This is a genomic window from Buttiauxella warmboldiae (assembly GCF_003818135.1).
GTDB classification, from domain to species: domain Bacteria; phylum Pseudomonadota; class Gammaproteobacteria; order Enterobacterales; family Enterobacteriaceae; genus Buttiauxella; species Buttiauxella warmboldiae.
Window position 1 is genome coordinate 1 of the sequence record NZ_RPOH01000017.1, and the last position, 56485, is coordinate 56485.

Sequence of the window (56485 nt, forward strand, 5' to 3'; positions counted from 1 at the left end):
TGACTCGGTGCTGCAGGGGAGCTGGCTGAAAACGCGCAGCCAGTCAGATGACAATACGCAATTTAATACCAGAGGCTATGCACTGGCCACGTCGCTTGAAGGCGGGTATCCGTTGCTCAACCAGGGCGGCTGGAAGCTTGAGCCTCAGGTACGCGTGGTCTGGCAGTACCAGAAGCTCGGGAATACGGATGATGGGCTGACGAACATCCACTTTGAGGATTACCAGTCTCTGCAGGCGAGCGCGGGAATACGCTTAGCCAACAGCGGGATTATTGGCAGTAAAAAATACGCGCTGTGGCTCAATCCCCGCGTGGGCAGAGAGTTTATGGGCACCTCGCGTACCGATTTTGCGGCGGTTAATGGGGAAAGTAGCACGGTGGCGCTGACGACAAAAAACCGGGGCGAAACCGGGGCTATGGTCATCGGCGGAAGCATCGGCCTGAATCAGACGCTGTCGCTCTACACCTCAGCCAACTGGAGCCAGCGTTTTGACAATAATGAGCGCAGCCTGGACGCCAGCGTGGGGGTACGTGGAACCTGGTAACTTTAAGGGGAGGGAGGCCTGCTTTGCGAAAAGTGCCGTCCGGAAGCCTGTAGCGAGGCTCGCCTCCCCTGAGGACCTCAGTCAGTTCAATTATCTGTAAAAAATCAGCGTTGGGGTGGCTCTCAACGCTGAAATCATTCCCCACCTATGGATCGCTGGCGTTGCGTACGCCACGCGGTTTTTAGCCCTTCAATATCCGTAAATGCTGAATGTATTTACCCTCCCGCGCATGATTTAAACGCGGCCTTAGATACCCCCGGAAATATAAACCAAAAATAACAATGAGAAGTATTCCCACTTAGGTATAGCCTGTGCTATACCATATAGCACAGGCTATATTCGTTCTTTTTGTGAACAACTCTGAGGGCTCTACCATGCAATGGACGGGATTAAAAGTGGTGCTGTGTGGTCTGTTTATCACGGCGGTGACAGCAGCGAATGCTTATGCGGCAGAAAAATTTAAAGTCATCACCACCTTTACGGTGATTGCGGATATGGCAAAAAATGTGGCGGGAGAGGCGGCTGAAGTCACTTCCATCACTAAACCGGGGGCCGAAATTCACGACTACCAGCCGACGCCCGGCGATATTAAACGCGCCCAGGGGGCACAGCTGATTCTGGCAAACGGCATGAACCTGGAACTCTGGTTCCAGCGCTTTTATCAAAACCTGAACAATGTGCCGGAGGCCATCGTCACGGCAGGCATTAAACCGATGGGGATTACGGAGGGGCCGTACAATGGCAAACCCAACCCGCATGCCTGGATGTCACCCGATAACGCCTTGATTTACGTTGATAACATTCGTGATGCGCTGGTGAAATATGACCCGGCCAATGCGGAAATCTACCAGCGTAATGCACAAATTTATAAAGATAAGATCGTCAGCACGCTGGAGCCGTTACGTAAGCAAATTGCACAAATTCCCCAGGACAAACGCTGGATAGTTACCAGTGAAGGGGCATTTTCCTATCTGGCCCGGGACCTTGGCCTGAAAGAGCTCTATCTCTGGCCGATCAATGCCGACCAGCAGGGAACGCCGCAGCAGGTGCGGAAGGTTATTGATAAGGTTGTAGAAAATAAAATCCCGGCCGTCTTTAGCGAAAGCACGGTGTCTGATAAACCGGCGCGTCAGGTGGCTCGGGAAACCAGCACCCATTATGGTGGCGTGCTGTATGTCGACTCCCTTAGCGCCGAAAATGGCCCGGTACCAACCTATATCGACCTGTTGAATGTCACCACCAGCACTTTAGTGCAGGGGATAAAAGCAGGTATGCAGGAGCCAAAAAGATGACGATACCAGCCGGTATTGTGGTTAACGACGTGACGGTGACTTATCGCAACGGCCACACGGCGCTGCGTGATGCGACGTTTAGCGTGCCCGGAGGATCAATTGCGGCACTCGTTGGGGTCAATGGTTCCGGCAAATCAACGTTATTTAAAGCGATAATGGGGTTCGTGCGGCTGGCGTCAGGGGAGATTGCCATCCAGGGCGTTTCAACCAAACGAGCCCTTCAGCAAAACCTGGTGGCCTATGTTCCGCAGTCCGAAGAGGTAGACTGGTCATTCCCGGTACTGGTTGAAGATGTAGTGATGATGGGGTGCTATGGCCGGATGGGCTTCATGCGTATTGCCCGCGAACGCGATCGCCAGAGAGTGACCGAGGCGCTGGAACGCGTGGATATGGTCGAGTACCGCCATCGGCAGATTGGCGAGCTTTCCGGTGGCCAGAAAAAACGCGTTTTTCTGGCCCGCGCCATTGCTCAGCAAGGGCAGGTGATCCTGCTGGATGAGCCTTTTACCGGCGTGGATGTTAATACCGAAGCTAAGATTATTTCTCTGCTGCGGGAGCTGCGCGATGAAGGTAAAACGATGCTGGTTTCCACGCATAATCTCGGCTCGGTGAGCGAGTTTTGTGATTATACCGTCATCGTTAAAGGCACGGTGCTGGCCAGTGGGTTAACCGCAACGACCTTTACCGCAGAAAATCTTGAGCGGGCGTTTAGCGGGGTGCTTCGCCACGTGGTGATAAGCGGCGCCGGAGAGGTCATCACCGATGACGAACGGCCTTTTATTTCCTGTTCCAGCGCTCCCGCTAAGCAGGTGCCATGATGAGTCTATTGCTGGAGCCTTTTGGCTATCAATACATGCTCAACGCAATGTGGGTCTCTGCGATGGTCGGCGGGCTGTGCGCCTTTCTTTCCTGCTATCTGATGCTCAAAGGGTGGTCGTTGATTGGTGATGCGCTATCGCACTCCATTGTTCCGGGGGTTGCGGGGGCTTATATGCTGGGGCTGCCTTTTGCGTTGGGAGCCTTTCTTTCCGGTGGTCTGGCGGCTGGTTGCATGCTGTTTCTTAACCAGCGTAGCCGGCTGAAAGAGGATGCGATTATCGGGCTGATCTTCTCTTCTTTTTTCGGTTTAGGGCTATTTATGGTGTCGCTAAATCCAACCTCGGTAAATATTGAAACCATAGTGCTGGGCAATATTCTGGCGATTGCACCGGCTGATATTCTGCAGCTGGTGCTGATTGGTGCCGTTTCCATCGTTATCTTGCTGTGTAAGTGGAAAGATTTGCTGGTGACATTTTTTGATGAAAATCACGCCCGCGCGATTGGCCTGCGGCCGGAAAGATTAAAAGTTCTCTTCTTCACCTTGCTGGCGGTGTCGACGGTGGCCGCGCTGCAAACCGTAGGCGCGTTTCTTGTTATCTGCCTGGTGGTGACGCCGGGGGCGACGGCCTGGCTGCTAACCGACAGGTTTCCCCAGTTGCTGGTTATCGCGGTCGCTATCGGCAGTATTACCAGCTTTCTGGGAGCCTGGGCAAGCTACTATCTGAACGGCGCGACGGGTGGCATTATTGTTGTGGCGCAGACGTTGCTGTTTTTAATCGCTTTTGTCTTTGCACCTCAACATGGCCTGCTGGCAAACCGCCGCCGCGCCCGTCAGAAGCATGAGGCCTGGTGATGACTGCACTATTGCTTGAACCATTTCAGTTCGCTTTTATGAATAATGCGCTACTGATTTCTCTGATGGTTGCCGTTCCCTGCGCGCTTTTATCGGTCTTTCTGGTATTGAAAGGCTGGGCGTTAATGGGGGATGCCATGAGCCACGCCGTTTTTCCAGGCGTGGTGCTGGCCTGGATGCTGGGACTGCCGTTAGCCGCGGGGGCCTTTGTCGCCGGTCTATTTTGTGCGGTGGCTAGCGGATATCTACAAGATAATTCGCGCATAAAACAGGATACCGTTATGGGGATCGTCTTTTCCGGCATGTTTGCGGCCGGGCTGATTCTCTACGTCGCGGTAAAACCGGAGGTTCATCTCGATCACATTCTGTTTGGCGATATGCTGGGGATTAACAGCAGCGATATGATACAAACCGGGAGTATCGCCGCATTTATCGCGCTGATCGTTGGCCTGAAATGGCGGGATTTTTTGCTGTTCTGCTTCGATTACCAGCAGGCGAAAGTCAGCGGTTTACACACCCACTGGCTGCATTATGGCCTGCTGTGTATGGTGTCGCTCACTATTGTGGCAACCTTAAAAGCCGTAGGCATCATCCTGTCTATCTCACTGCTGATTGCCCCTGGGGCAATTGCCGTCCTGTTAACTAACCGTTTCCATATCGCACTCCTGCTGGCGGTGCTTATTTCCGTTTTGGTCTCCCTATCCGGGGTCTATCTTTCATTTTTCATCGACAGCGCTCCGGCTCCAACTATCGTCGTATTATTCGCTCTGGTTTTTGTATTGACCTTTATTCTGACCAGCGTGAAAGAAAAGAGAAAGGAGATGCTTAGGTTAACCATGAATGAGGATTGATAACAGGCTGACGGTTCTCCAGATGCTGTGATGTCTCGTCTTCACTGCCGTGAGAGGTGCTGTATTCCAACGCTGCTTATCCTGCCTGGTTATAATTTGTGTTCAACTTCATCCTGAGATAAATTTCAAAGCCAAAGAATATTTTATTTAGCTTAGGGATGTGAGCGCTTCATATTTAATACATGATCATTTTAACGGCATCATTAATTAATGCTTAGTTGATCCTTTATGCGAAAAATGAGAGGTGTTCGCAAATCACGCTTATAAGATAAAATTTGAAAAACTTCACACTTTATCTACAGTAGCAGTTTTCTCCTTATTATCAGGAATAATGTCCTCAAGCTATTGGCGCTTTAGATGTACTCTGGCCCATGATGATTCTGTAGCGAGTGATAATTATAAATTTACTTTTTAAGTTAGTAGGGGAAAACGTATGATTTCAATGCTTAAAAATTACAGGTTCTCAATTATGTTACTCTCAGGGGTGTTAATGGGTGCTGTAGTTGGCATTTATTTTGGCCCGCAGGCGAAAGTTTTACAACCTGTTGCAGATATTTTTCTCAATCTTATATTTTGTTTAATAGTACCAGTAGTATTCTTTTCTGTTGCGAGTTCCATTGCAAATATGGATGGTGTTGGGAAATTAAAAAAGATTTTGTTAATATTTCTGGCGGTTGTCATTGGGTCGGGACTAGTGACATGTATGCTTGCTTTGGGCACCATTAAATTAATTAATCCAACCGATGGTTTAAGCATAGACTTTGGTACTACTGCCGTAAATACTCAGGCTTCACTGAGCATTGTAACTATGTTAACAGTTTCAGATTTCTCTTTATTGTTATCTAAAAACAGTATGTTACCATTAATTATCTTCACCATTTTATTGGGAATTTCACTTAGCTTAATGGGTGAAAAAGCCAATCCAGTTAAAAATTACTTAAATGTGATGGTAGAAGCCTTCTCCAGGATGGTTGCTATTGTTATGTATCTCGCACCATTAGGTATTGCCTGTTATTTTGCTGTTTTAATCGGTGTTATCGGTAGCCAGGTGATTTCATCAGTGGCCCGCGTGACAATTATTTATATTATTTTCACACTTTTATTTTTTGTCATTACATCATCACTATATGCCTGGTGGGGCGGTGGTAATAAAGGTTTAAAAATTTACTGGAAGTATATCTGGTTACCAATGACGGCAGCCATGGGAACGTGTAGTAGTACTGCATGCATACCTGTTAACATGCAGGCCGCGCATAAAATGAATATTCCTAAATCAATATATGACATTGTCATTCCATTAGGTGGCAGCGTTCATAAAAATGGTGTTGTTGCTGTTCAAATAATGAAGGTTGCTTTTTTATTTGCTGTCTTTAACCGCCCATTTGGTATCGATGCAATTGGTATGGCAATTTTAGTTGCTATGATTAGTGGTATTATTGTAGGAACTATACCCAGTGGTGGGTTTATTGGGGAAGTATTAATTGCAACGGCATTCGGCTTTCCTCCGGAAGTCATCCCGGTAATTGTAATTATGGGTACAATTTCAGATTCATTTTGTACGATGCTTAATGTTACCTCTGATACAGCCATTTCAATGGTTATTGCTCGTATGGTAGAGGGTGAAGATTGGATCGACAGAACGGAGTCAGACATCTCTTTTCAAAAAATTGATGAAGTCAGAGTTTAAGTATTAACAATTATGAAGGGAAGCTAATTTTGTAATTACCATTACTTATTCATCTAAGGACTAATAATGACAAGTGACATTATTAATAAAATTCTGGAAGAGGACGTCTCTGATATTTTCCTGGGGAATTTATCTACAGTTGAATTTAATTTAATCTTGCCGTTGAAAGGCAAGCGAGGTAGTGATTTCTCCTGGAAATCAGGAGAAATTCTGTTTATTAGTGATAAGGGTGAGGTAACAAGACCAACTAAAGGTGTTGGCAATCGTGAAGTAGAATTAGTCGTTACCGCCACCAAAGATGAGTATAGTTTGAAGAAAACCTTTGTTGTTACGGTGCTGGAAGAACAACCTAAACAAAAAATAATTAGATGTATTGATCCTCAAATAGTTTTGGAGCCTAATCGTTTGGTTTTGACTGATTATTGCGTTGTTGAGTTGGATGATGGTTCATTTACCACTTCACGTGTTATATGGGAAAAACCAATAAATAAGTCCCTCGGCTATCAAAAAATCAATGGGCAATTAGAAGATAGCGCATTAAAAGTTACCGCGTACATAAAAATAATGGATTCTGCAGGCTACAAAATTAAACCAGAAAAACTTCAGGCTCATGCAGTTTCTCTTCTGCCAGGCTCTCTATGGTGGGATGCCAGTAATCGTATGTTAGAACATTTAAAAACAGTCAATATGGACATGCTTCTTTTTAATTTTCGTGAGGTAGCAGGTTTAGATACTAAAGGTGCAATTCCAATGACTGGTTGGGATGCACCTGAGTGCAAACTCAAAGGTCATACTACAGGCCATTATTTATCAGCGTTTTCATTAGCATATTATGCGGCTAAGGATAGAGAACTTAAATCCAGAGTTGATTATTTAGTCGGTGAGCTAAATGGATGCCAGGTTGCATTAGAGAAAATGGGGTTTTCAAAAGGTTTTTTGAGTGCGTATGATGAAAAACAATTTGACCTTTTAGAAGAGATGGTAACCTACCCAAACATATGGGCACCCTATTATACACTTGACAAAATACTAACAGGGTTGATGGATTGTTATCAGTTTGCTGACATCAAAATTGCTCTTGACATGGCTTGTGGTATAGGTGATTGGATATACAATCGCTTGTCAAAATTGGATCGTAAACAACTCAGTGAAATGTGGTCGATTTATATTGCTGGTGAATTTGGCTGTCTAATTTCCGGTTTGGTAAGATTATCCAGAATTTCTGGGCAATATAAATATTTAGATACCGCTTTTCTTTTTGAAAACCATAAGCTTTATACTCCCATGTTGATGGGGCTTGATTCTTTAAATGGAATGCATGCAAATCAACATATCCCGCAAATAATTGGTGCAATCTATTTTTATGAAGAAACGGGTGAGAAGAAATATCTTACTATAGCCAGGAACTTCTGGAAAATTGTTGCCGAACATCATAGTTATGTTATTGGTGGTATAGGTGAAACAGAGATGTTCAAAGGAAGTGATGAAATAGGGTCTTATCTTACCACTAAGACGGCAGAAAGTTGTGCAAGTTACAATATGCTCAAACTGACTAAGAGACTCTATGATCTGTCTGAGGATGCTGAATATATGGATTATTATGAAAATACTTTCCATAACCACCTGTTATCTGCAACTAGCCATGGGTGTGATGGAGGAACGACATATTTTATGCCGTTGTCTCCAGGCGCCATTAAAAAATTTGATACTATAGCTAATACTTGTTGTCATGGCACAGGTCTGGAAACCCTTTTCCGCTTTCAGAAAGATATCTATAGCCAAAAAAACAGCAATATTTATGTGAATCTTTTCTACCCATCATTGTTGAAACTTGAAAACCCGAATGCACAAATAAGGCAATCTGTTTCAGATGATTGTTTTTTATGGCATATTGAAACAGAGTTGAGTCTTACCTTGTTCATCCGGAATGCCCATTGGTTCGATATCATTAGGTTAAAAATTGACTCGGCTGAAATAGATGAGGATTTTTATCAACAATATATTAAGGTGAGTTGCCCACCTGGAACGCATATAATAGAATTACATTATAACCCATTGGTAAGGGTTCATCATTGTAAGGATGTGCAAAATTATATTGCTATCTCCCATGGAAGAGATGTCATGGTAATGAGGTCGGACAGGGGTGTAATGCATAATTTAAATTATGCTGACATACCGTCTTCAATTGAAGATTTTAAATCAAAGGGGTTTGCTCCATTAAATAAAATATCAGATGAAGCCTATCATGTGTATTTTCGCGTTGGTGATTCATGATGTTTTTTGTGTAATAGGATAGTGCAATTCATCCATCTTTGCGGGATGGCTGCTGATTCCATTATTTCAGGCGATAGCCGAATATCATGGTATCCAGGAACTCACTCATCGCTTTTATCTGCCGCAGCTTTTTTCAATGCGGAAGTGTGTTCCTGCCATCGGGCCACTATCGCTAATTCACCATGATTAAAATTTGAGTTGAGCATAATGTTCAGTTCTTGCATGGGGTATAGTGCCTGCAAATTCCCTATTTTTGTTAGCTGAAGAGGTATGATTCTGGCATTTTTTCATCATTTCCGTGAACCACAAGGCCTGCTGCTTGCCTACAGTTGGTCACTTTTTATCATTTGGCGATTGCTCAGCTTGCACCATTTGGGCTGAATTCCCTTTAAGTATTCTACTATTTTTTTGCAGGCTATTTAGCCTGTAAGGTTATATGATCTACTAATTGAAATTAGCATTTATGGTTATCTTTTTAACACTGAACACAGCGGAGTCGGATAAAAATATGAGGGTATAATAACGGTGATTTATTTACATTTGAGATCCCTGTCACGCATATTTACCATAAAGATGTGATCTCCGCTTAAACTAACTTCATACTATCTTCCCTTTCTTTTTTTGTCCAGAATTCCGGACTTAATTTAGTATTGTGATTGAATGAATGAAATTTTATGCTACTGAGCAATGAATATCTTTGGAAGTGACATCGTAAAAATATTTTATGGAGTTAATCTGGCATGTAATAAGGGTAAAAAAATGCAAGCAATTACCTCTCGACAAAACAGATTATTAAAATTTCTCCTGCAACACAGAGAATATGTCACGCTGCTAAAAATTGCGCAATTTCTTAATGTGTCAGAAAAGACCATTCAGCGCGATCTCCGTGAACTGGAACAATGGCTTGCCGATCGAAAAATTACCATTAATAAAAGGTCAGGTGCAGGTGTGATGTTATTAGCCGAAAACGTTACAGATTTTTTACAGCTGGATCTGTCGATGGGTGGGGAGGGCTATGATGTCGATGTGATGTTAAATAATTCCCGGCGGGTAAAAATTGCCTCTCAACTACTGAATGAAACGCCACATGAGACATCCATCAGTAAGCTTTCAGAACGTTATTTTATCAGCAATGCTTCCATCGTAAACGATTTAAAAATTATTGAATCATGGATCGCACCGTTGGGATTATCACTTATTCGTAGCCAAAGCGGGACACATATTGAGGGGAGTGAAAATAACGTCCGCCAGGCAATAGCCTCTCTGATTAATGGTATTATTAATCATAATGAGATGGGAGCGATTATCCATTCGCGGCTTGACCCCGGTAGCTATAAGGCGCTGGTGCATTATTTTGATGAAGAGGATGTGTTATTCGTCCAGAGATTGTTACAGGATATGGAAAAGAAGCTCTGTTGGTCGATGGGCGAACCCTATTACGTGAATATATTTACCCATATCCTGATTATGATGTACCGCATCACGCGGGGTAATCTGCTTCCTAAAAAAGAAGAAAGCCCTTCGTCATGTGATGAAAAAGTGTTTAATGTTGCCCAGGGGATGCTGCAATGTATAGAGAGATATATTGCTCATCCGTTACCTGAAGATGAAGTCTGGTTTATCTATCAGTATATTATTTCCTCCGGCGCAGTGGTTGAGGAACGAGGTGATATCCGCAACCTCAGTAATATGCATTCCAGCGATGAGGCGCGGCTAATTACCAAACAACTCATTGCAACTTTTTCCGTGATGGTAGGTAATGATTTAAGCGATGACTTCGCGCTGTATGATGGTTTGCTGATCCATATAAAACCGTTAATTAACCGGCTGCACTACCATATTTTTATCCGTAACCCGCTGCTGCAAGATATTAAATCTGAGCTACCAGATGTCTGGAAACTAACGCAATGTGCGGTTAATCAGGTGTTTAGCGGTAGGGGCGATGCGGCAGTGTCGGAAGATGAAATCGGCTATTTGACCGTGCATTTTCAGGCGGCAATGGAGCGGCAGATTGCGCATAAACGTGTTCTTCTGGTGTGTTCGACCGGTATCGGGACGTCGCATCTGCTTAAAAGTCGTATCCTGCGTGCTTTCCCGGACTGGACTATTATCGGGGTAGTTTCAATCAATGGATTGCAGGCGTTTCATGCTAAAGAAGAAATTGACCTGGCGATCTCCACCATCAATTTACCCGCGACCGATCTACCAGTGGTGTACGTGAGCGCTTTTTTTAATGATGCCGATATTAAACGCGTTACTGAAACTGTTATTAGCGAAAAATTATATCATGCGACAAGAGTTGTCGTCGGAAGTTAATTTCATCTCCATGAGGTAGGGTTATGGATATAAGTGAAATTCTGAATGAAAATCGTGTTCTTTTAGAGATGAAGGCGAAAAATAAAAGGGAGGCGATAGAAGAATTAACCGACCTCTTACAGCGAGATGGCCTTATTATTTGCCGTGATACATTTATTCGGGATGTCTGGCAGCGCGAAGCGCAGGGATCTACCGGTTTTGAAAACCATATTGCCATCCCACATGGTAAGTCCTCCGCAGTAGTTAACACCACGCTAGCTATTGGCCGCACGCGGCATGACATTCCCTGGGAAACGCTGGATGGCAGTGGCGTGCGCTGTATTATCCTGTTTGCTGTACGCCTCGAAGATCAAAATACAACGCATATTCGCTTATTGTCGCAGGTCGCTAGTGCGCTTGCGGATGACAAAATTATTAATCTGTTGCTCGAAGAGAAAAGTCCTCAGCGAATTATCGATCTTTTTAGCCAATACGCTGAATCGGATGCTTGCTAATTATTTTAACGGGAGCATACCATGAATATTGTTTGTGTTGCCGCCTGTACTGCGGGCATCGCGCATACTTATATTGCCCGTGAAAAACTTATCAAAGGTGCAAGAGCGTTGGGCCATAATATTCAAGTGGAAACGCAGGGAACCATTGACACGGAAAATGAATTACTCGCGGAGGATATTTCTGCTGCGGATGTTGTGATTCTGGCTACGGATGTGAAAATAAAAGGAGAGGAAAGATTCAAAAATAAAAGGATTGTGCGTGTTAAAACAGCAGTTGTTATTAAATCACCCGTTCAATTTCTTGAAAAGGTCGAAAAGTCAATTACCAATACATGATCCTTATTCTGGAGGGAACTCACATGAGTGAATATAAAATCCCGATATCGCAGGAAATTAAAAAACATCTTCTAACCGGCATTTCCTGGATGATCCCGTTGATTGTTGCGGCGGGTATATGTATTGCCCTCGGTCAGATATTAGGTGGCACCAATGTTGGTGAGAAGAGTGGGTCTATTCCATGGATGCTGAATCACATCGGCGGCTGGGGGATGGGGCTCATCGTTCCGCTGATCAGCGCCGCTATTGCCTATTCTATCGCTGACCGGCCAGGGTTCGCCCCCGGGCTGATTGTCGGATTTGTGTGCGGTGAAATTCATACCGGCTTTATCGGGGGGATGCTTGGCGGGTTTTTAGTAGGTTATACCGTGCTATTGCTAAAACGTTATATCCGGTTACCGCAGTCGATGCAGGGGCTGATGCCGATAATGGTACTCCCGGTGCTGAGTACCATTATCGGGGGGCTATTAATGATGACGCTCATTGGTAAGCCGATTGCCTGGCTGCAGGACGCGCTGATTCATATGCTGCAATCCATGCAAGGAGGATCGCGTTTTCTGATGGGCGCAATCCTCGGGGCGATGGCGACGTTTGATTTCGGTGGCCCGGTGAATAAAACCATGTCGCTGTTTGCCGATGGTCTGCTCGTCAGCGGAGTGTATGGACCGGAGGCCGTCAAGTTTGTTGGCTCTATCATCCCACCGTTTGGCATCACGCTGTCGTTTCTGTTGACCCGCCATAAATATACTCGTGCCGAGCGTGAGGCGCTGAAAGCCGCCTTCCCAATGGGGATTTGCATGATTACGGAAGGTGTCATCCCCATTGCCGCCCGCGATTTACTGCGGGTTGTCGGTTCTTGCGTAGTAGCCTCGGCGGTGGCGGGCGGGTTGATCATGGTATGGGGCGTGGAAAGCCCGGTACCGCATGGCGGTATGTTCGTCGTGCCGCTGTTTACCCATCCGCTGTTGTTCTGCCTGGCGCTGGGTATCGGCACGGTGATATGCGGCGTTATGCTGTCGCTGTGGAAGAAACCGGTGACGGGGCTGGATGAGGAGTTCGACGAGTTAAGCGCTGTGAAAGTGAAAGATGAAGAGATCACCTTTACCCTGGAATAATCGGAGGCCGTATGTTTGCCGATATGAAAAGCATGGTGACGAAAGCCTGGCGTGAGCGCTATGCACTGTTGGCGATTAACTGTATCAATCTGGAGAGCGCCCGGGCGGCGATCCATGCGGCGGAAACCCACAGCGCACCCATTATCCTCAATCTCTATCAGGGGCATCTTTCTCACTTTCCGGCCAGCGTTGCTATATCGGTGGTGAAAGCGCTGGCGGACGATGCTGCGGTACCGGTGGTGCTGAGTCTGGATCATGGAAAAGAACCTGCGTTGATATATCAAGCGTTTCGTGCGGGTTTTAACGGATTGATGATTGATGCTTCGGCATTCCCGCTGGCGGAAAATATCCGTCAGACCCGTGCGGTGGTTGAACTTGCCGCCAGCGCACGGGTTTGCGTTGAAGGCGAACTCGGCCATCTGGCGGAGGCCTCACGCTACGATCGCGCCACCAATGTCGATTTGATGACGCAGCCCGGCGATGTGGAACCTTTTATCCGTCAGACGGGGATCGATCTGCTGGCGGTCTCCGTCGGCACCGCGCACGGAATTTATGCGCCAGATGTGACGCCGGATATAGATTTTGATCGGCTGGCTGAGATCGCCAGTCTGTCGAGCGTTCCTCTGGCGCTTCACGGCGGTAGCGGCACCCCGTTCGATCAACTCGAACGTTGTCCGGCGTTGGGCGTGGCGAAAGTTAACGTCGGCGCGGCGATCTTCGAAGCGGGAAAAGCCGCATTGTTACACGTGCTGTGCCATGACGGTGGCGCTGAGCTGGCCGACGTGATGGCCGCCATGGAGCGAGCCAGTGAAGAGGCTATCACCCCTTACCTCCTTGCATCCGGATCGGCTGGCAAAGCCTGACCTTATTCCTGTAACGCCTTTATGTCAGCGGCCGACGCTCTGGCAGGGCTTACCACACTCTGAAACTGGAGAATAATAATGTTAGTTTCGATGAAAGAACTGCTGAAACCCGCCCGCCAGCACGGCTTTGCCATTGGCGCATTCAACGTGGCGGATAGCTGCTTTGTACGCGCTGTGGTTGAAGAAGCTGAAGCAACCAATACCCCGGCGATAATCGCCATTCATCCCAGTGAACATGACTTTCTCGGTGACAGCTTTTTTGCCTATGTTCGTGAAATCACTCTTCGTAGTCCGGTCCCGTTCACGCTGCACCTCGATCACGGCGCGTCAGTAGAACAGGTGCTGCGCGCTATTCAGTGTGGCTTCACGTCGGTGATGATTGACGGCTCACTGCTCCCCTACGAAGAGAACGTAGCGTTGACCCATGAGGTAGTCAAACTGGCGCATGCCGTTGGCGTATCCGTGGAGGGAGAGCTGGGAACCATTGGGCAAACAGGCACGTCCGTGGAAGGTGGCGTTTCTGAAGTAACCTATACCGATTCGGTGCAGGCAGAGGATTTTGTCGCCCGGACCGGCGTCGATACGCTGGCGGTGGCGATTGGTACTGCCCACGGGATCTACCCGGAAGGAATGCAGCCTAAACTCCAGATGCACATCCTCCGTGACATCGCCGATCGCTTGTCTATCCCCCTGGTGCTGCACGGTGGTTCAGCAAATCCGGACGCCGAAATTGCTGAGTCGGTAACCCTGGGCGTCGGCAAAATCAATATCTCCAGCGATATGAAATACGCCTATTTCCAGAAAGTGCGTGAAATCCTGGGCAAAGAGACGTGGTGGGATCCGAATGTGATTTATCCAGAGCCGATTAACGCTGCGCGTGAGGTTATTCGCTACAAAATGAAATTATTTGGTTCAACCGGGAGAGGGGCTCTCTATTAATTCCTGCGGGGCGGCTTTGTCCGCCTCAAATCGCACTCACACAGGAGGCCAACATGAAGCGTTCATCAATTAATTATGCGATAGATAAGGCGCTCGCTGTTTCGGAAAGCTTTCGGCTGTGTTTACCTGATTTTGCTTATTTTACCGCGGCGATATGGCGGCAAAAGCCGCTCGATGAGTGGCAGGAAGTGCTGGATTTACAGCTTGGTTGGGATATTACCGATTTTGGCGGCGGGAATTTTGCAGATACTGGATTAACGTTACTGACCTTACGTAATGGAGCGCTGCATAATGCGCAATATCCCAAACCCTACGCTGAAAAAATGCTGCAAATTCAGCAGGAGCAGCATACGCCATGGCATTTTCATAACTATAAAATGGAAGATATTATCAACCGGGGAGGCGGCGATTTATGTATGCAACTGGCGTGGTCCACAGAAGATAAGCAGCTGGATCATCACAGAGCCATCGAGATTACCGTGGATGGACGACGTCGCAGTATCCGGCCTACAGAAATACTGGTGCTAAAGCCGGGACAGGGCATTTGTCTTCCCCGGAGGCTTTACCATCGCTTTTGGGCGGAAAAATCTTTTGTGCTCGGCTGGGAAATTTCGATGGTTAATGACGACTGGCAGGATAATCACTTTCTTGAAGCAGGCGAACGCTATTCCATAGTGGTAGAAAACGAGCCGATAAAGTGGCTGTTGTGCAATGAATATCAGCGTTTAGCTATTTGAATAATGGCCTGCGCCAGTATTTCAGCGATGTGCTCTACAGCCTGAAAACCACGGACGGCGATGACGGGTACGTCCACGTGTTCATCGAACACCAGTCAAGCCCGGATAAGCACATGGCTTTCAGACTCATCAGATACGCCGTGGCCGCGATGCAGCGTCAAGGCGAGCATGAGGCGACGCTCAAAATTGCCCGCACCATGCTGCTGAACGGTCTGGACCACAAAACAGTCATGAAAATGACCGGTCTTACCAAAGACGACCTTGAGCAAATTCTGCACTGAACATCCGCTTACTGCGATTTTGAGTCTCCCTACTGGAAGAAGCGTTGTTTTAGTTTGATTAAAATTGCTGGCGACGTCACAGTGGTCGTGGTGGTTTCCGACCGTAGACGTTTGCACACCAGACCCCAGCCCCTCGATTAAAAGCATGCCCACATTACGCAGGTAGAGGATCAATAAGTCTAATATCCTAACCCCACCTCTTAGCACAAATTCATAATGTCATTTATGAAAACGAGTCGGTGTGCTACGGGGATTGAGTCCCGACCTTGAGCTTGAGCATGATATGAAAATTATTTTATTCAACAGATTAGATGTGTTTTAAAACAAACTTCTTAAGTTAAATACAAAAATAAATGCTTGAAAAGAATTTAAAATGCATAATTTTATTTACATTAATGAGTAATTGTACTTATAAGGCTGAATATTCCTCTGTATGGTTGGTTGGTATAAATCATATTATATTCAATAAGTTGCGTTGGTTGTGAGGTAGGGCGTTGTACGTAAAGATAAACTTTAACTAAACGTAAACGCCAATGTTTACTAAAGGGGTTGCAAATGAGTAAAAAAATGTTATTAATTGGAAACAGACAGCGTTGAATTACACATTTGAATCACGTAGGTTGGAAATATAATAGTATTACTCTACAAGTTCATATCAATACTATGATGGCTATGTGCCGTATATCGGGTTGCCCTTGTGGATTTCGCTGCCTTTAGTAGATTGATTTTTTATTTTTATAATTGTTTTCTGGGAGGTTAAGGATGAATAAACCGGAAGTCGAAGTTAATGCTTTGATTGATGTTTTAGGAAGCAAAAAAGATTTTATAACTCATCGATTTTCTAAAGGGACGGTATATTATCTGAATAGTTCAGATTCCATTGTGATATTACATGAAGGTAATGTTTCATATTATAATGAAAATGGGAATCTTTTTTTATTTTCCGTGCAGGCCCCTTTTGTTATTGGCCTGACAAAATTGGCAAAGCTGAAAGAAAATTATTATATAAAATGTGAAACAGATGTTCGGGTTTCATTTTTAGCCAGTGATTTGGCATACAAGATTATTCATGAAGAAAATATGTGGCAAAACGTATTGATGATCGTTTGTTATATAATGCATATCAATGAAACAATGATTACTAGCGGCGCAAATGCTTATGAAATAATAAAAAAATCGCTCACTGAAATATGGAGTCTTCCTGAGCAAGAGCGGGGGGTAACATCAATATATGATTTTACTATGAAAAAATATCCAATATCCAGGAGTTCAATTTCCAAAATACTTAAAAATTTAAACGAAGGCTTATATATAAAATCAACGAGAGGGGTGCTTATTGAATTAAATAAATTGCCTGATAAATATTAGTTTTTTTAAAAAAGGGGGGTGCCATATAAATATGGCAAGCTCACCCTATAAGTTCAGTTTCCTCAAACTATATTAGTTCATCTTATGAAGCTGAAAATCTTAACTCCTCTAATTAATTATTATCTGCGTCCATCCTCGCGCCATCATACAGTCAGTAATTAATACTTCTCTGGCATTTTCATTGGCATCGCTAATATCATAGTTAGTGGATTGCTCGTAATTAATACGTTTCTTTTTTTTATCTTTTTCATCCGCACTACCATAAACAGAATCGCTATGTACCATATTATCTGGGGGGAGTTCGCGTAATGATTTTGCCTGGCAGGAAACGTATTCTTTTCTCATACTGCTATCCGATTCTCCAGGCTTAACCCATTTATACTGGGTGCAGGCGGCTAATAGGATAGTCATTATTGATACGCTACTTAAAGAATATATATGTTTATAACGTTGTTTTTTATTCATTTTCAGTATCTCATATGGCTGCGATAATAAGTGATGTAGTTTATGATAATACAAAAGAATTTCCAATAAAATAAAAAGTGCAGGCTGCATATATGTTGTTGATGCTATGTATACACTTGCTTTGATTAAGCGGCTCTTATAAGTAATTAGTGTTTTAGTGGGGCGTTAGAATACTCATTTAAAGGCGTAGTATTACATGGGTTATCTGTTGTTAATTGTTTTCTTCAATGTTAGAAATTAAAAGAAACAGGCGTAGTGCTTTTCATATAAGTTATTTTTCGCCGGTTTTTTAGTCTGGAAACTAAATTTAATTTAAACGAAATGTACTTTAATATTGCATTGTATGGAAGGAGATGACATTGAAGAATATAATCTTATGTTTGATTTTTTTTGCTGCTTTTAATAGCATAGCGGCCCCATTGACTGTAGGTGCTGGAGTAGCCGTATCCTCATCGCCGTATAAATACAAAGATAAAACCACCTATGATCCCTTACCATTGTTAAGTTATTATGGTGATGATTTCTACATTGATGGGCCAGAATTTGGATTAAACCTTTTTAAAAATGAGCAACAACAGCTTACATTAATAGCTAGTTATGACTTACATCATTTTGATCCAAAGTATGCTATTGATTCACTTAAAAAAGTTAGCAAGCGTAATGCTACATTATTTTCTGGGGTAGGTTATACCTTATATACATCGGTAGGGGATTTTACCACCACAGTACTTCAGGATACTCTTGGAAAAAGTAAAGGCATGAAGATTAATGCCGAATGGTCAACGATGACTGATTTTAATCAGTGGTCGTTGGGTTATGTTGCCGGTGTCGAATGGAACAGTAAAAAACAGAACCGCTATTATTATGGTATCGACAAAAATGAGTCGCTGAAATCCGGAGTTGTCATGTATGAGCCAAAGTCTAGCTTAACACCATATACCGGCTTTACGGTAGCTTATGCATTTAATCCTGAATGGGTGGCTATATTGTTTGCTAATGCATATTTTACCCCAGAAGAACAGAAGAAAAGTCCATTATCTTCTGGTAAAAGCGTTGCCTATACTAGTGGTATAGCGGTAAGTTATAGTTTCTGACCCGGGAAGTAGCCTATGATAGCATTCTCTGAGTACAGTTCAGTTAGCCGCAAACAATAATACTATAGCCGTTTTATTCCTTGCTAAACGTCTATGTTAAATTAATTGCAGAAGTATATATAAACTCTTATTAGCTAAATCGCCAACGCTGTTCACTTGATTTTTGAGTGAGCGGCGTTAGTTTTTTTGAATCAGCATTCCTGCCTCATATATTTAAACTAAGGTAGAAGCTGTTAGTTGAGTGAAAAATGTGATGCGGTATAGGTTAATAATGAATTTTAATCGTTACCACTTAATAATGCCTGTCTACGGTTAATATATATCAGCAGGTATCAGAGAGAGGTAGACCAAAAATATCTTGATACAATCCCGCCAGATATGTACTTGCTCAATGGAGCTTACTTCATTTCGATGCCTGCTCGCAAGAGTTGCTGACCTGATAGTCTATATCACGCTTAAATATTTCGTTAGAGTGAATAGATAATTTTACGCATTTCCTTCAGGCCTTAATGCATAAAACATAAGCCATATTTATGTTGTTGGTTGTGTACTTTACTTATGACAAGGTTGTAAAAAAATGAATATATTATTAAAACAAAGCGTTGAGGTCGCATTGTTTATTGAAAGGAGTCTGTATTGATTATTTTAAATTATCGGTTTCATACTTCTCTTTAAAAAAGATAACGCAGTGTTATGTTTTGACTTTGGTATGTTCAATGAATAACATTTCATTAATATATTTGAAGTGGCTAAATTTTAGATGGAGAGCGCCTGTTTTTTATTGAGTTAAATAGTATTTATTCAATTTTGCTCTCCTGAAATCATGGGTGAATAAAATTTTTAGGGGGGGGTATGATATCTTTTCGTCACTTAAAGCTCTTTGTAACCATCGCTGAACAGGGGAGTTTGACTCTTGCTGCTCGTGAGTTAGGTCTCTCTCCATCTTCAGTTACAGAAAGACTGAACACGCTTGAAAAATATTTCAATACTGTATTGTTTATCCGTACCACACGATCTATTTCGCTCACTGAAGAAGGGGATATACTACTCAACAGTGCCCGCTCAATCCTTGAACTCTTCTATGAGTTGGAAAACAATATTCGTATTTCACAACAGCACCTGAAAGGTAATATTAAAGTCAGCATTCCTTCAGATTTAGGTAGGAATAGAATCCTGCCTATTATTAAGAAATTTATGGATGTGAACCCTAATATAGGCTTTGATATATCCTTTTGTGATGAGTACATAGATATGATTGCAACAGGCACAGATGTTGCAGTTCGCTATGGCCTACGCACGGATGCACGTCTTTACGCAAGGCTGCTGAATACTAACAAAAGAATATTTTGTGCCGCGCCTTCGTACCTTAAAAATTTCGATGATATTAAACACCCGGACGATTTAATTATGCACAATTGTTTACGTTTGCGCTTAGGAGGCGTGATTGAAAGTGAATGGCCATTTATCATCGATGGCCATATTGTGCGTAAACTGATTAATGGGAATTTTATTGCTAACGATGGTGAAGTGATACGACAGATATGTATAAATGGCCTGGGGATTGCGTATGAGTATGCACATGACATTGTAGCTGAATTGAATTCAGGGCGGCTGGTTGAAATATTGAGCGAATATAATATAGGCGATTGTGAATTGAATGTCGTTACCACTACGTCACATAAACAACCAGAACGGGTGAGGCAATTTATTCATTTTCTCATTGAAAAATTTAACGACGAACCCTGTAAGGAAACTGCTAATCAACTTTTTTAGCCCTAATCAATTACAGCAATTTTACCAAATAGTCAATGGTGGTAAGGCTGGGTGTACACTCTTCATATTGGTTATATTTCAATATAAGGGTGCTCAGCTATTTTATTCGGAAAAAGGAAAAAGTCTTTTCGTGAAATTCATATGGCACAGGCAACAAGTTAGTGGTAGTTGTATTTAAAGAGATGTCATCGCCTATGATTTAACAAGCTTTAGTTAACATCAGGTAATCCGGAAGAGAGTAATGGTTAATAGCCTCTATAATGTGGTATGAACGATACAGTGAAACATTGTCCTGATACAGAATTCCAGATGATTGGTGACTTAATCAAAAACCATCCTCAGGCGGAGAAGCATTTATTTATCAAGGGAGCAAAGCTCATGGTAAACGACGGGAAGACTTCCCAGGTTTGCTTTGTTGAGCAGGGTGATTTGCAGATCATATTAGCTTACGGCGATAAGGTTCTATTTGAAATATCAGCACCGGTAACCATTGGGGTACAACAGCTTTATACACATTGTTATAATTACTATACTATATTTAAAACGGATGCCACAGTTTGGTTATTAGATATTGAGTGTTTTAAAACTGTTGTTGAAAATAATAATATATGGCATGAGTTGATGGTGGTTATTTGTCATGTGATGGATAGAATTGATGATTACCATCGTACTACTTATCTTGCGACAAATTCTTATGACCTGGTTAAACATTGCCTTGAGCAAATTTGGCAGCTTCCTGAGCAAGAACGAGAAAACACATCTGTTTTTACCTACATTATGAAGCGACATAATATTTCCCGTAGTTCTATCACTAAAATCATTCACTCTCTTAATGTCGGCGGTTATATCAAAACGAAGCGAGGAATTCTGCTTCAGGTCAAAAAAATTCCGCATGGGTATTAAGAGCTTTTGAAGGATAAAGATCGCTGGTCAGAACGGTAGAATTTTTTGGTATGTGAAGATCATGATAGCTAAGGGTTGGTTATGTATCGGAGCTGGTTTGGACTCAATAATTATCTGTTTAAACAAGATGCCCACTTGTCTTCACTGGCTTGTCGATATCACGAATATGCTGCGTCAGTAACCGCACGACTTCACCATAATGGGATCGTCTGGATTTACGGAGAACCCGGTGTTGGGAAAAGTGAATTGTTAAAAATTTGTCACTATGCCGTCGAAAATAGCGTACGCATTGTGGCAAGTCCCACTTTTAGTCCTGACGATTTTACTCTTTTGCTGGTGGGATATCCTGCTTCTGTCAATGATATTGCGGCGACATTACTGACAAGATCGTCACCAGCGGCTCACGCAGTTATGATGATTGATAATGCACACCTTCTTCCCGTACGCACCATATATTGGTTATTAGCGCTTCAGGCCGCGATACATCAACAATCAGGTACCTTATCATTGCTGTTATGCAGCCATTCAGCCGCCAGTGAAATAGCCGAAATTGACAGGCAAATTATCTACCGCTGGCGTATGCCTGCGCTCACTCGCTCGCAATGCCGTCAGGGAATATTAAAAGCGGCTGCGGATTGTGGAGCCCAATCCCCGATATTTACCCGTGCTGCATTAAACCGAATCTGGCGAGCAGGGGCAGGCAAGCCTGCTCATATAAGTCTGCTTACGGAATGCGCTTTAATGAGTGCCATGCTACGTAAAAAGAAGCGAGTGAGCTGGTGGGATAGTCTGCGGGCCGAGTGCGATTTAAACGGGACAACGGTATTTCCTGCCCTAAGGCGTGGTATTTTGCTCCTTATTATGATGCTAGCCAGTGTGGTGGCATGGCAATATATACCTCAATTATTAACCAGATATCCACAGTTAACGCTGGTTAAACAGAGAAATCAGCTAAAACCCGACGATGCGGCAGCTAAGCTACGGGCGGTTCTGGATAATGAAGCGGCAGGAATGGCTCAGTACTTTGCCATATGGGGATACCAGCTATCACCGAAATTAGCATCCTGCGACACTTTTAATCAGACCAGCCTGATGTGCGTACAGGTAAAATCGGATATCAACACGCTGGCCAACTCCGGGCTTCCATGGATGGCGACACTGTCGATAGGTGCGCGCGTAGGTTATGTGAGCGTCGTTCGCGTAGGAAAAGAAGATGTTGATTTATTGACTGGCGGACAGACCTGGACTGTCACGCGTGACTGGCTGGCAAAGCATTGGCAGGGAGAGGCGCTACAATTTCGCTTAATGCCGCCTTCTTCAGGAAAAAGCGTCAGCAATAGCAGTCCGTCAGAAGATAAAGCCTGGCTGACGCAAATACTCAATAAAACATCTATCATGCCTCCACCCCAAAACCTTACGTATGCTATTCGCGCTTTTCAACAATCAGCCGGTCTTAAAGCCGACGGTGTTGCCGGTGAGAAAACCTTGATTACACTCGCACAGCGGGTTGGCGATGCGCCAATATTGGCGACAGATAAGCAGGAGTAATGATGTCCAAAATTTATCAGGCGGCGTGGCGTCAACAGCAAAAGTTACCTCCTGCTGACAACAGGGTTCACATCATCAATTTACGTGATAGCTGGCGCTATTTTCGCCTGCGTGCACCCTTTGCTTGTCTTTCAGGATGTGTAATAGCGTTTGCCGCCATGCAAGTGCTTACGTGGCTAACTTTCAAAGAATCACCTCTCCCCGCGCAGCAGGTCTCTGTTTCAACAATGCACTATATCTATCCGAAGCGTGAATTGCCGGAAAAAAGACCCGAATCCATCGCGTTTGCCTCGGATGAAAACCTACCTTCAGAACCGGCAGCATCCGTTGAAAATATTGAGGGGATGCCCGATTTACGTGCTCGCCTTGAGCAAGCGATGCGCGAGCAAAAAAATCTGTACTAGAGTCCCCACGTCTGCCAGAAGGCCAGCCCCCATCCTGCCAGCGCCAGCGGCACGCCAAAGGGGAGTGGTTGACGAGAAGCACATCGCACGCCGTAGAAAATGACAAATCCGACAATTCCTGTTACACCGGCGATAAGACATATCATCGGCAGCGACTGCCAGCCAAGCCAGGCTCCCAGCGCGGCCAGAAGTTTAGCATCACCTCTGCCAATACCGTCATAACCACGCAGCGCAAACCAAATAATATTAAGCGCCCGAAACGCAAGATAGGCAGTAACAGCACCGTACAACGCATCATCAAGTTGCTCAGGCATCATCAGCGAGTGCCAAATAAGACCCGCCCACAGTAAAGGTAACGTCAGGCTGTCAGGCAGAAAGTAAAAACGAAAATCCAGTACGGCAAGTGCCAGTAAAAACCAGCTAAGTAAGGCGAGTGCCAGTACCACTTCCGGCTGAGGATATACCCAGGCGAGCAGAGCAAAAATCCCCCCCGTTGCGCCTTCCAGAAAGGGATAGAGTTTATCGATCGGCTGCTGACAATGGTGACAACGCCCGCGTAGCCATAGCCAGCCGACAAGCGGCAGGTTGTAATACCATTTGATAGGGGTCTGGCAGTGCGGACAATGTGACGCTGGGCGCCACATAAACCACGGATCAACATCTTCTCTTTCGAGCGCCCACTGCAGCCGGCTTACGACCATTGTCATCAGGCTGCCGAGAATCAACCCTGATAGTAAAAACAGTATGATATAGAGGGGGAGGGCCTGCTGACGAATCAGATCAAGAGCGAGCCATAGCGTCATGGTATTTCCTTTTTCCGTGGGCCCACTTCGATATCGGGTACGCTTACCCCATGCTCGTCATGGCGCAATGTAATAGCCAGGATCTCAATTCCTTGCTGATTTTGCAGGCTATCCAGCCATTTCCATAAGGCCGGAGCGGGTAGAGTTGTCAGTTGAAAGCGCACTTTATTTGAATCCGGGTGTAATTCCTCAGGCTTAATATTCTGACGCCTGGCCTCTTCCATTAATTGCGCACGCAGGTCGCCTTGTAATAATGTCACCCTGGTGAAACGTTGCTGCTGCGCATGTAATTGCATTTTCTGCTGCATAATAATATTTCGCTGATGCAGCATTTGTTCGCGTGCCCCCCATTGCTGAACGGGGAGCCAGTAGAACTGGTAGCCCAACGTCAGGGTGAGCAAAATCATTGCGCAAAGTAGCAGATACTTTTCACGAGTCGTTAATCTCTTTAAACGGGAAATCATGGATGCCTCCCTGCGGTAAGAATCACGTTGTTACTATCGCCATACGAAAGGGAAAAATCATATAAATCACGACTGGATTCGATTATTGGCAGTAAAATTGATTCGCTGATGGGTTCCAGATAGAGTTTTAACATCCATGGCTGTCGTTGAAATTCAATACCTTGTAGCTGCAGTATGGGTGACTTGCTGAGCAGCTTGTCAATCAGGTGTATTTGAGTATCAAAACTAAGAGGGTCCGCGTACGTTCGCTGCAAAAAAGTTGAGGCGGGATCCGTTTCCACTGGAGGCTGCAGAATATAGGTATGCCAGAGGGCCAGAACCTTTTCATCACTTTTGATACGAGCAACATGGTCACGCCAGGCGGAGAATAACGGCAGGAGTAACAATAACAGTACCGCTGCGCTTATTATTCCCAGGGTCGTATATTTCACTTTTTTTAACCAGGGTGACTCAGGCTGTACGCCGGAATCGTTGAGCAAGTTTATATTGCTTTCTTTTACCGCTGGCGCGAGGAAGGCGAGCATTTTCGCAGTATCATCGGCAAATTGCTCATTATATTGAAGCTTAGCGTCAGGCAATCGTTTTAACACCGGATCCAGTAAATGATTTTCGATACTTAAAGCCTGATAGCGTTTATAACGTACCCACCAGTTGCCCTCTACGGCATACAGGGTTAGCTCATCAGTTTGCCAGGGGAGTAATAATCCATCCACAACAGCAAATTCGATCCTGAAGCCGAATAGCTGAAAACGCTCTATCCACGTCAAAAGCAGCAATTTATCGCAGCCTGCAAGCGTCGCCTGAGGATAAGTAAAATTAAGCAGGCTCCAGTGCATATCGCCACTTTGTGCCGGGACTGACTCTTCAACCAGCCAGGAGAGCGGGGGTAATTTGCGGCTCGTCACGTTCACTTCGCGAAATGTTATATCAGCGGAGGGCAGTAGTAATCCCGTCTGTTTTACATTGAACCATTGAGCCGGACGGCTCTTGGGTAGAGCATCGCAAAAACCCTGGCTAATAAGCAACTCCCCGCGTTGCAATAACCAGTAAAATGACTCACCGGCAAGCGCCGATGGTCTGATCAGCAGTATTTCATTCATGATCAATTGGTTACTCCATTGATATCAGCTGTCGTTTCCATATCTTGCTGTGCTTATTTTTTTTATCGACGTAGAGGTAGCTTCGCAAAATCATTCGTTGTTCAGCCACAGCGGCTTCGCTCTCAATAATAAAATTTTGTCCCTCCACGCTGAGAAAGTTGATTAAATTTTCCGTTACGTTTTTTTTGTTACCGGGTAAGGTATCAAGCGCTTGTCTGACTTCTTCATTGGTTCGCCAACCGCCGGTGGGGCGACCCTCAATAAAACGCCGAGCCTGGTCGACACTCATTTGATTTTGCGACAGAACGTTCAGAAGGCGGGCGTCAGCTGGCCGCAAAAGATTGACGGCGATTAACGTCCTGGTATCCGGACGAGCGCAGAGTAATTTTGCTGCTCCTGAGGGATGCCAATGTGCCATATTTTCACTGAGTTTTAGCGCATAGATATCCAGCAGCGGGGTATCTTTGTTTTTCCGTAGATAAGCGGAAAAATGTTTAATTACCGTGTCAGCTTGCCGGGAGCTTAATCCGGAATAACTCAATGCCTGAAAGATTGCATTACGGGCAGGCGTCTTACCATCATCATGCTCAGGAAAGATGCCCATTATATTAATATTGAGGCAGCTTTCGCCGCTAATAATACGTGACCGGGCTTCACCTTGTTCAAAATGTAATAATACGGGTTGCGCCCACTCCTGACTAAATGACACGGCGTTATAGGGTTGTTCAAGTAATTTATTCATACCCATAAGGCTGGCGTTTTCCACCGAGAATAACATCCAACGTAGTTTAGGCCTTATGAGTGCGGGTTCGGCACGGTTCAGGCTTAATACCGTCTGGCCGGACAGACGCACCGCCGCCAGCGTCATAAAAACCAGGGCGATCAATACGATGAGGAGTGCGGCTCCACGCTGGTGCTCGGGGGCATTCATCATATTATCCCTTAGCCGTTGGAGGAACTGGCTGCGGCGTAATCACAAAGATACGACGCAGACTCTGTCGGGATGCGAATTTTAGCGTAATAGCAAGGCCGGCGGGTAAAGGATCGCCTCCACGCCAGCTGTTTTGCCAGCCACCATCAAACACTTCCCATTGCACTCCAATAATACCGGCAAGCTGGGGCACTATCATGTCAGCATTTACCAGGCTGTCAGCGTCGTTGCCGCTTTGTCGCCATAAAACCCCTTCATGAAATACCCAGTTAACTGAAACCGACTGGGCACGGCCGGGCATAACTTCTGCGGTGATATTATCCTGGGTGATAAATCTTAGAGAGTGGCCTGTGAGTGAGAAGCCTCCCTGATTTTTTGCCGGGTTTCGGGCCATGACTTGTAATATGTCACGCTCGAAAAGAGCCATCATGCGCTGTACTGATGACCGGGATTGTTCCAGTTCTTCTGCCTGCGATTGAGCCCGGTATGATAGCTGGTTGATTTGTAAGATCATCAATGCCAGAACGCTCAGCAATAAAATGGCTACCATTAACTCCAGAAGGGTAAAACCTAACTGGTGTTTAGTGGGGTGTTGAGGCATGGCTACCGGCCCTCACCCAAACATCTACCGAACTGACCGGAGTGAGCTGGCTGGCGTTTGTGCGTACTTCAACGCGGTTAATCCACAGACCCTCCTGCGGGGAAGGTTGCCCCATTTCGCGCCAGTAGAAAACCTTGCCGTTCATTTGTTCTTCGCCCTGAACTGCCGAGGCTTGAAAGCTTCTTTTTTCCAGTATAGCGAGTGACAATCGATTATCACCCACCCATCCAGCCAGCTGCTTTTCATCCAACATATTGATTGTTCTGACGTTTGAAGTAATGGTTTGCAGCAGGGCAATGGCCACCAGCGAAAAAATCGCGAGCGCCACCATCACTTCAAGCATGGTAAATCCTTGCTGACGGCTATCCACTATCGGCGTCCTGATGTCTGTAACTGCACGGGAAGCAGGCCTGAACTCTGCAATGTCCAGACAGATTTATTGTCCTCAACGCTCAGATTAAATGGAGTGATCTGTCCATCCGGAAGAAATAAAATTTGCGGTTTCTGCGTCAAATTCTGATTCAGACCCTGAGGCTCTACGGTGACTTGCCACCCGTCAGGCCAGTCAAAATGAGAGGCGAGCCGCCCTGATTGATAGGTATTCCAGCCTGGACTCTTCACGCTATCCCCCATGTTCAGAACCACCAGCGTATAACCTTTTTTTGAAACATTGAGCCCAATGAGCCGATCGTTTTCTACGGCGCGGTTGCCCGCCCAGTTTAATAACGATTGCAGTTGCCTGATGCGGGCATCAGCCTGGGACAGGGAGGGATATGTTGGCACAACCAGTGAGGCAGCTAATGCCATCAGCACTATTGCTAACAACACTTCCAGCAGCGTGAAGCCACAATGAGCCGTTAGCTGAAGGTTATTTTTTATCAACGAGCCAGTTCGCAATATCATCTTCATTTCCCTCTATACCGTCTGGCCCGGCACTGTAAATATCGATATCGCCATGCTGACCCGGTGAGCGTATCTTGTAGTCCTGACTCCAGGGGTCCTGCGGCAGGCGACGAATGTAACCGTTATCGCGATAGTTGACGGCAAAGGGTTGTGTTTGTGGTCTATTGACCAGCGCTTTCAGCCCCTGTTCTGTCGTGGGGTACTGATTGTTATCGATTTTGTACATATCTAACGCATTCTCCAGCGTCATAATATCTGCTTTGGCTTTTTGCTTATCTGCCTGCGCTTTGTTGCCCAATACATTGGGGACAACCAGACTTGCGAGGACACCGAGAATCACCACCACTACCATGAGTTCCAGCAGGGTAAAACCTGATTGCCTTGTTTGTTTTTTACGTAGAGGAGTCATTTTTTCCATCGTGTTACCTTAATTGAACATGTTGTTAAGCTGTAAAATAGGCTGGAGAATGGACATCACAATAAAAAGCACAATGCCGGACATGCCGATCACCAGAACCGGTTCAAAAATGGTTAACGCAATGGCGATGCGATGTTGTAAGCGGGATTCCTGGCTGGCTGCGGCACTAGCCATTAATACGCCCAGCTGTCCGCTCTCCTCGCCGGAAGCGACCATATACAGCATCATGGCAGGAAAAAGATGGGTAGCCTGGAGGGCGTGAGTCAGCGAGCTACCCTGGCGTACCTGCTCGGTGGCCATTTCCATACAGTGTCGAAAATAGAGATTAGCCCCGGACTCACTGGCTATTTGCATTCCTTCCAGCAGCGGAACGCCGCTGTTTTGCATAATACTCAGGGTGCGCAGATAGCGTGCCGCATCTATATCGCGAATGAGGCCACCGATCGGCGGTACTTGGGTTATTTTCTTATGAAAAGAGAAACGAATAGTCGCCCGTGTAAGCAGTGAGCGTATCCCCAGCACTGCGAGAAGAAGGCCAGTTAACAGAAAAAGGCCCATATCCTGCATAAAGTGCGAAAGGGTAATCAGAATGCGGGTTGAAAGCGGAAGTTTTTGCTGAAATTGCGTGAACTGATCGATAATTTGTGGCACCACGGCCACAAGCAGGATCACGATAACGGTGAGGGCAACCAGGGTTAAAGTCAGTGGATAAACCATCGCCTGAATCAGCTTATTACGCATGGCGTGGCGAAATTCACTATCCTCGGCGAGGCGGGTCAATACCACACCCAAATTCCCGCTTTTTTCTCCGGAAGCCACCAGCGCCCGGTAGCGATTATCAAAACAGTCCGGCCAGCGAGACAGCGCAGCGGTAAATGACTGGCCTTCAGCTACCTGGGCCCGGATATTTTCTATCATCTCAGCCGCTGTTTTATGGCTGCACTGCCCAGCCACAACTTTAAGGGACCGCTCCAGGGGAAGTGAAGCGTTAATTAACGTGGCGAGCTGGCGGGTAAAAAGGAGAAGCTGGCTAGCAGGAATACGCGTTTTATGAAAAGACAGGACGCTGATATTTAATGTAGTTCCACGTTTTTCATCTACTTGCAATGGGCTTAATTGCTGAGTGCGTAACCACTCGCGTACCTGTCGTGAAGTGCTCGCCTGTAAGGAACCACGATGCCGTTTCCCTGTGCTATCAACCGCCAGATATCGAAATTGTGGCATTATGCTTCCTCATTTCCGGAATCCGAGGTAACACGCAGTACTTCCTCCAGAGAGGTCACACCCTCCACAACGCACTCCAGCCCACGGCTCCGCAGGCTGACAACCTTGCTCGCAAAGATGTTTTCATGTTGCCCTTGATAAATAGCGATTTGCAGCTCTTTATCAATGCTTAAATGTTCATGGATCGCTACCCGGCCTTTGTAGCCGGTATAACGGCAGGCCTCGCAGCCGACAGCGTGCCAGATATGGGTAACGGGTTGCAAAAAGTGGCTAAACCATGCGCACTCGCTCTTCTCCAGGGGGCGCTGTTGCCGGCATTCTGTGCATAATTTTCGCACCAGGCGCTGGGCGATTACGCCGAGTAGTGACGAGGAGAGTAAAAAGGGTTCAACCCCCATATCTCGCAAACGAGTTATAGCACCCGCTGCACTGTTAGTGTGTAACGTGGAAAGCACCAGATGCCCGGTGAGCGATGCCTGAATAGCGATTTGCGCCGTTTCGGTATCCCTTATTTCCCCTACCATCACCACATCTGGATCCTGGCGTAAAATAGCACGCAGGCCGCGGGCAAAGGTCATCTCTATTCGGGTGTTTACCTGCGTTTGTCCTATGCCCTCCAGCTCATATTCCACCGGATCTTCGATGGTCATAATATTGCGGGTAGTGTGATCCATCAGGCTGAGCAAACCATACAGCGTGGTGCTTTTACCGGAACCGGTTGGGCCAGTAACAAGCAGGATCCCATGCGGTTTTTGTATCAGTTTTTTTACCTGTAACACTTCGGTAGCGGGCATGCCCATATGCTCCAGGTCAAGCCGTAGTTCACTTTTGTCTAAAAGACGTAGTACCGCACGTTCTCCGTGGCGCGAGGGCAGAGTCGATACGCGTACATCAACATTACGCTGTCCGATACGCAATGAGATGCGCCCATCCTGCGGTAGACGTTTTTCAGCAATATCTAACCTGGCCATCACCTTGATGCGTGATATTAGCAGCGGTGCCAGTCTACGTGCGGGCTCAAGAATCGTGCGCAGCTCTCCATCGCAGCGAAAGCGGACAAGTAAACTACGTTCAAAGGTTTCAATATGAATATCTGAGGCACTTTCACGTATTGCTTCGCTCAGGATGGCATTGATCAGGCGGATGACCGGCGCGCTGGTGTCACTATCAAGCTGCTCTGCATTTTCATCAACATATTCGGTCAGCGCCATCAAATCGATATGTTCGTCCAGCGAGTCAACCATCTCCTGAGAAATGCGGTTATGGGATTCATAGAATTGCTTAACACGTTCGTTAAATTCAGAAACATCAAGCTGTTGAATTAAAACCTGCGCCCCTATCCTACGCCGCATATCAAGGAGCGTCTCAAGCGAAGTGTCCCCGGTTATATAGAGATGATTCCCTTCCGCTATAACCTGGTGCGTGCGAGCAAAAGAGTAATCCAGTTCAATCTTGTCACTCATCGCGAATCCCTGAATGGAGACTTTCCTGAGGACGAATCAGCGGGCGACGTTGAATTAAGCTGAGGTAAAGTAAGGTTTTTAGGTTTGATTAATTCATAACGATTTTCCTTTACGCGTTTACCCAGGTCGCTATTGGTTTCCTGGTAACGTTTTAAGCTCATATCGCGATAAATATTCCCTTCCTGCAAAATGGTAGGGCGAATAAATACCATCAAATTCCGCCGGGTATTCTCGACCGAACGATAGCGAAAAAGATTGCCAATATAGGGGATGTCACCCAGTAGCGGTACCCTGGATTCAGATTCACTTGAGGTATTATGAATCAATCCACCAAGCACAACAGTTTCGCCACTGCGTACCATTACCGCGTTCTGGATGGTACGTGTGTTAAAAGTCGGGCCGAGTGATGAGCCGGTGCTGGAGGCATCAACGCTTGAGACTTCTTGCTCAATTTCAAGCTGGACGGTACCTGCCTCATTAATTTGCGGTGTAACCTTCAGTTTGGTACCCACTGTTTTACGTGAAACAGTGTTAAAAACATTGTCTGCTGCTGTCGTCTGCGATCCGGATAGCACCGGCACATCCTGGCCGACATTCATAGACGCTTCTTTATTATCAAGCGTTACGATGCTTGGTGTGGAGAGGATATCATTTTTCGCATTTGAAGAGAGTGCGCTTAACAATACTCCCCAGTCGCCCCGGAAAAATCCCATGGTCACGCCATTAAAGGCACTCAGAGCCGTATTTGAAGCAATGCTGCCTGTTTTTTCCAGCCTATCAAAGTCTGAGGCGGAGGAAAAAACCGGCAGGCCTGTTTTTGTGAATTGCTGCCCGCCGACTTTACGATTAGCCCACTGGATCCCAAGATTTAAGCCATCCCCATCCTGAACTTCAACAATAATAGCCTCGACAAGCACCTGAGAACGGGCGACATCAAGTTTGCGGATCACGTTTTCGATGGATTTACGTATTGCAGGGGAGGCGGTGAGAATAAGGGAATTCGTCTGCTCATCGGCTACAAGATTAAAATCACCATTGGCAGTACCGGGTAACATCCCCCCGCTGGCAATCTGTTGTGGTGCACTACTCATCGGCGCCGCACCCCTGGTGCTACTTTCTTTCTTTGTTAATTTTTGACTGACGCCGTTTAACACATTAACCAGGTTTTCTGCTTTTGCGTAATTTAAAGCGATAACCTGAGTATTATCGCTATCTACGGCATCACCATCGAGACGGGCAACCAGCTGACGGATACGCTGGCGAGCATTCAATGGTCCACTCACGATAATGCTATTTGTTCGCGTATCCGCAGTAATCCGTGCGGACGCAGCTGGAAGCTGGGCCGCCTGCTGTCCACCCGGCTGGTAAAGACTTTTTAATACGTTTGCCAGGTCATCGGCTGATGCATTGCGCAGGGGAATAACATCCTGATTCTGCTGCCCGTCGCTATCAACCCGAATCACCAGGTCAGCAAGCCGGTTAATCACTGAAGCGCGACCCGTCATCAGTAATGTATTGGACGGTGCGTATGGTGAAATAGTACCGACACCGGAGTTGTCATTTAATTGGCTAAGTAGAGGTGCAAGTTCGAGTACGGGCACATTTTGTAAACTCAGGATGCGGGTAATAATTTCATCCCCCTGTGCTTGCAGATGGCTTGTTGTAACAGGCGCACCAGAGGACTTTGCGTTTGCTGAGCGAACAACCTTAAACATTCCATTATCCATGGGTATCACTGAATAGCCGTAAATATCCAGCACGCTCAAGAAAAATTGATAATATTGTTGGTCATCGAGTGCATTATAGCTTCGTACGGATATCAATCCCTGAACGTCTGGTGAAACAATAAAAGTGACGTTAAGATTTTTGCTAACTATGTCAATAAACTCACGAATGTCGGTGTCATAAAAGTTAGCATGGAATTTCTCTGCGATTGCAGACATAGTGTTAATAATGAAAAGAAATATCACAAATAATAAAAGGTATGTTTTTTCATTCCATATGGAATTCTATGAAATATAATGTTTTTTGACTGTACTGCGGGGTGAAATAGGAGTCCAGAAAAAATAGTGCGTAAGTTTACGCATTGACTGGTCACTTTTTAAAGTATGAAGGCGTTTCTATCAGTAGCTCAATATCACCTGTCGGTGTGCTAAGGGTTACGGATTCTTCGTTAATTCGCGCAACAGTAACATTATCAAACATATCCAAAGACATCCCACGTCCATAGTTAGACTGCTTATTATTTATCTTCATGATTACCCATGATAAGTCGTTGTTATTACTTTGCAAAATACCTTTTACTGTAATCATCGATGCGTAAGGAAGGGGGGTGGTACGGGGTTCGATTTGAATCTCTTTTTTGGTGACAAAAAGATTTAGCGTGCCTGGTGGCGAGGTTTTATTTAGCGGTACTTCATTATAAGGCTGAGTTGGGTTTGACGTTGAAGCAACAATTTCCCACCATTGATATCCTACAATCGTTAAAAGCGTAAGGCTTAACGGAAATAAAAAATACCATGCCGAAACCGGGATTTGTGGCCATCTTTCCATTTGCTGCTCCTGTATAGATTGTCCTCATGGTAAAAAAGACCGCTTAGATTTTCTATGAATAATATTACTTATCGCTGCGCGTTGAAAAAGCTGACCAACGGCGGTACGGTTACTCTTGGTTACATTTTTCGCGGGGATATTTACATCTCTTACTCTATTAACAATAAAGGGCCTTATTATGAAGAAGATAATTAAGCCAGTTAGTTTATTAATACCAATTGTGTTCTCTTCTTTTGCATGGTCGCATGGATATGTTGGAGAACATACTGGTAATAACGCTACGTCTTTAAAGCCAGGCACCCTCGCTTCAAGAAATATACTCTGCAAAACAACTATTAATGGGAAGGGAAACATCGGATGCGGCAGCGTAATGTATGAGCCGCAAAGTCTGGAGGCTCCAAAGGATTTCCTCAGGATGCAAATGGAAATGTAATGGGGCCAGCAGATGGGCAAATCGCCAGTGCAGGGCATGCACAATTTAATGAATTAAATGTCCAAACTTCTTCCCGATGGTATAAAAATCCCGTAAAAGCGGGCCCTGTAGCATTAACCTGGACCTTTACCGCTAAACACAAAACGGCTCAGTTTCGTTATTTTATCACTCGCGAAGACTGGAACCCCAATCAACCCCTAACGCGCATGTCTTTTGACCTTAACCCCTTCTGTAGCGCACCTTACGGCGGCCAAATTGTACCTGAAACCTTAACTCACAACTGTACTTTACCGGCACGTACAGGCTATCAAGTGATTTTAGCCGTATGGGATGTCTCGGATACCGGTAACGCATTCTATAACGTCATCGATGTTGATTTTGGGTCGGGGGCAACTTCGCCTGGCGGGGACAACACGGTGCCTGCAGCTCAGTGGACCAGTATTGGGCAGATCTCCCCGACGTTGAATCTGAAAGCCGGAGATAAAGTGACACTTCGCGTGTTTGACAGCAATGGCGAGCGTAGCGATCTGGCACAAACTCTGCTTATTAATAGCGATAGTGAAGGGAATAGTAAAACCTGGTCCTATAACCTTGCGGTTAAAGTTAATAACTCCAGTAATGGATTAATACGAGCAGGGCAGATTAACGGCGATAAGATTGAGCCTGTATACGATACTAACAATGTCTATGCTGCCGCTAACAGCCAGATCGTTCGTACCGAAGTACAAATTGAACAGAAACAGCAGGTAGCATCTACGTTGTCGATAGAAGGCGTCGCATCCTCTATTTCCATCACCCCAGGGCAGACCTTGCCTCTGTCTGTAGGCGTTAATGTCGGAGGGCAGCCTATGGATATCGAAGCGACTGTTTTCAGCCATGATGGCAATCAGCAGGCTTATTCCAGTAAAAAAGGTGTGAGCGGTCTGCAAACGCTTAATCTGCAACTGACTAATGTCCAGACCGGGCAATATAATTTGGTCGTTGTGGGTAAAAATGCCCAGGGAGATATCATTCAAAAAACGCAGACATTTGTGACAACTTCCTCAGCGGATAATAGAGATAATAATCCAGCATATTCTGCTGTTTTCCCTGAAGGCATTGCAAGTTATGCGGCCGGAACTCGCGTATTACAGCCAGCAGACGGAAAGGTATATCAATGTAAGCCATGGCCGTACAGCGGATACTGCAAACAATGGAGTTCTAATGCCAGAGGCTTTGAACCGGGTGTCGGAGATTCATGGGAAATGGCCTGGATTAAAGTCGAATAAATTTTTCCGGGTCGGAATGTAATGTTCCGACCCAAATTCATGCGCTGAATATTTAATTTTTACTGAAGTCCGCCACGGGTTTTAACGGATTACTGCATCAGATGGGTTTTCATCAGGGAAATAATTTTTTGTCATGGAAAGAAAACATACTTACGAATTAGCGGAACATATTCAGTACGTTCGTCCTTTGTTCAATAAAAGAGGAATTTACTCGTATGCATATATGCAATGGTTTTAAAGCCTCCGCGATTGTGGTGGCACTATTTTCTCCAGCTGTATTGGCTGCGTCGCCGCCCTGGCAGGAGGGGCAAAGCTATAGTGCGGGGACAACGGTAAGCTTTAACGGTAAAGAGTATCAGGCTCTGGCCGCGCATACTGCGTGGCCCGGAAGCAACTGGAATCCAGCCGATTCAATAACACTGTGGAAAATACTAAATACCTCCACGGAAATACCACCACAAGCACCTGCTAATCCAGAGACCATTAATACACCTGCCGGTAGCCAATACCCTACATGGGTAAAAGGGGCTGTTTACACGGGGGGAATGCGGGTAATTTATAATGGGGTCGTTTATGAAGCAAAATGGTGGACCAATCAGGAATCGCCTGAAGAATCAGGTCAGTGGGGAGTCTGGAAACGAATTGGTGAAGCAACGCCGCCACCGACAACAGATCCAACCCCAACCCCAACGCCTGACCCAACCCCAACGCCTGACCCAATTCCAACGCCTGACCCAATTCCAACGCCTGACCCAGCCCCAACCACAGGAAAACAACTCGGAGCTTACTTTGCCCAGTGGGGAGTTTATGGGCGTAACTATAAGGTAAAAAATATTGATACCAGTGGTTCAGCTAGTAAGCTTACCTTTATTAACTATGCGTTTGGCAATATCTACCCGCAAAATGGTGGCTATGAGTGCGATATCATCCATCGAGCAGAAGCGGGTAATGGTGATGGTGGTGATGCTTTTGCTGATTTTTCTAAATCATTTGAGGCAAGTGAAAGCGTAGACGGTAAAGCTGACGCATGGGATCAACCGCTGCGTGGTAATTTTGGCCAGTTGAAAAAGCTCAAAGCAAAATACCCTGATATGAAGGTGTTTATTTCGCTGGGGGGATGGAGTTGGTCAAAATGGTTCTCTGCAGCCTCTCAGACTGATGCCCTAAGAAAACAGCTGGTGAGCAGCTGTATCAATCTCTACATTAAAGGAAATTTACCGACATATGACAATGCTGGTGGTTCTGGCGCCGCAATAAATGTCTTTGATGGTATTGATATTGATTGGGAATATCCCGTCATCCAGGGGATTGGGTATAATACCGTTAGCCCTGAGGATAAACAGAATTATACTTTATTACTGAAAGAGTTCAGGGAGCAGTTAGATGCTCTGGGCGTCGCCAATAAAAAACGGTATCCACTGACCGTCGCCATTGGCGCAGGTAAGGATAAAATAGCCGCTACTGAGCCGAGTAAATATAGTCAGTATCTGGACTGGATAAACCTGATGTCTTACGACTATAACGGCGGCTGGCAGTATGCAGACCCGACCTATGTACCGCCTGGGTCCAGTCGGCCAAATGCCGATCCGAATGCGAAAACGAATTTCCATGCCCCGTTATTTATCGATCCTAATGCACCGGATGCATCTGCTGCAAATGGTCCGACTAACTCGGTCGACGGTGCCGTTAAAATTCTGCTTGCGCAAGGCGTTACGCCGCAGAAAATTGTTGTCGGTATTCCATTCTACGGACGGGGATGGACAGGTGTCCCAAATGTTAGTAATGGTTTGTACCAGAAAGCGTGGCGACCGGCAGCAGGGACCTATGAAACTGGAATTGAGGATTATAAAGTACTTAAAAATGCTGCTGGCACATTAAGTATTCACAATGTAACAAAGCAGGCATATAAATTTGATGGATCGACGTGGTGGTCTTATGACACGCCAGCCACAATCAAAACCAAAGTTGATTACGTGAAATCCAATAAGTTGGGCGGGGTATTTAGCTGGTCACTTGATGGCGATACCGTAGATGGAGAGCTTATGAATGCGATGGGCGAAATGCGTAAATAACCTTATGCGATAAGAAATATTACAAGCCGCTCAAAAATAGTTTGGGCGGCAATTGCAGAGAGCAACGGCGATTCGCGCGATGCCCGGCAACCACCGAAGGTGGAAAAATGCTATTGGGCTTTCTAACCCTTAAAAATCGGATATAAATTATCATCTAGTTGATAGGATCACTGTTGCTCTAATCCGGAGCAGGGAAACTGATCCTGACCACCACCGGTGAACACCTGGCGGCGCAGCTGAAAGAAACGAAGGTGGTAAAATGCCCCCTGAAACCTGGCGTCGTATCCACGCCTTCCGCAACGCTCTGATACTACCCCTCAGTGTCAGCATAGTTGTCACCCCTTCTGAAAATGAATCCAGAGGGCAACGGAGTGACAAATGAAACGTATTTCCCCGGAGCGTAAAGCCAGCACACTGGCAAAATTGCTGCCCCCTTACAACATGACCGTCGCGGCTGTTGCACAGATGGAAGGGATATCGGAAGCTACTCTCTATAACTGGCGTAATCAGGCTAAAACAGAGGGGAAACCGGTGCCCGGTGCAGATAAAAACAGTGAGCAGTGGCCTGCCGAAGCGCGGCTGGCGGTTATCGTCGAAACCGCTACGTTGAGCGAAGCGGAAATCGCCGAATACTGCCGTAAAAAGGGACTCTACCCCGACCAGATAATCCAGTGGAAACAGGCTTTTTTACAGGTGACTTCCGGTGATGATAAAGCGGCCCTCAGGCAAAGCCAGAAAGAAATCAAGCAGTTGAAAAAGGAACTGCTCCGTAAGGAAAAGGCGCTGGCAGAGGCGGCAGCGATCCTGGTGTTAAGAAAAAAGCTCAGGGACTACTACGGGGAAACGGACGGGGATGACTGACCTCGGGGGATACACGCCAACAACTTATTCAGTGGATAAATGAGGCCATCACTGCCGGTGCACGCCGAGCCGTGGCCTGCCGCGAAATTGAACTCAGCGTACGCACCTGGCAGCGCTGGCAAAAATCCCCGGAAGACCGAAGAGCGACGGCAATACCCTCAGTGTCAGGATAGTTGGCTCCTCTAACAAAATAGACCTGAGGGTGTTGGAATGACAAATAATGTGTGTTTCAACAAAGATTAAAACCGGATACGGGAAAATTGCTTTCCCCTTGTAATAACCTGTTGCTCTAATCCGGAGCAGGAAAACCGGCTGCGTAATTAACTCCGGGGACAACTTCGGTGGAACTTACCAGGTATGAAATCAGGGCCATTTACCATAGTGAGTTAAATTAAAAATGTTCCTGCCTCATTGGCAAACTTTTGTAACAGATCGCTCCATTCCTGCATCATTTGCCGCGTTGTTCAATATATCTTGCATGATTGTAGGCACTTCGAACGGCATTGGGGTCTGCATGAGATAACTGTGCCTCGATCCATTCCGTAGGATAACCAGGCTCATTTAATGCAGTGGAAAGCGTGCCCCTGATACCATGGCCGGTCAGCATTCCTTCATATCCTGCACGTTGAACGGCTTTATTAATAGTATTCTCACTTATCTGTTTGAGAGCGTTACTATTATGTGCAAGTAGATAGCATTGGGAGGCCGCAGACATGCCCACCAGCGTTTTAATTATTTCCACTGCCTGCCATGAAAGGGGAACAACGTAGGGCGGAATGGTTCTTTGTCTCAGGTTTCTTTGTCACCGGAAGAGGGTGGAGGAACATGGAATCGGATGTAACAAAAACAACACATGTCGTTCGTCGTTCAGGTAAGCGGAAAAAGGATAAAAACGGCCAGAAAGGTGTGTTATTACAGCAGATAAGCAGGGGAAGGGGCGGCTAACTAACTGAATCCGGTAGCGCTTTTTTTGGGTGTATTTATTGTTACGGAAAAGTTGAAATCTGGAGTGATTTTTCATTATGGTGCGTCCGAGTTGATTGGTCAATATCGGTTTTATTTTTATCTTCCAATGGGTTGGAAGTTGTAAAACAAAAAATGTACACACGCTTGTACCAATGAAATAACAAATTTATTTTATATATTTTTCTCATGCTTTCTGTGGGTTGGGCAGCAAAATTGATTCTGTATGCAAATGACATATAAAATATGTCAGTGTTTTTATAATATAAAACATGTCAGTGTTTTTATAATATAAAACATTATTTTTAATAATTGAGAATATTATTTCACTGCATATACCCAATAAACATAAGCGCACAGCGGGAACCGTATTGACGAAGATAAGTTATTCAGCGAGCAGTACTGCACACCATGGCAACAGTTACCGGCCAGTGTGCAATAACGTCAAGCACATGGTAAAGGGGGCGTGGGCTGAGTAAAATACAGATGCAGTGCCTGCAGGCGTCACGGTAACGCTTGTATTACTGCTGCCTCTGCAGTAAGTACAGCCATCTGTCAGCGGGGCAGGCGAAGATACGGCGGACGTCCGGTCAGGGCCGGACAGACGAAGGCACTCACCTCCAGGGGGAGTGTCTGAGGGTATCCTGGGACTGGCTGAGCACACGGATCACTGTAACAACAGAATGCGAGGGCACGAAATAGATCATGTGCTGCTCAACCGGCAACGAAAAGATATTTTCTCCAAGCTCTGCCCGGTGCGTACCGATGTCATGGCTGGCCAGAATGTCGAACACCGCAGCCAGCCTGCCGATATACGCATCCGCTTTTTCCAGCCCAAACTGCCGGAAACTGTAGTTCCAGATGGCCTCCAGATCCGCTTCAGCTTTCGGTGTCAGCTTAATTGCTTTCATCTGCCACTCTGGCTCTTACCTTCTTCAGGAAGGCATCCTGCTCCCAGGGCATAGCGTCACCGCTGCTTATTCCTTCGGCCAGAAGATCACGAAGTATCTGTAGACGCGATTCTGCCTGTTTTTCACGAAGCAAACGCAGCCCATCACGCATCACTTCACTCTGTGTCCGGTAATCGCCAGCCTGAACCAGTGAATCAATAAACTCACGCAGTTCATCTCCGACATCGACCGTCATTGTCCGGGCCATACTGCCTCCTGTTATCAGTGTAAGATTTATTCTTATATCATAATAGCCGGTATGCCAGCCTTTTGCATCCTTCTCTCAGCAGATCCTCTGCTGATAGCGTCAGAGCTGTATGTACCAACCCCACCATCTTTGTTTACACGGCAATAATATTTGCAGGTCAAAGCATGTGCAGGACCGGTATGAGGGAAGCGACGAAGTGATAGAAGGCCACTGGTGTGAGCGGTATGTACGTAAAGGCGAAGCTTCTGACTGGGGTCACAACCACATGTTGCAATAGATTTTGTATCTTTTAACAGTTTCACAGAATTCGGATCTCCGGAGAAAAGGAGCGACTGCTTAAGAATTGCGTCCAATAAAATGACATGATGTCATTAAATTGACCGCTTAATAATTAAATGATTTACTTCACTTCTGATTAATTCATTTACTGAAACTGTATTCAGAGAATACAGCCATCCTGACAGGAGCCCACATGCTGAGTCAGCTGACCCTGCGCTTTCACAAGAAACTGATCGAGGCACTGAAAGTACGTGCCGGTCGCGAAAATACCTCGGTCAACGCCCTGGCCGAACGCTTCCTCGATGACGGTCTGAAGTCGGCTGCCACCGGCGACGGTTATTTTCAGCTGATCGCCGATCCGGATGCCACGATCCGTCAGCTGTACCGGCATATCATTCTTGGCCAGACCTTCGGCACGTCAACGTTCTCCCGCGACGAACTGCGCTTTCTGCTGGCCTACGCCCGGGAGGCCTTCATATGCGGGCATGGCAGACTTGCCACTCTCCCGGCGCTGCGCACTCTACTGGAGATCACCCGCGACCTGCTGGCATGGCAGGTCGAGCATGATCACCCGGTGGATGCCCACTACCTGAAGGGGACCTTCCGGCTGCCCGGCGAAAACTGGGTCGAGGAATTTGACGATTTCCTTGCGACACTGCGTCCGGTCATTGATCAGGGCTATGCAGAGCACCTGCTACGACCACTGGGGAGCGACTGTTTTACGCTGGCTGACTTTCCCGACGCCGTGCTGGCGGAGATTTTCACGCTCCCTCGACTGAAGGGCATTTTCCCACTGGTCCTGCGCGGGCTGGGCTGGACGGATGAAAAGGCCGCGGCTCTGGCGCAAGAGCTACGCCCGCTTATCCCGGCCGTGACGGAAATCCTTGAGGCCGGCACGCTGCGTCTCGAGATCCGCGTGGACGGCCAGCATCCGGATCAGCGTCCGGGAGCCTGGTATGACACCCCGAAAATACATCTGATCATCACAGGCCAGGAGTTTGTGGTACCGGTGGACTGGGCAACTTTCACCGAACTGCTGGGTCTGTTCAGCCTGTATGTCCGCTTCCCGGAGGCGCTGGCACACGGCCATCATGGTGAACGCGTCATGTTCTCGCCGCCAGGCCATGTCATGGCGGACGGTTTTTTTGGCCTCGACGGGCTGCGGATTTTCCTGCCAGCAGAGGGGTTTGAGACGCTGGTTCGGGAGCTGGTAACGCGCAGCAGCGAAGGCTCGCTGGCTGACGCCCTGTCCGGGCTGCGCTGCCTGTACGGAGATCTGTGATATGGCTGATATCAACGCAATGAGGCTGGATCAGTCCGTCACCTGTCCGGAACAGGATCGTTATGGTTTCCGCTATGTCGCCGCACAGCTGGCACAGTCTGTTCAGGCTATTGGCCGCGAAGGAAGCGCTGTTATCGGCATTGAGGGGGCATGGGGTTCCGGAAAAACTAGTCTGCTGAACCTGCTGCGTGCGGCACTGGATGAGCAGAAAGAGGACAACACGTTTGTCCTGAGTATCTCTCCCTGGCTTGATGGCAGCGACACCAGTCTGGTGGAATCGCTGCTGATACCGGTGGCAGGTATCATTGCCGCAGAGGAAGAGCGCCGCCTTCCCCTCGAAGAGCGGGAAAGCCTCAAAAAGAAAAAGGGGCTCACCCGGACAGCCCGGACCCTCATGGAATATACCCGAGCGACGGCCCGCCATCTGGCTCCGCTGGCTCAGGCCGCGACTGTGATCCCGGGCGTACCTGATGCGAGCGGGGCGCTGAACGCGCTATCGGAAACCAGCTGGTTAAAAGAAAAACAAAAAACCGCAGCGGAGATGCGTACCGAAATCGCAGAAAAAATTGTCGCAATGGATCTCAGTTTTATTATTCTTCTTGATGATCTGGACAGACTGGAGCCTGCGCAGGCTGTGGAAGTTGTCCGTCTGGTCAAATCCGTCGCCGATTTTCCCCGCTTCCGCTACATACTCTGTTATGACAAGACGGTGCTGGCGCAGGCCATCAAGAAAGGACTGGGCGTGGAGGATGGCGAACTTTATCTGCAGAAAATCGTGCAGATTTCCTTCAGCCTGCCAAGACCGGAATCCTTCGATCTGCGCCGGGAATTTCTGGCCGGCGTCGTAGGGTTGTATGAATCCGTTAACGGAATGTCTCCGAGCGAAGAGTTAATAGATGAGTTAAACAGGGTAACAGATATTTATGGTGCAGCCCTGAACACCCCCCGTGAAGTCCATCTGGCACTGAATAATCTGCGTTTTAGGTACAGCGGAATACGCGATTACGTCTTTCTGCCGGATCTGTGTTTCCTGCAGCTTATCCGTACCACCAATTCCGGGCTGTATAACTGGACAGAAGAATATCTGACAGAGCGGGCCATCGTGGAATCCGGGGACGGCCGTGTCAGTGAAGAGGAGCAAGAACAGCTGGCACAAAAGCTGGGCGAATACTTGTCCAGATTTCGCTCTTCAGAGGCAAAATCTGCAATCTCCCTGCGCCACTGGGTTCCGGGTATTTCGGGGTATCAGGCTGATAATCTGAAATTGTTCGCTCAGGCGGGCGAGGAAGAGAAAGCGATGATGACAGCCAACCGCCGCCTCGGGAGCACCGCATACTGGCGTTATTACTTTGCATTTTCCTCACCGCAGAACGTTCTGCCGCCAGCGTATTTTGATGATCTGTTCCGTAAAAGTAGTAATCCCGAAAATTATCTGTCAATGGCCCGGGAGTTGTTAGGCCGGATCAACAGCAATGGTGTGTCCTCACGTACCTGGTTTGAGCATATTCTGAGCCAGATGACACGACCGATGATAAACGAGCGTACAGCATCAGAGTGTTCTGGTCTGCTGACATTCTTCTTTGAAGAGGGCGATGAGATACACGCACGATTCCGACAGAGAAATCACTGGTTTTCCCGGTATGATCTTGATGTCAACAGCGTGGCTGATCGTCTTCTGAAAAGAATGCTGGATGATGACCGGGCTAAGACGATGAACACCCTGCTTTCACTGACGATGAAAGGAACCGCCCTGGTCTGGATTGCGAATTATATCCGCGATTTGCTGTGGCAGAATGGGCTGGCTGGTAACCGGCCCGCCTCAGAGCAGGAACGCGTGCTGACAAATGATGAGTTGAACCTCGTTCGCAGCAAGTTTAGTGAGCGCCTGAATAATAATAAGCTGATATTGCAGCTTCTGCAGGGAGGTGAGCTGGGAGGATTCGTCTGGGCCTGTCAGGATATTGCAGGCCAGGAAACACTGATTGCCTGGATTTCACAACACGCTACCTGTGACGAGGTATTTCTGACCTTATTGCTGAGTCTGCGCTCTCACTGCATCTCCAGCGAGTCCGGACACTATCTATCCCTGAAAATAACGGAAATCGCTCATTTGTTCGGGGGAGAGAAAGAACTGCGCGAAAGGCTAAGCCGTATTGAAGCTGAAGGTCAGTTTCCTGATCAGACGGATGAAATCAATAAAGCTATCATGCTCAGCAAATCATTCTGATTTTTCCAGTTCTGCCATTTTATTAACAATCTCCAGGGAACCTGCCCAGCAGGTTCTCTTTTTCAGTTGCAATCATTGTTGTATACCTGAATAACCTCCGTCTTTTGGGGTTTTCGGATCTGAAAAAGAGAAAACAAAAAAAGCACATAGATTAATAGCTAAAAACTATAAAAAACGGAACAAGAACAAAACTTGCACAGCTTAACGATTTATCGTAATGTATAATACATGAAATCGATAAGGAGGTTTTATGAACACACCAACCCAAAAACGAAACGGTAATGATCGTTCCTCCACTATGCATAATTTTATGGACAACAGCATTGCTGCAGAGCGTCTTCAGAATTTTTTTCAGGACCTGGCAGAAGAAGTCCGGTCCGGTAAAACTCCGATTGTTCCTGAGAGTATGGGGAAGACCGACGCGGTTTTTACCATTGATACCATTCTGAAGTTTCTTGAAAATCGTGCAGTTAACAGCCTGACGCCGGAAAAAAAACGCCAGCAGCGACGTTTACACAGTAAGGCTCTTTTCCTTCAGACGCTGGAAAATGACGGCGGGATTTACAATTCAGCTAAAGCTGCAGAAATGGTGGGCAAGAGTAAACCAACGGTTAAAACCTGGAAAGATACCGACCAGTTGCTTGCCCTTGATATTGATGGTGAGTTTTACTACCCGGCGTTTCAGTTCACTGATGAGGAAGGGATCTCGGATAAAGGTGTGCTCCGGGGGGTGGCCGAACTGCTGCCTATGCTGGGCAGCTTCAGTGACAGAATGAAATATTCTTTCTTTATGGAACAGAGAAATACTATCCTCGATGGCCTGAACCCTGCAGGACGTACGTTTACCGTTGCAGACGTTCTGAAGGGCAATCCGGATGAAAAAGTGATGAATGAATTACGCCGGCTGGCTCGCAACTACGGTACACAGAACGCAGTTTAATGAAAGGGGGTGCTTGCCCCCCCTTTATCAGTTATTCCTCAACAGGAATTCCCAGTTCATAAACAAGAATATCCGCCGCTTCCTTACCCTGATATTCAAATTGACTGAGACTTGTCTGGCTCCGGGTTGTGGCCAGACCGGTTCCGGCCGGATCGTCATGCCATAGAACAAGGCATGGGTCACCGGTGACATTTGACGGAAACTCCATTCCGTCAAACCCTGCTGAATGAACCTTTTCAGCCAGATGCTGAGTAACAGCACGTGTTGCCGTTGTCACATCATGCAACGTCAAATCACTGCCTTTAATCAGCTTACTGACCTGAAGGACCCTGATATCTTTCTCAATAACTACAGTTCCCATCATGTAATTATTGAGGTCCGATTCCCTGAGCCCTTTTTTATGCTGAAACACTTCCTTCATTGCCGTGTCAGGTGTTCGGGCCACGTACATGGAACCATTCACACCATCATTAAGACTGTAACGGCAATCCTCACCATTACGATTGAAAAAGACACTGCTTCCGCCGTGGCTACCGAGCTGAAGCCGGAACACCTCAGTTCCTGATGTATCGGTCATTTCGGACCGCTGGAGCTGCTCGTCTTGCAACTTCCCGATTTTATCGAGAGCTGCCACGTCCTGTTCATTCATGCCTGCATTTACAGAAGTTTCAACAGCCTGATTAACTTCGTCGTTTAGGTTTACCTCTGATTTTAAACTCATATTGATCACCGCCTTTCTGGTAAGGATTTACATAAGCCATAGGCTTAATCTCCATCGTTTTGATGTTTTGTCCCCCGGGCAGAATGCTCGGCAGGACGATGTATCTGTCGCTGTGCTGACAGACCCTCAAAGCATAAACGATTGAGATTGTTAAACAACGGCTTGTAATGCACAGAGGTACAGAAAAATTACGGGATACAGGGAGACAACCGTTCATAAAAGAAAAAGTGCAGATCCGCCACTACCGGAAATCGGATCTGAAAGGCAGAAGAGATGGATTATTGCCTGACAATCACAAAAAGTTAAGAATTGTTGCTACGTGGGGATTATTGCAAGGAATGCAAAATTCAGGACTGACTGAGCCTTTAATTGCAACAAAGAGGAAAGGAAAACTTTTTTTCAGTTTTTTTATCAACCAGCCTTAAAGGCCGCATCGGATTTCCTACATACAGTTTTAGATAAGGAAAATTCTATGACTGTATTTCTGATGACCGCTGCCTATGGTCTTTTAAAAACTGGCTCTCTCATTGTTTTAGTTGTTGGTGCCTATAATGGCTGGACATTGTTCTGGAAAAATTATGGCCGCCTTCCTCATATCTATCGTTCGTGCTGGCGTTACCAGAGGCGATTTATTCTCAAACGAATCTGGAAACGCGTCAGAACCGGCTAAGCCGGTTCTTCTAACAGCATTCCCAGCCCGGCCAGCCAGCAAAGGCAGCACCAGGTGGTGAACACCATCCGGGTCTGGCCGGATTTCCACTTGCGGATTGTGCGTTCATCTACGTCCAGGCGGTTGGCCAGCTGGATATCAGTCAGGTGGATCAGCGCCCGGACCAGGCCAATTTCACTGGCAGAAGGCACCATCCAGCTTTCGCCCGAACACAGCGTTTCAGGATTAAATTTCTCAAGCTCAATCAGTTCTTTAATCTGCCTGGCATTTTCCGCCTTCATATGTAGTTAACCTTTCTGATTAAGATTGCGACAGACTTTGTACACGATGAGCCAGCCGCCGCGCTTCTTCCACATCCCTGAGTTCCCTCGCTTTTTCCATCATTTCTGTGGTTGGCTCAGGCAATTTTTCAAAAAACTCCTTAAACTGTTTTCCGACAGACTTCAGGGAAACACTGTCCGTTCTGGCTGTCTTAATATTGGTGTAAACAAGGCGGTTAAGAGGTTTTGTCAGCTCTTTCTCTTCCATAAATCGTTTGAAGATCCAGAGATAAATATCAACCAGCTCCAGACCTGCGCTTTGCGTGCCCGACTGGAAGACAAGCGGTTCAGCCGGCATGTTCTTCATATCCATGACCGGCAAACCAGGCCCGAGTGCCCACGGCTGTTTTCGAATCTGGTAGTAAAACTCGTTCAGCTCCCGCTGGGTGGTGTTGAACTGTGATTGCTGGTCCACAATGATGTTGGCTTTTCTGTTAGGAGCCCCCAGTCGGGAGCAGATACCGTGCAATACGAACTGAAATCCGATCATATTGGGCATGATTTGCAACTTTTCCTTGTTGGCTTTGCAGTTGTACCCCAGCCCTTCAAAGTTGACCATCGCCCAGGACAGAGCGTCTGTAATAAGTTCAACTGAACGGGCATCACCCAGAGTATCGACTCGCTGAAGCAGCACACCACAGACCTCGTTGAAAAGAGAGGAGGAACGTCCATCATGTGCCTCGAGACGGGCACGCCATGCTTTTTCAGCCAGCTCATCATCAAACAGATTTGCCAGATTCAGCAGCAACGGATAGCGCAGTGGAGTCCAGTAGACACTCCAGGGCACCACCGGATTCAGTCCCTGATCAAACACCTGATCGAAGAACGAAATAATGGCGTGATCCCGTTTAACCACCTGCCAGACATCAAACCGTATCCGGTGCTTCTTCTGCAGTACAAGCAGTGTATCGATAACTTCATCAAGGCGGTACATGCCCAGTTCTGCGGCATGAAGGCGCTGTACGTTCAGTTTTTTCCGCAAACTGGCAAGTTCAGCTTCAGCAACCTTATCCAGGTCATCCGGAGAGGAAAGCACGCCGTAAGAAAGTACAGGCTGGGTACGGTCAAAAAGATTCGGACCGGTATGACCGGTTTCATCCACATAAAAGTGCATTCAAATATCCTTTATCAGGCTGGAGGAAAGCGAAACGGCATAATTCGAGTGAATGTAAAACCTTCATGTATCTGGTTGCAAGTGTTCCGCTTATGGGGGTTTTCGGATCTGAACGTGAAAACAGAGAGCGCGTATGTATTTTATGTATTATTTATTCTGTATGTACTATATGTATTGTATGTATTTTGTGTATTTTTCACTCCGGTTGTACAATAACCTCTTTCCCTGAAAGACCGGAGCCTTTCCATGACCACGCTATCCCCGGACACCGTCCGCCGCATTGAAGACGCCGCTGCCGCCCTGATCGCTGCCGGTGTCCCGAACCCGACCAACGAGCAGGTCCGCCAGCACCTCGGCGGCGGCTCGCTGTCCCACATCTCCCCGGTGATGCGCGCATTCCGCGCCCGTCAGCGCGAGCAGGCCGCTGAACAGACCACGACCCTGCCGGCAGAGCTGGCGCAGTTGCTGACGGGTCAGCTGGGGCTGCTGTGGCAGGCGGCGGTGAAACAGGCTGAAGCCGGGGCTCTGGCGGCGCGCGAGCAGGCCGACGATGACATTGCCCGGGCCGACCAGGAGCGGGATGAGGCGCTGGCGAAAGTGGCCGCCCTGGAAAGTGAACTGGCGGTGCTGCGGGAGGTGGTGGCCGAACGTGATCGCCTGCTGCAGGAGGTGCGCGAGCTGCGCGCGGAAGTACTGCCGCTGCGTGAGCAGGTGGCCCGCCTGACCGCCACCGGCGAACACCTGGCGGCACAGCTGCAGGACACGAAAGCGGAACTGAAGGAGGCCCGGGAGGATGGCCGCGCCCTGCAGATCGAGCTGCTGGCCCTGGCACGCCATGATGGGAAGGTGAAAAAATGAGACAGGAAAGAACATTACGCATACGGGCATTTCGCCGTGCGCTGGAGCTTGGCGCCGGTGAGCGGGCTGAAGAGTGCCGTCATTTTCATCGCTGGAAAATGGAACTGAGGAATTTCCCGCACGGCAGCTGCGATTTAGCCAGCAACACACTGGCGCAGTACCTGACAGATACTGAGGGGGGCCACCCCTGCATCATTTTTATGGAAGGGAACGCAGGCTTTCAGGAAGCTGAAAACTCAACTGTCCATGGCCATGTCATCGTATTGCTGGACGGTGAGTACACCGATCTGACGCTGGATCAATTCGAAGAATATCCGGACTACATTCCTTCCGAACCTGTCGAATCTGGCGGGCCGCTTGGTAAGCTGTTACGCAATATCATGAAGCATGAAGACCATGTACAAACCCGCCAGGTTGATCTCGATGGTGGCGAAGAGCTGTATGCCTGGTTACGCGATACCGCCAACGAAGTGCTGGCTGCGGATCCGGAATGGCAGGCCTGGGAACAGTCTATAGCGGAACAAAGGGAAGCGGCCCTTAAGCTGTTCCCATTTCAGTCTAACATGCAGAAAATTGAGTGCGAACAGGGCCAGGACAGTCAGGAGGTTGCCAGATGAAGATTTATCATTACACTGACCTGAACGGCCTGAACGGCCTGAACGGCCTGAAGGGCATCATCGAATCAGGCTCACTGTGGGCGACGCACTTTTCCTTCCTCAATGACAGCAATGAACTGATTCACGGCATGAACTGCCTTGAGAATGCCCTGCAGCACCTGAGGGACGACTTTAACCCGAAAACCCTTAAGTTCATCGAACAGGCACTGACGCACTTCAGAATGCACCGGGCTGTTCATGTCTATAACCTTTCTTTCTGTCTCGAACCCGACCTGTTAAGTCAGTGGCGGGGTTATGGCAGCTCTCAGGGTGTGTGTCTGGAATTTGATGATGAAGAACTGATTGCCTCCCTGCAACTCACGCACTACCAAGTGTTTAAAAACCGGGTGATCTATACCAAAGAGGATTCCACGGTTGAAGCCCGGAACGAAATCCTCGCCTTTTTTCGTCAGCCAGAGGTTCAGGCGGCAATAAATGCAGATGCAATGCATGAGATGATTCAGGCAACCAAACTGGCACACAGCCTGCCGCCTTTTTTCAAGAATGACGGTTTCAAAGAGGAGCAGGAGTTCCGGATGGTAATTCTCCCGGACAGACCTTTTGAGGGAGTCAATTTTCGTGTCAATGACAGCGGTCTGGTGCCATATCTGATCATTAAAGCAAAAGATAAGCTGCCACTGAAAAACATCAGAATTGGTCCCCGCAGTAACAGAGCAATGATGATGGATGGGATTTCATTCCTGTTACAGAGCAGGGGGTACACCAGTACACGGATTTCGTTTACTGAGACGCCGTTCCGGTAAACTCAATTAAGAAGTACAAACTTCAAGGGATCAGTATGTTGAATAAAGTTTCACAAATTAATTTGGCCAAAATCTTGGCTGAAAAATTTAACGAAGGTGACTGGCAGGAGCTGTTTGCTGTTACCGATTGTGAAGATGTTCCGGAAGGGCTGTATAAATTCTACCAGCATGTTCACTGGGACAACCCGGAGCTGAAAGGGATGGCCATCTTTGCCATAGAAAGCACTCTGGCCAGGGACGCTGATAACCTTTCTAAAATCTGGGCGCTGGATAATGTTCAACGCTATATCAACAATGCCAATACTGAGTTATTCAATGAAATAAAGGACATTGTTAATCAGAATGGGCAAAGAAACGTTTCCGCAGCTCCAGTGAAAAATGTGAACGAAAACATTTACCAGGCTTTAGAAGATGCGGAAGTGTTGCTTCAGAAAAATGGACCACACCGGGCTTATGATCGTGTCCATACAGCTCTTCATGCTTCATTAAGACAAATGTGTGCAAACCATGGAATTGCGACTAATAGTACAAATAATAATGTTCCAGGATTGCTTTCCCTGATAACTGCACATCTCAAGGCGCTGCCGGATGATGGAAGAAACGAAGATGTGTTTAAAATGTTGAAGTCATCTGCCGCAATACTACATGGAATCAATAACCTGCGTAACAATTACAGTATGGCCCATCCTACTGAAAATTTGCTTAATGAGGCCGACGCGCGTTTTGCCATAAATCTGGTTCGTTCCATTATGACTTATATTGATGAATTGCTTTAATTTTAATAAAAATATGAGGCTCACAGCGAACAGATAGAGTATCAACGAAGAAGTGAAATACGGCCAGCATTTCGAACTCTGGCCGTACTCTTATTGTTTAACAATTGATGATCACCTGTGTAAGCGTTTAATGGGGTTTGAGGTCCAATGGGGCGAAAACCTACGCTAAGATGTGTGATTCATAGACATCATTTCACTTCGTGCAGCTGCTGCTTGAGAAGATTGCAAAATGGCATCTGAATCGATCGCGGTTTGGCATCACAATCGATCATGATTTGGCACGCATCCGATCACTGATTGGCATCCTGTCGCTCACTCCGGGAATTAACTCTTTCCATCACAGTCTTCATTGCTGTTTTAAGCCAATGGAGATATCGATGTCCAAAAAGAGAAAAGCCAGGAGTTCCATGGAAACCTGTTTTAAGATCCTTCAGCTTAAGTTCGGCCAGAAGCTGACCAACCGTTGCATCGCACTGACGCTGAAAATCAGTGCATCAACCGTTTTTGAGGTGCTCTCCCGCTTTAAAGCCACGTCTCTCCCATGGCCCCTCCCTGAAGCCATATCCCACGCGGCCCTTGAAAAGCGTATCTTCCCGGCCAAAAGTGCCTCTGCGTCAGAGCTGGTTATGCCTGACCTGCTTCACTTCGATACTGAGATGAGAAAGCCAGGCGTGACGCGCCAGCTGCTGTGGATGGAGTACAAGGCTCAGGCCGGTGAGCTGGCTATGGGGTACTCCCACTTCTGCCGCTGCTATCGGGAGTGGAAAAAAACGCGCCGCCTCTCCATGCGCCAGGAGCACCGCGCCGGTGAAAAGCTTTTTATCGACTTCTGCGGCCCGACGGTCCCCGTCGTTAACCCGGATACTGGACGATCTGGGTCTGGAACCGCTGAGCAACGCGCAATGTAACGACCTGCTGGAGATAATCGAAGACCGCTACGGACAAAGCAGCACCATCGTAGTAAGCCAGTTCCCGGTAGACAAGTGGCACGGTCTGATGGAGAACCCGACAACGGCAGATGCGATCCTGGACAGGCTGGTGCATAACGCGCACAGGCTGGTACTCCAGGGAGAGTCAATGAGGAAAAATAAACCGGCAGTGGAAAGCGATGAAAAAACAGGTTAAAAAGCAGTAGGAAAAGTTAAGTTCCCGGTTGATCGAATGGAAGCGAATCGCTGATCGAACTTCGATGCCAATCCGTGATCGAATAGAGCGGAATACGCAGTTCATCCGGCGAAGCTTATCCAGTTGCGCCTGCAGATAGTCTATTTCGCGCTCCCGGTTGCTCAGCTTTTCCTGCAGGGTGTGGATCAACGCTTCCTGTTCAGCCAGGCGCTGTTTCAGCAGAGGGATGTCGTCAGAAGAGGTGTCGTTCATAAGCCCGCATTTTACCAGGCTTATTCTGCGACGCTCACCTCCGTGATCGCTCCCGAAGAAGATATAGTTTTTCTTTCCCAGACATACTGCACGTAATGCCCGTTCTGCCGCGTTGTTATCAGGCTCTGCCAGCCCATCATCACAGTAGTAGCACAGCGCATCCCACTGGTTCAGAGCATAAGCGAACGCTTCACCCAGACGGGATTTTTTCGACAGCGTCGCGCTTTTTTCTATCAGCCACTCATGCAGGGATGCCAGCAGCAGCTTGCTTTGGGATTGTCTGGCGGCCAGTCGCTCAACTGCCGGAAGGCCGCGTATGGCTTCTTCTATAGCGTACAGTTCACCGATACGCTTCAGTGCTTCCTCTGCTGTCGCCGTTTGGGTGCTTATATACACATCGTGGATTTTTCTGCGCGCATGGGCCCAGCAGGCCGCTTCTGTTAACGGGCCACCTTCACGCTCTGCGCTGAACAACCGGTCATAACCCGCGAAGGCATCCGCCTGCAGCACACCATGATAGTGTCGAAGATGTTGTTGAGGATGCTTCCCCTGCCGGTCTGGCGAGAAGGCGAACCATGCCGCTGGCGGATCTGATGAGCCTGCACTTCTGTCATCGCGTACATACGTCCAGATGCGCCCGGTTTTTGTCTTCTTTCTGCCCGGTACCAGCACCGGCACCGGAGTATCATCCGTATGCAGTTTGCTGCAGTCCATCACGTAGTGGTGAAGGGCTTCATCCAGCGGCACCATTAACCGGCAACAGGCATCCACCCAGTTGGAGAGCAGCGCACGACTCAGATCCACACCCTGACGGGCAAAGATTTCAGTTTGACGATACAGCGGCAGGTGTTCGCAGTATTTGGCCGTTAACACGCGGGCCAGCAGACCCGGCCCGGCGATACCCCGATCGATGGGACGTGATGGCGCTGGCGCTTCAACGATACAGTCGCATCGGGTGCAGGCCTTTTTCACCCTGACCGTGCGGATCACTTTCAGGGCACTGGAGACTAGTTCCAGCTGTTCCGCGCTGACTTCACTGAGGTATTTCATATCACTGCCGCAGTCCGGGCAACAGCTTTCCACAGGCTCCAGACGATGGATCTCACGGGGAAGATGTTCAGGGAGAGGGCGACGGTGGCGTGACTGGCGAAGCTGGCGGGGAACCTGCGGATCATCCTCCCAGCCATTATAACGATCGCTTTGCTGCTCCTGCTGCTTCAGCAGAGCTTCGGCCTCTTCAACCTGCCGGCGTAGCTTTTCAGAACGGGTGCCGAACAGCATCTGGCGCAGCTTTTCTATCTGTGCCCGCAGATGTTCTATTTCGCGCTCTTCGTTCTCTATTTTTTCTTCTGCGCGGGCCAGTGCCGAACGCAGGAACGACTCAGTCTCTGCAACGAGGCTAAGCTGACTGTCTTTCTGGCGAAGCGCATCTTCCAGCGCGGCGATACGGGCGAGATAGTCCTGACTCATGACCACATTTATAATGCGGTCATGATCTTTTTACAACATTGTCAGTGAGTTAAGGCGTGAGGTTTTAGGCTGACGCCAGTCCAGCTTATCGAGGAGCATGGCGAGTTGTGAGCGGGTGATAGCGATTTTTCCATCGCGTACAGCAGGCCAGATGAACTGGCCTTCTTCCAGCCGTTTGGTAAACAGGCACAGGCCATCAGCATCGGCCCAGAGGATCTTCACGGTATCGCCTTTGCGGCCACGGAAGATAAACAGGTGGCCGCTGAACGGGTTTTCATCAAGTGCATGCTGTACCAGCTCGCCCAATCCATTGAATGATTTACGCATATCGGTGACGCCGGCGACCAGCCAGATGCGGGTGCCTGACGGGAGGGATATCATTGACTTCTCCCGGTCAGCTCGCGAAGCAGCACGGCCAGTAACTCTGGTGACGGGTTCTCCAGCGTCATTTTGCCGTGGCGGAACTCAACACAACAGGAGGAGGCATTCAGCGCTGAGAGCTGCCCCGGTTCTGTATTCATCCCGGCTGATGGTGTCGGATCAGGTATCACCTCAACAGGCAGCATTGTCGGTGATGGAGAAGATTCGACTGTTGCCGGAAGGCGGCGCGATATGCGGCCTTCATTCTGCCAGAGCCGCAGCCATTTAAAGATGACGTTATCGTTGATGCCGTTTTCGCGGGCAATCTGAGCAACGCAGGCACCGGGGCGGGAAGCCAGTTCGACCATACGTATCTTGAAGTCATTCGAATAATTTTTACGGGGTTCTTTTCGCCAGGATTGGGTTTCCATACTTAGATGTCCGTCTGTACAGGTGGGCGTCTAAGTTACCAGCACTGGCTTAATGGCTACATACGGCGCTGGCTTTACGCTTACAAAAAAATAACCAATTGGGTTTGTGGTCTTATGAGTGCAGGATGAGTCATGTCATGTACTGGGGGAAACATGGGGGACGGTTTAGGCCGGGATTTCTGGTTCTATAGATGTGCTCAGATTGCGACAGCATTGGGTTACAGTGCGTCGTCGATTGCTGCTGTCTGGTGGATTCTGGATGAATACCAGAAGATGATCTATGTGCATACCGAACCTGGCGGCAGCGTTCGAGCATTACAATGAAAACCATCCGCACAGTGCGCTGGGATACCTCTCGCCGAGGGAATACCGGAGCCGACGGATAATACTAACTTAGAGATAAAAGCTGTCTGGATATAACGGGTCAAGATCACATCCATCACATCACTACATCTCTGAGCATGGCGTTCAGCCCATTAATTGTACTGACCCTATCAGATAAAAGTCCCGGCCTTACGTCCAGGACTTTGTCAGCAGCCTGAGTGCCATTATACATGGCACGTATGCTTTACTTGTGTTGTTACTTATTTTACTCCTTAATGTGCTGCACATTATTAAATTAGCAGTTCTACGTATTTACATTGGAGTTTCATTTCAGAGAGTTACATACCTACTAATCGTTTGAACAATATAGATACGGGATGTTGTGTTTTGCAATAAGTATTGTGTTTTTATTAATTAACGTCACATTTATATCGGTGACGGATGCATGTTTAAGGTAAAATTGAGGAATGATTTTTTCCAGTGTCTCGGCTGGTATATTTTCTCTATTTGATATAATTATTTTATTGGATGTCCATACAGGGTTATTACCAAAATCTGTTTGTGTAAAAAAAATAGTACGCCTGACAGTAAACTCTTTGCCATCTGTGGTCGTAACAAAACCATTAACTTTCGCAACCCCTTGCGAGGGGTTTTTTTTATAACTAAAAACCCCTCTAAATACCAGGTTTTGATTTTCAATTCTAATGTCTGCTTTGCAACTTAAACGATATTTTGTATGATCTTGACCTATTGATTTATAAATGACATAAATTAACAATACAACTACAATAATTAAAATTATAGAAAGTAATCTATTGATGATTGTTTTTTTTCTGATTTTTTCTTGTGGCATTGTTATTGAAACTCCGGAAGGTATAACGAAGAGCAGGAATTATTTTCAAAATCATCCAATCTTGCTGTGCATATAAATGCTGAGATATTTAGAATGTTTTCATTTGCTGTAATATATACGTGGCTCTTGGGTGCACAAATGTCATAATATTTATTGATGAATTTATAATGCCGAGAATACCCCCCCAGGGATTTATTAAAGTAGTAACTACAGTTGTTTTTTGTTTTGCCCATTAGTTGATATTTTTCAAACTGCTCTTGTGTATCATTATGCAATAATAAATAGATTAAAAAAGGCGTCAGTAATGATATTAAAGCCATTTTTGTTTTTAATAGTGAGATGTTTTCTATCCGTTTTAACAATGATAAATTATTGGTTTTTTTTATGTTAATTGTCTCGTCAATTTGTGTGGTGAAAATCTCGATTAATATATCGCTATAAATAATCACACCTTTTCTTGGTATTGTAACTATAATAGGCTTATCCAGCCCCAGAGTGTTAAAGGCTTTTCTTAAAATAAGAATGGTTTGATAGAATGTATTAAAGCTTGTTTGTCTGTAATCATTTCCCCAAGCAAATTCCATTATTTCATTTTGTGTTTTAATGCTATTTTGGTTTTTTATGAGGAAATACAAGCATAGAGCTACAGTTCTTTTTAAAGAGATCTTATCCTGTGTAGTAGTATTCTGAAGAATACCATCAGACAAGGAAAAAACTACTTTTTTCTCGATTAGATAGTTATCAGTATCTGGTATCATCGTGGCCCTTTAGGGGAATGAATGTTAATTATGGGATGGTGAAAATTAATGATTATATTTTAACATGAAAAATCAGATGGTTCCTAGAAAATTTATATGGTGCAGCTAAAGAAAATTTTTCCTTTTATATTCAT

General features: G+C 46.7%; 59 protein-coding genes and 5 pseudogenes. 38 read left to right on the forward strand and 26 right to left on the reverse strand.

The window, feature by feature from the left end; all coding sequences use genetic code 11:
* The 7 genes from EHN07_RS05105 to EHN07_RS05135 form a co-directional block, all read left to right on the forward strand.
* Positions 1-544 (forward strand): autotransporter domain-containing protein (locus EHN07_RS05105; protein WP_124023113.1); only part of this gene is annotated, 544 nt, incomplete at its 5' end.
* Between the two features lie 374 nt (positions 545-918).
* Positions 919-1836, forward strand: coding sequence for a metal ABC transporter substrate-binding protein (locus EHN07_RS05110; RefSeq protein WP_124023114.1), 918 nt, complete (start codon positions 919-921; stop codon positions 1834-1836).
* A complete protein-coding gene (locus tag EHN07_RS05115; RefSeq protein WP_124023115.1) occupies positions 1833-2654 on the forward strand; it encodes a manganese/iron ABC transporter ATP-binding protein in 822 nt (273 codons plus the stop codon). The genes EHN07_RS05110 and EHN07_RS05115 overlap by 4 nt, the downstream gene beginning before the upstream one ends.
* Complete coding sequence (gene sitC, locus EHN07_RS05120; protein ID WP_124023176.1) at positions 2654-3508, forward strand: iron/manganese ABC transporter permease subunit SitC; 855 nt, start codon at positions 2654-2656, stop codon at positions 3506-3508. The genes EHN07_RS05115 and sitC overlap by 1 nt, the downstream gene beginning before the upstream one ends.
* The gene (locus EHN07_RS05125) at positions 3508-4359 is read left to right on the forward strand and encodes a metal ABC transporter permease (RefSeq protein ID WP_124023116.1); all 852 of its coding nucleotides are present in this window, start codon (positions 3508-3510) and stop codon (positions 4357-4359) included. Before sitC ends, EHN07_RS05125 begins: the two co-directional genes overlap by 1 nt.
* Positions 4360-4828: 469 nt before the next feature.
* Entirely contained in the window at positions 4829-6046 is a 1218-nt protein-coding gene (locus EHN07_RS05130; RefSeq protein WP_279630483.1) for a dicarboxylate/amino acid:cation symporter, read from the forward strand.
* Between the two features lie 66 nt (positions 6047-6112).
* The gene (locus tag EHN07_RS05135; protein ID WP_124023117.1) at positions 6113-8320 is read left to right on the forward strand and encodes a beta-L-arabinofuranosidase domain-containing protein; all 2208 of its coding nucleotides are present in this window, start codon (positions 6113-6115) and stop codon (positions 8318-8320) included.
* A gap of 101 nt (positions 8321-8421) precedes the next feature.
* On the opposite strand, the gene EHN07_RS20765 is transcribed toward EHN07_RS05135, so the two are convergent.
* Entirely contained in the window at positions 8422-8544 is a 123-nt protein-coding gene (locus EHN07_RS20765) for a hypothetical protein (protein ID WP_279630482.1), read from the reverse strand.
* A gap of 535 nt (positions 8545-9079) precedes the next feature.
* Here EHN07_RS20765 and EHN07_RS05140 point away from each other — a divergent pair.
* From EHN07_RS05140 to EHN07_RS05180, 9 genes and pseudogenes are all read left to right on the forward strand, one after another.
* Positions 9080-10636, forward strand: a complete 1557-nt coding sequence (locus tag EHN07_RS05140) for a BglG family transcription antiterminator (protein ID WP_124023118.1) — start codon at positions 9080-9082, stop codon at positions 10634-10636.
* A 23-nt stretch (positions 10637-10659) separates the two neighbouring features.
* Entirely contained in the window at positions 10660-11130 is a 471-nt protein-coding gene (locus EHN07_RS05145) for a PTS sugar transporter subunit IIA (RefSeq protein WP_124023119.1), read from the forward strand.
* A 21-nt stretch (positions 11131-11151) separates the two neighbouring features.
* Positions 11152-11466 carry a PTS fructose transporter subunit IIB gene (locus EHN07_RS05150; RefSeq protein ID WP_124023120.1) on the forward strand — a complete coding sequence of 105 codons (315 nt, stop codon included), beginning with the start codon at positions 11152-11154 and terminating at the stop codon, positions 11464-11466.
* 23 nt (positions 11467-11489) lie between these two features.
* Complete coding sequence (locus EHN07_RS05155; RefSeq protein ID WP_124023121.1) at positions 11490-12581, forward strand: PTS fructose transporter subunit IIC; 1092 nt, start codon at positions 11490-11492, stop codon at positions 12579-12581.
* A gap of 11 nt (positions 12582-12592) precedes the next feature.
* On the forward strand, positions 12593-13444 hold the full coding sequence (locus EHN07_RS05160; protein ID WP_124023122.1) for a class II fructose-bisphosphate aldolase: 852 nt from the start codon (positions 12593-12595) through the stop codon (positions 13442-13444).
* 78 nt (positions 13445-13522) lie between these two features.
* Positions 13523-14383, forward strand: a complete 861-nt coding sequence (locus EHN07_RS05165) for a ketose-bisphosphate aldolase (RefSeq protein ID WP_124023123.1) — start codon at positions 13523-13525, stop codon at positions 14381-14383.
* A 53-nt stretch (positions 14384-14436) separates the two neighbouring features.
* Positions 14437-15120, forward strand: a complete 684-nt coding sequence (locus EHN07_RS05170; RefSeq protein ID WP_124023124.1) for a D-lyxose/D-mannose family sugar isomerase — start codon at positions 14437-14439, stop codon at positions 15118-15120.
* 5 nt (positions 15121-15125) lie between these two features.
* Positions 15126-15287 (forward strand): annotated as a pseudogene (locus tag EHN07_RS20605) (Rpn family recombination-promoting nuclease/putative transposase); the annotation flags it as partial.
* An 876-nt stretch (positions 15288-16163) separates the two neighbouring features.
* Positions 16164-16769 carry a helix-turn-helix domain-containing protein gene (locus tag EHN07_RS05180; protein WP_124023125.1) on the forward strand — a complete coding sequence of 202 codons (606 nt, stop codon included), beginning with the start codon at positions 16164-16166 and terminating at the stop codon, positions 16767-16769.
* 108 nt (positions 16770-16877) lie between these two features.
* On the opposite strand, the gene EHN07_RS05185 is transcribed toward EHN07_RS05180, so the two are convergent.
* Positions 16878-17234, reverse strand: coding sequence for a hypothetical protein (locus tag EHN07_RS05185; RefSeq protein ID WP_244202354.1), 357 nt, complete (start codon positions 17232-17234; stop codon positions 16878-16880).
* 359 nt (positions 17235-17593) lie between these two features.
* Between EHN07_RS05185 and EHN07_RS05190 the strand changes: the two genes are divergently transcribed.
* The 5 genes from EHN07_RS05190 to EHN07_RS05210 all read left to right on the forward strand — a co-directional run bounded on the left by EHN07_RS05190 (position 17594) and on the right by EHN07_RS05210 (position 22956).
* Positions 17594-18328 carry a MipA/OmpV family protein gene (locus EHN07_RS05190; RefSeq protein ID WP_167467280.1) on the forward strand — a complete coding sequence of 245 codons (735 nt, stop codon included), beginning with the start codon at positions 17594-17596 and terminating at the stop codon, positions 18326-18328.
* 852 nt (positions 18329-19180) lie between these two features.
* Positions 19181-20101 carry a LysR family transcriptional regulator gene (locus EHN07_RS05195; protein ID WP_124023127.1) on the forward strand — a complete coding sequence of 307 codons (921 nt, stop codon included), beginning with the start codon at positions 19181-19183 and terminating at the stop codon, positions 20099-20101.
* Between the two features lie 309 nt (positions 20102-20410).
* Positions 20411-21004: a helix-turn-helix domain-containing protein gene (locus tag EHN07_RS05200; protein WP_167467281.1), complete on the forward strand. Its 594-nt coding sequence runs from the start codon at positions 20411-20413 to the stop codon at positions 21002-21004.
* Between the two features lie 81 nt (positions 21005-21085).
* Positions 21086-22552, forward strand: coding sequence for an ExeA family protein (locus tag EHN07_RS05205; protein ID WP_124023129.1), 1467 nt, complete (start codon positions 21086-21088; stop codon positions 22550-22552).
* Positions 22552-22956, forward strand: coding sequence for a hypothetical protein (locus EHN07_RS05210; protein ID WP_124023130.1), 405 nt, complete (start codon positions 22552-22554; stop codon positions 22954-22956). Before EHN07_RS05205 ends, EHN07_RS05210 begins: the two co-directional genes overlap by 1 nt.
* Here the strand turns inward: EHN07_RS05210 and EHN07_RS05215 are convergent.
* The 12 genes from EHN07_RS05215 to EHN07_RS05270 form a co-directional block, all read right to left on the reverse strand.
* Positions 22953-23759: a prepilin peptidase gene (locus tag EHN07_RS05215; protein ID WP_124023131.1), complete on the reverse strand. Its 807-nt coding sequence runs from the start codon at positions 23757-23759 to the stop codon at positions 22953-22955. The two genes, EHN07_RS05210 and EHN07_RS05215, sit on opposite strands and share 4 nt — an antisense overlap.
* Entirely contained in the window at positions 23756-24223 is a 468-nt protein-coding gene (gene gspM, locus EHN07_RS05220) for a type II secretion system protein GspM (RefSeq protein ID WP_124023132.1), read from the reverse strand. The genes EHN07_RS05215 and gspM overlap by 4 nt, the downstream gene beginning before the upstream one ends.
* A complete protein-coding gene (gene gspL, locus EHN07_RS05225; protein ID WP_124023133.1) occupies positions 24220-25323 on the reverse strand; it encodes a type II secretion system protein GspL in 1104 nt (367 codons plus the stop codon). Before gspL ends, gspM begins: the two co-directional genes overlap by 4 nt.
* A gap of 10 nt (positions 25324-25333) precedes the next feature.
* Positions 25334-26257: a type II secretion system minor pseudopilin gene (locus EHN07_RS05230; RefSeq protein WP_124023134.1), complete on the reverse strand. Its 924-nt coding sequence runs from the start codon at positions 26255-26257 to the stop codon at positions 25334-25336.
* A 1-nt stretch (position 26258) separates the two neighbouring features.
* Positions 26259-26855, reverse strand: coding sequence for a type II secretion system protein GspJ (locus tag EHN07_RS05235; protein WP_124023135.1), 597 nt, complete (start codon positions 26853-26855; stop codon positions 26259-26261).
* Entirely contained in the window at positions 26836-27225 is a 390-nt protein-coding gene (gene gspI, locus EHN07_RS05240; protein WP_124023136.1) for a type II secretion system minor pseudopilin GspI, read from the reverse strand. Before gspI ends, EHN07_RS05235 begins: the two co-directional genes overlap by 20 nt.
* On the reverse strand, positions 27225-27758 hold the full coding sequence (gspH, locus tag EHN07_RS05245; protein WP_167467283.1) for a type II secretion system minor pseudopilin GspH: 534 nt from the start codon (positions 27756-27758) through the stop codon (positions 27225-27227). The genes gspI and gspH overlap by 1 nt, the downstream gene beginning before the upstream one ends.
* Positions 27724-28167 (reverse strand): type II secretion system major pseudopilin GspG, encoded by a 444-nt coding sequence (gene gspG / locus EHN07_RS05250; RefSeq protein ID WP_425267170.1) that lies wholly within the window; start codon positions 28165-28167, stop codon positions 27724-27726. The genes gspH and gspG overlap by 35 nt, the downstream gene beginning before the upstream one ends.
* An 18-nt stretch (positions 28168-28185) precedes the next feature.
* On the reverse strand, positions 28186-29400 hold the full coding sequence (gene gspF / locus EHN07_RS05255) for a type II secretion system inner membrane protein GspF (RefSeq protein ID WP_124023139.1): 1215 nt from the start codon (positions 29398-29400) through the stop codon (positions 28186-28188).
* Positions 29400-30863 (reverse strand): type II secretion system ATPase GspE, encoded by a 1464-nt coding sequence (gspE, locus tag EHN07_RS05260; protein ID WP_124023140.1) that lies wholly within the window; start codon positions 30861-30863, stop codon positions 29400-29402. The genes gspF and gspE overlap by 1 nt, the downstream gene beginning before the upstream one ends.
* Positions 30860-32806: a type II secretion system secretin GspD gene (gene gspD, locus EHN07_RS05265; protein ID WP_124023141.1), complete on the reverse strand. Its 1947-nt coding sequence runs from the start codon at positions 32804-32806 to the stop codon at positions 30860-30862. The genes gspE and gspD overlap by 4 nt, the downstream gene beginning before the upstream one ends.
* Positions 32807-32957: 151 nt before the next feature.
* A complete protein-coding gene (locus EHN07_RS05270) occupies positions 32958-33416 on the reverse strand; it encodes a hypothetical protein (RefSeq protein WP_124023142.1) in 459 nt (152 codons plus the stop codon).
* Positions 33417-33594: 178 nt separating this feature from the next.
* Here EHN07_RS05270 and EHN07_RS05275 point away from each other — a divergent pair, with 178 nt between their 5' ends.
* The 4 genes from EHN07_RS05275 to EHN07_RS05290 all read left to right on the forward strand — a co-directional run bounded on the left by EHN07_RS05275 (position 33595) and on the right by EHN07_RS05290 (position 38050).
* Positions 33595-33849: a hypothetical protein gene (locus EHN07_RS05275; protein ID WP_124023143.1), complete on the forward strand. Its 255-nt coding sequence runs from the start codon at positions 33595-33597 to the stop codon at positions 33847-33849.
* Entirely contained in the window at positions 33849-35117 is a 1269-nt protein-coding gene (gbpA, locus tag EHN07_RS05280) for an N-acetylglucosamine-binding protein GbpA (RefSeq protein ID WP_124023144.1), read from the forward strand. Before EHN07_RS05275 ends, gbpA begins: the two co-directional genes overlap by 1 nt.
* Positions 35118-35332: 215 nt before the next feature.
* Complete coding sequence (locus EHN07_RS05285; protein WP_124023145.1) at positions 35333-37189, forward strand: glycosyl hydrolase family 18 protein; 1857 nt, start codon at positions 35333-35335, stop codon at positions 37187-37189.
* Between the two features lie 378 nt (positions 37190-37567).
* Positions 37568-38050: a transposase gene (locus EHN07_RS05290; RefSeq protein ID WP_124023146.1), complete on the forward strand. Its 483-nt coding sequence runs from the start codon at positions 37568-37570 to the stop codon at positions 38048-38050.
* A gap of 448 nt (positions 38051-38498) precedes the next feature.
* Here the strand turns inward: EHN07_RS05290 and EHN07_RS05295 are convergent, their stop codons facing one another.
* From EHN07_RS05295 to EHN07_RS20830, 4 genes are all read right to left on the reverse strand, one after another.
* Positions 38499-38792 carry a tyrosine-type recombinase/integrase gene (locus tag EHN07_RS05295; protein ID WP_425267169.1) on the reverse strand — a complete coding sequence of 98 codons (294 nt, stop codon included), beginning with the start codon at positions 38790-38792 and terminating at the stop codon, positions 38499-38501.
* A gap of 835 nt (positions 38793-39627) precedes the next feature.
* The gene (locus EHN07_RS05300) at positions 39628-39924 is read right to left on the reverse strand and encodes a type II toxin-antitoxin system RelE/ParE family toxin (protein ID WP_124023147.1); all 297 of its coding nucleotides are present in this window, start codon (positions 39922-39924) and stop codon (positions 39628-39630) included.
* On the reverse strand, positions 39911-40171 hold the full coding sequence (locus tag EHN07_RS05305) for a type II toxin-antitoxin system ParD family antitoxin (RefSeq protein WP_124023148.1): 261 nt from the start codon (positions 40169-40171) through the stop codon (positions 39911-39913). The genes EHN07_RS05300 and EHN07_RS05305 overlap by 14 nt, the downstream gene beginning before the upstream one ends.
* A 32-nt stretch (positions 40172-40203) precedes the next feature.
* Entirely contained in the window at positions 40204-40473 is a 270-nt protein-coding gene (locus tag EHN07_RS20830) for a DUF1173 family protein (RefSeq protein ID WP_167467284.1), read from the reverse strand.
* 170 nt (positions 40474-40643) lie between these two features.
* On the opposite strand from EHN07_RS20830, the gene EHN07_RS05315 reads away from it, so the two are divergent.
* The 3 genes from EHN07_RS05315 to EHN07_RS05325 all read left to right on the forward strand — a co-directional run bounded on the left by EHN07_RS05315 (position 40644) and on the right by EHN07_RS05325 (position 44899).
* Positions 40644-41732, forward strand: coding sequence for a transcriptional regulator (locus EHN07_RS05315; RefSeq protein ID WP_124023149.1), 1089 nt, complete (start codon positions 40644-40646; stop codon positions 41730-41732).
* 1 nt (position 41733) lies between these two features.
* Positions 41734-43959: a KAP family P-loop NTPase fold protein gene (locus EHN07_RS05320; RefSeq protein WP_124023150.1), complete on the forward strand. Its 2226-nt coding sequence runs from the start codon at positions 41734-41736 to the stop codon at positions 43957-43959.
* Positions 43960-44209: 250 nt separating this feature from the next.
* Complete coding sequence (locus tag EHN07_RS05325) at positions 44210-44899, forward strand: hypothetical protein (protein ID WP_124023151.1); 690 nt, start codon at positions 44210-44212, stop codon at positions 44897-44899.
* 31 nt (positions 44900-44930) lie between these two features.
* Here EHN07_RS05325 and EHN07_RS05330 read toward each other — a convergent pair whose 3' ends face one another.
* Positions 44931-45620 (reverse strand): RES family NAD+ phosphorylase, encoded by a 690-nt coding sequence (locus EHN07_RS05330; RefSeq protein WP_124023152.1) that lies wholly within the window; start codon positions 45618-45620, stop codon positions 44931-44933.
* A 472-nt stretch (positions 45621-46092) separates the two neighbouring features.
* On the opposite strand from EHN07_RS05330, the gene EHN07_RS05340 reads away from it, so the two are divergent.
* Positions 46093-46290, forward strand: a complete 198-nt coding sequence (locus EHN07_RS05340; RefSeq protein WP_124023154.1) for a hypothetical protein — start codon at positions 46093-46095, stop codon at positions 46288-46290.
* Here EHN07_RS05340 and EHN07_RS05345 read toward each other — a convergent pair.
* Both EHN07_RS05345 and EHN07_RS05350 read right to left on the reverse strand, forming a co-directional pair.
* Positions 46287-46571, reverse strand: a complete 285-nt coding sequence (locus EHN07_RS05345; protein WP_124023155.1) for a helix-turn-helix domain-containing protein — start codon at positions 46569-46571, stop codon at positions 46287-46289. The genes EHN07_RS05340 and EHN07_RS05345 overlap by 4 nt on opposite strands.
* A 19-nt stretch (positions 46572-46590) precedes the next feature.
* The gene (locus tag EHN07_RS05350) at positions 46591-47724 is read right to left on the reverse strand and encodes a DUF3800 domain-containing protein (protein WP_124023156.1); all 1134 of its coding nucleotides are present in this window, start codon (positions 47722-47724) and stop codon (positions 46591-46593) included.
* Between the two features lie 246 nt (positions 47725-47970).
* Between EHN07_RS05350 and EHN07_RS05355 the strand changes: the two genes are divergently transcribed.
* The 7 genes and pseudogenes from EHN07_RS05355 to EHN07_RS05380 all read left to right on the forward strand — a co-directional run.
* On the forward strand, positions 47971-48582 hold the full coding sequence (locus EHN07_RS05355) for a DNA-binding protein (RefSeq protein ID WP_124023157.1): 612 nt from the start codon (positions 47971-47973) through the stop codon (positions 48580-48582).
* Positions 48579-49199: a hypothetical protein gene (locus EHN07_RS05360; RefSeq protein WP_124023158.1), complete on the forward strand. Its 621-nt coding sequence runs from the start codon at positions 48579-48581 to the stop codon at positions 49197-49199. Before EHN07_RS05355 ends, EHN07_RS05360 begins: the two co-directional genes overlap by 4 nt.
* Positions 49196-49405, forward strand: a pseudogene (locus EHN07_RS20610) (hypothetical protein); the annotation flags it as partial. The gene EHN07_RS05360 and the pseudogene EHN07_RS20610, both read left to right, overlap by 4 nt.
* 15 nt (positions 49406-49420) lie before the next feature.
* Positions 49421-50002, forward strand: a complete 582-nt coding sequence (locus EHN07_RS05365; RefSeq protein WP_244202356.1) for a DUF2971 domain-containing protein — start codon at positions 49421-49423, stop codon at positions 50000-50002.
* Between the two features lie 35 nt (positions 50003-50037).
* On the forward strand, positions 50038-50778 hold the full coding sequence (locus tag EHN07_RS05370) for an abortive infection family protein (protein WP_124023160.1): 741 nt from the start codon (positions 50038-50040) through the stop codon (positions 50776-50778).
* A 407-nt stretch (positions 50779-51185) separates the two neighbouring features.
* Positions 51186-51647: pseudogene (locus tag EHN07_RS05375) on the forward strand (IS21 family transposase); the annotation flags it as partial.
* A pseudogene (locus EHN07_RS05380) lies at positions 51640-51864 on the forward strand (ATP-binding protein); the annotation flags it as partial. The pseudogenes EHN07_RS05375 and EHN07_RS05380, both read left to right, overlap by 8 nt.
* On the opposite strand, the gene tnpC reads toward EHN07_RS05380, so the two are convergent.
* Genes tnpC through tnpA form a run of 3 tightly spaced genes read right to left on the reverse strand, consistent with a single transcriptional unit; the run spans position 51853 to position 54416 of the window.
* On the reverse strand, positions 51853-53625 hold the full coding sequence (gene tnpC / locus EHN07_RS05395) for an IS66 family transposase (RefSeq protein WP_244202355.1): 1773 nt from the start codon (positions 53623-53625) through the stop codon (positions 51853-51855). The pseudogene EHN07_RS05380 and the gene tnpC sit on opposite strands and share 12 nt — an antisense overlap.
* Positions 53626-53655: 30 nt before the next feature.
* Positions 53656-54006, reverse strand: coding sequence for an IS66 family insertion sequence element accessory protein TnpB (gene tnpB / locus EHN07_RS05400; RefSeq protein WP_124023161.1), 351 nt, complete (start codon positions 54004-54006; stop codon positions 53656-53658).
* Entirely contained in the window at positions 54003-54416 is a 414-nt protein-coding gene (gene tnpA, locus EHN07_RS05405) for an IS66-like element accessory protein TnpA (RefSeq protein WP_124023162.1), read from the reverse strand. The genes tnpB and tnpA overlap by 4 nt, the downstream gene beginning before the upstream one ends.
* A 132-nt stretch (positions 54417-54548) precedes the next feature.
* Here tnpA and EHN07_RS05410 point away from each other — a divergent pair, with 132 nt between their 5' ends.
* Complete coding sequence (locus EHN07_RS05410; protein ID WP_244202357.1) at positions 54549-54740, forward strand: hypothetical protein; 192 nt, start codon at positions 54549-54551, stop codon at positions 54738-54740.
* Positions 54709-54813 (forward strand): annotated as a pseudogene (locus EHN07_RS05415) (integrase core domain-containing protein); the annotation flags it as partial. The gene EHN07_RS05410 and the pseudogene EHN07_RS05415, both read left to right, overlap by 32 nt.
* A gap of 276 nt (positions 54814-55089) precedes the next feature.
* On the opposite strand, the gene EHN07_RS05420 reads toward EHN07_RS05415, so the two are convergent.
* Positions 55090-55593 (reverse strand): hypothetical protein, encoded by a 504-nt coding sequence (locus EHN07_RS05420; RefSeq protein ID WP_124023163.1) that lies wholly within the window; start codon positions 55591-55593, stop codon positions 55090-55092.
* Positions 55594-55595: 2 nt separating this feature from the next.
* Positions 55596-56351 carry a winged helix-turn-helix domain-containing protein gene (locus tag EHN07_RS05425; RefSeq protein ID WP_124023164.1) on the reverse strand — a complete coding sequence of 252 codons (756 nt, stop codon included), beginning with the start codon at positions 56349-56351 and terminating at the stop codon, positions 55596-55598.
* Positions 56352-56485 lie beyond the last annotated feature (134 nt).

Bases quoted from the DNA above. Each gene is read 5' to 3' on its own strand.
- EHN07_RS05110 (WP_124023114.1), top strand. From the start codon at position 919: ATGCAATGGACGGGATTAAAAGTGGTGCTGTGTGGTCTGTTTATCACG.
- EHN07_RS05115 (WP_124023115.1), top strand. From the start codon at position 1,833: ATGACGATACCAGCCGGTATTGTGGTTAACGACGTGACGGTGACTTAT.
- sitC (WP_124023176.1), top strand. From the start codon at position 2,654: ATGAGTCTATTGCTGGAGCCTTTTGGCTATCAATACATGCTCAACGCA.
- EHN07_RS05125 (WP_124023116.1), top strand. From the start codon at position 3,508: ATGACTGCACTATTGCTTGAACCATTTCAGTTCGCTTTTATGAATAAT.
- EHN07_RS05130 (WP_279630483.1), top strand. From the start codon at position 4,829: ATGTTACTCTCAGGGGTGTTAATGGGTGCTGTAGTTGGCATTTATTTT.
- EHN07_RS05135 (WP_124023117.1), top strand. From the start codon at position 6,113: ATGACAAGTGACATTATTAATAAAATTCTGGAAGAGGACGTCTCTGAT.
- EHN07_RS20765 (WP_279630482.1), bottom strand. From the start codon at position 8,544: ATGCAAGAACTGAACATTATGCTCAACTCAAATTTTAATCATGGTGAA.
- EHN07_RS05140 (WP_124023118.1), top strand. From the start codon at position 9,080: ATGCAAGCAATTACCTCTCGACAAAACAGATTATTAAAATTTCTCCTG.
- EHN07_RS05145 (WP_124023119.1), top strand. From the start codon at position 10,660: ATGGATATAAGTGAAATTCTGAATGAAAATCGTGTTCTTTTAGAGATG.
- EHN07_RS05150 (WP_124023120.1), top strand. From the start codon at position 11,152: ATGAATATTGTTTGTGTTGCCGCCTGTACTGCGGGCATCGCGCATACT.
- EHN07_RS05155 (WP_124023121.1), top strand. From the start codon at position 11,490: ATGAGTGAATATAAAATCCCGATATCGCAGGAAATTAAAAAACATCTT.
- EHN07_RS05160 (WP_124023122.1), top strand. From the start codon at position 12,593: ATGTTTGCCGATATGAAAAGCATGGTGACGAAAGCCTGGCGTGAGCGC.
- EHN07_RS05165 (WP_124023123.1), top strand. From the start codon at position 13,523: ATGTTAGTTTCGATGAAAGAACTGCTGAAACCCGCCCGCCAGCACGGC.
- EHN07_RS05170 (WP_124023124.1), top strand. From the start codon at position 14,437: ATGAAGCGTTCATCAATTAATTATGCGATAGATAAGGCGCTCGCTGTT.
- EHN07_RS05180 (WP_124023125.1), top strand. From the start codon at position 16,164: ATGAATAAACCGGAAGTCGAAGTTAATGCTTTGATTGATGTTTTAGGA.
- EHN07_RS05185 (WP_244202354.1), bottom strand. From the start codon at position 17,234: ATGAATAAAAAACAACGTTATAAACATATATATTCTTTAAGTAGCGTA.
- EHN07_RS05195 (WP_124023127.1), top strand. From the start codon at position 19,181: ATGATATCTTTTCGTCACTTAAAGCTCTTTGTAACCATCGCTGAACAG.
- EHN07_RS05200 (WP_167467281.1), top strand. From the start codon at position 20,411: ATGATTGGTGACTTAATCAAAAACCATCCTCAGGCGGAGAAGCATTTA.
- EHN07_RS05205 (WP_124023129.1), top strand. From the start codon at position 21,086: ATGTATCGGAGCTGGTTTGGACTCAATAATTATCTGTTTAAACAAGAT.
- EHN07_RS05210 (WP_124023130.1), top strand. From the start codon at position 22,552: ATGATGTCCAAAATTTATCAGGCGGCGTGGCGTCAACAGCAAAAGTTA.
- EHN07_RS05215 (WP_124023131.1), bottom strand. From the start codon at position 23,759: ATGACGCTATGGCTCGCTCTTGATCTGATTCGTCAGCAGGCCCTCCCC.
- gspM (WP_124023132.1), bottom strand. From the start codon at position 24,223: ATGATTTCCCGTTTAAAGAGATTAACGACTCGTGAAAAGTATCTGCTA.
- gspL (WP_124023133.1), bottom strand. From the start codon at position 25,323: ATGAATGAAATACTGCTGATCAGACCATCGGCGCTTGCCGGTGAGTCA.
- EHN07_RS05230 (WP_124023134.1), bottom strand. From the start codon at position 26,257: ATGATGAATGCCCCCGAGCACCAGCGTGGAGCCGCACTCCTCATCGTA.
- EHN07_RS05235 (WP_124023135.1), bottom strand. From the start codon at position 26,855: ATGCCTCAACACCCCACTAAACACCAGTTAGGTTTTACCCTTCTGGAG.
- gspH (WP_167467283.1), bottom strand. From the start codon at position 27,758: ATGATATTGCGAACTGGCTCGTTGATAAAAAATAACCTTCAGCTAACG.
- gspG (WP_425267170.1), bottom strand. From the start codon at position 28,167: ATGACTCCTCTACGTAAAAAACAAACAAGGCAATCAGGTTTTACCCTG.
- gspF (WP_124023139.1), bottom strand. From the start codon at position 29,400: ATGCCACAATTTCGATATCTGGCGGTTGATAGCACAGGGAAACGGCAT.
- gspE (WP_124023140.1), bottom strand. From the start codon at position 30,863: ATGAGTGACAAGATTGAACTGGATTACTCTTTTGCTCGCACGCACCAG.
- gspD (WP_124023141.1), bottom strand. From the start codon at position 32,806: ATGTCTGCAATCGCAGAGAAATTCCATGCTAACTTTTATGACACCGAC.
- EHN07_RS05270 (WP_124023142.1), bottom strand. From the start codon at position 33,416: ATGGAAAGATGGCCACAAATCCCGGTTTCGGCATGGTATTTTTTATTT.
- EHN07_RS05275 (WP_124023143.1), top strand. From the start codon at position 33,595: ATGAAGAAGATAATTAAGCCAGTTAGTTTATTAATACCAATTGTGTTC.
- gbpA (WP_124023144.1), top strand. From the start codon at position 33,849: ATGGGGCCAGCAGATGGGCAAATCGCCAGTGCAGGGCATGCACAATTT.
- EHN07_RS05285 (WP_124023145.1), top strand. From the start codon at position 35,333: ATGCATATATGCAATGGTTTTAAAGCCTCCGCGATTGTGGTGGCACTA.
- EHN07_RS05290 (WP_124023146.1), top strand. From the start codon at position 37,568: ATGAAACGTATTTCCCCGGAGCGTAAAGCCAGCACACTGGCAAAATTG.
- EHN07_RS05300 (WP_124023147.1), bottom strand. From the start codon at position 39,924: ATGAAAGCAATTAAGCTGACACCGAAAGCTGAAGCGGATCTGGAGGCC.
- EHN07_RS05305 (WP_124023148.1), bottom strand. From the start codon at position 40,171: ATGGCCCGGACAATGACGGTCGATGTCGGAGATGAACTGCGTGAGTTT.
- EHN07_RS05315 (WP_124023149.1), top strand. From the start codon at position 40,644: ATGCTGAGTCAGCTGACCCTGCGCTTTCACAAGAAACTGATCGAGGCA.
- EHN07_RS05320 (WP_124023150.1), top strand. From the start codon at position 41,734: ATGGCTGATATCAACGCAATGAGGCTGGATCAGTCCGTCACCTGTCCG.
- EHN07_RS05325 (WP_124023151.1), top strand. From the start codon at position 44,210: ATGAACACACCAACCCAAAAACGAAACGGTAATGATCGTTCCTCCACT.
- EHN07_RS05330 (WP_124023152.1), bottom strand. From the start codon at position 45,620: ATGAGTTTAAAATCAGAGGTAAACCTAAACGACGAAGTTAATCAGGCT.
- EHN07_RS05340 (WP_124023154.1), top strand. From the start codon at position 46,093: ATGACTGTATTTCTGATGACCGCTGCCTATGGTCTTTTAAAAACTGGC.
- EHN07_RS05345 (WP_124023155.1), bottom strand. From the start codon at position 46,571: ATGAAGGCGGAAAATGCCAGGCAGATTAAAGAACTGATTGAGCTTGAG.
- EHN07_RS05350 (WP_124023156.1), bottom strand. From the start codon at position 47,724: ATGCACTTTTATGTGGATGAAACCGGTCATACCGGTCCGAATCTTTTT.
- EHN07_RS05355 (WP_124023157.1), top strand. From the start codon at position 47,971: ATGACCACGCTATCCCCGGACACCGTCCGCCGCATTGAAGACGCCGCT.
- EHN07_RS05360 (WP_124023158.1), top strand. From the start codon at position 48,579: ATGAGACAGGAAAGAACATTACGCATACGGGCATTTCGCCGTGCGCTG.
- EHN07_RS05365 (WP_244202356.1), top strand. From the start codon at position 49,421: ATGCACCGGGCTGTTCATGTCTATAACCTTTCTTTCTGTCTCGAACCC.
- EHN07_RS05370 (WP_124023160.1), top strand. From the start codon at position 50,038: ATGTTGAATAAAGTTTCACAAATTAATTTGGCCAAAATCTTGGCTGAA.
- tnpC (WP_244202355.1), bottom strand. From the start codon at position 53,625: ATGAGTCAGGACTATCTCGCCCGTATCGCCGCGCTGGAAGATGCGCTT.
- tnpB (WP_124023161.1), bottom strand. From the start codon at position 54,006: ATGATATCCCTCCCGTCAGGCACCCGCATCTGGCTGGTCGCCGGCGTC.
- tnpA (WP_124023162.1), bottom strand. From the start codon at position 54,416: ATGGAAACCCAATCCTGGCGAAAAGAACCCCGTAAAAATTATTCGAAT.
- EHN07_RS05410 (WP_244202357.1), top strand. From the start codon at position 54,549: ATGTCATGTACTGGGGGAAACATGGGGGACGGTTTAGGCCGGGATTTC.
- EHN07_RS05420 (WP_124023163.1), bottom strand. From the start codon at position 55,593: ATGCCACAAGAAAAAATCAGAAAAAAAACAATCATCAATAGATTACTT.
- EHN07_RS05425 (WP_124023164.1), bottom strand. From the start codon at position 56,351: ATGATACCAGATACTGATAACTATCTAATCGAGAAAAAAGTAGTTTTT.